The organism is Nocardioides zhouii (assembly GCF_004137345.1).
GTDB lineage: Bacteria > Actinomycetota > Actinomycetes > Propionibacteriales > Nocardioidaceae > Nocardioides > Nocardioides zhouii.
Genome location: NZ_SDWV01000025.1, coordinates 1 through 56788, shown reverse-complemented (window position 1 = coordinate 56788; position 56788 = coordinate 1). Strand labels below are relative to the sequence as shown.

Genomic DNA, 56788 nt, shown 5'->3' with positions numbered 1-56788 from the left:
TCGCGCACGCCGGACGGGATCGCCGTCGCGCCGTCGCGCTCGTACTTCGCCAGGTAGGTCTTGAGCAGCACCTGCTGGAGCGGCGCCACGTCGACCTGCTTGCCGGCCAGCGCGACCGAGAATGAGTCGTCGACGCTCTGCATCTCGACCAGCTCGACGTCGTCCTGGGTCAGTCCGGCCTCACGGAGCACGTTGAGCACCAGCGCGCCCTGGGCCTGGCCCGGGCTGTAGGCGATCTTCTTGCCCTTGAGATCCTCGATGCTGCTGACCTCGACGCCGGGTGCGACGCCGAGCTCGTACGTCGGGTGCGCCTCGGGGTCGACGGTCTCGCGGGCCGCGACGATGCGTACGTCGGTGCCGGTCCAGTGCGCGAAGAGCGGCGGGATGTCGGCGACCGAGCCGATGTCGATCGCGTCGGCACGGAACGCCTCGAGCGTCTTGGGACCGCCGGTGATGTTGGCCCACTCGATCTCCACGTCGAGGTCGTCGATGAGACCGGACGTCTCGAGCGCGACCTGCGTGGCGGGGTCCCCGACGCGGAGCACGGTTCCCTCGGCGGCGGCGTCGGGGAGGGCAGCCGAGAGCTCGAGCTTGGGGCCGGCCTCGGCGCCGCCGCAGGCGGTGAGCGCCATCATTCCGGCAGCTACCAGCGCGGCGGTGCGGATCAGGGGGCGACGGATCATGGGGCGGTGGGGCCCTCGTCGTGACATCAAAGTTCTCCTCATCGGGACTGCGGGGGTATCAAAGTACTGTAATTGAGTCGACAAACCACACAATGGGGTGTCGGCGTGTTCCCTGTCACCCCTGGTGGCAGGGCCGGTCGCCTCAGGCGCTGCGCAGGAGGGGCAGCAGGGAGTCGCCGATGCGGACGATCTCCTGCTCGTACGGCGTGTCGCTCAGCACGAAGTGCGTGACGCCGAGGTCGGCGTAGCGCCGCAGCGCCTTGGCCACGTCGTCGGGCGACCCGACCAGCCAGGTCGTGCCGGCACCGCCGCCACCGACCCGGCCGGGGGCGGTGTAGAGGCAGTCGTCGAGGACGTCGCCCTGGTCCGCGAGGTCGAGCAGCCGCTGCTGGCCGATCGCGACCTTGCGACCGGGGTCGGCGGTCCACTCGTGCTGGCCCGCGGCCATCGCCGCGACCTTGGCCTCGGCATCGGCCCAGGCCTCCTCGGTCGTGTCGCGCACCAGCGTGGTGATCCGGAGGCCGAACTGCAGCGGGGGCAGGTCGCGGTCGAGCTCGGCGCTGAGCGTACGGAGGTGGTCGATGCGACCGGCGACGCCGTCGAGCGGCTCGCCCCAGAACAGCTGCACGTCGGCCTCGGCGGCCGCGGTGCGCTGGGCCGCCTCGGACGCGCCGCCGAAGTAGAGCTGCGGGTGCGGCCGGCCCTCGGTGGCGCACGGCTTGTGCTCGAGCGTCGCGCCCTCGGCCCGGTAGTGCTCACCGGCGAAGGTGATGTCGTCCTCGGTCCAGTAGCCCCGGACGAGCCGCATGAACTCGCGGGTCCGGGCGTAGCGCTGGGCCTGGTCGCCCTCGTCGTCGCCGTACTGCGGCTGGTGGTCCGCGCCAGAGACGATGTTGACCTTCACCCGCCCGCCGCTGAGCTGATCGAGGGTCGCCGCGGACGAGGCGAAGTGGGCGGGCGTCCAGTAGCCCGGGCGGATGGCGATGAGGGGGTTGAACGTCGTGGTCCGCGCGGCGAGCGCGGTCGACACGGTGAAGGTGTCGGGGCGCTTCCAGCCGGTGCCGATCAGGGCACCGCCCCAGCCGTGGTCCTCGGTGAGGCGCGCGAGCTCGGTCAGGCGGTCGAGGCTGTTGTGCCCCTCGACCGTGTCGTCCAGCCGGTGGCCGGCGGTGACCTGGTTGGGGATGTACCAGAGGAACTCCATCGCAGGAGCGCTCCTTTCCGCATTTTGTCTAGTGAGTTACTACAGATAGCACATGGGCGCCGCCACCTCCGACCCCTGTCCATCGCCCGGCCCCGGTATTTAGGGACGTTCTGGTAGGAAATCCGCCCACATCGCCGACCAGAACGTCCCTAGATAGCCCGGCATTGAGGTCGCCCGGTGACCTGAAGGCGTCCTAGCCTCGGGGCATGGACATGAAGCTGGAGCTGGTGATGGTGCCCGTGTCGGACGTCGACCGGGCCAAGGAGTTCTACGAGAGGGTCGGCTTCGTCGTCCATCTCGACATCGAGCACGTTGCCGCCGGGCGCCTGCAGCCGCTCGACCAGCTCGCCGTCGACGAGCACGTCGTACCACCCGTCCGGCCGCTGGGGCGTGCCGACGTAGCGGCGCTTGGTCGGCAGCACGTCGAGCTCGAGCCGGGTCGCCGCGGTCCGCAACGCCAGGCGTACGCCGGCGGGCTGGGCCTCGACGAGGTGGAGCTGCGGGTCGTCGGACTGCGCCCGCGCCCAGGCAGGCAGCCGGTGCGGCAGCAGGCCACGGTCGGTGGGCTCGAGCTCGAGCGCACCGCGGACGAGGTTCGGGTCGATCACCACGCCAGTCTGCCGTCCGGATCCAGCAACCGTCACGACCAGACCGTGAGCGACGAGGTGCGGTTCGTGCAGCTGACCCCGCCCGGGTCCGCCTGCTCGATCGCCATCGGTCGCGGGCTGACCCGCATGGAGCCGGGCTCGCTCGACAACCTGCAGATGGTGATCTCCGACGCCGACGCGACCCACGCCGACCTGGTTGCGCGCGGCGTCACGGTGAGCGAGGTCGACGAGCTCGCGTGGGGTCGGTTCGTCTTCTTCGCCGACCCAGACGGCAACGGCTGGGCGCTCCAGGAGCTGCCCGACTGGTCGGCCGGCGCCGGTGGCGACGGGGTCAACCCCGAAGCCTGAGCGCACCCCTGGGGGTGGAGATCGGCGGCGGAGGGCCCGGGATCCCGTCCTCGTGAGGGAGGATTCCGCAATGTCCCGCCCCGATCTCTCGACCCTCCGGCGGCGGCTCGAGCTCGGCCGCCTGGTGGCCGGCTCCCTTCTGGAGACGGCGATCAAGGCGTACGGCGTCGGCGCGGTCGTGGCCGTCGCGCTGAGCGATGCCGAGACCGTGGGCGGCAAGGCGAGCGACGCCGTTCGCGCGGTGCCCAGCCTGGCGGAGGAGTGGGACCAGGCGAGGTACGTCGTCGACCACCGCGAGGAGATCCAGGCCGCCGTCACCTACCTCAACGAGCACACCCTCCCCCAGGACGAGCTCCAGCGGGCGGCGGACGAGAGCGTACGGACGCTCGACAGCATCCAGACGACGTACGACGAGGTGGCCGCCGCGCGGGACGTGCTGCAGATCGACGGGATCACCGGGACCTTCGACAACGTCCGCGAGGCGATCGGGCACGTCGGCAACGCCTACAGCTCGCGGCCCGACCTCGACTCGCTCGAGCAGCTCGCGGGCGTGGCCGATCAGGTCCGTCCGTACGCGGACCAGGTCGACGTGCTCATCCCCGTCTACTACGGCGGCCTGACCACGGTGACGGACAACTTCGCGAGCGACGAGATCGCCTCGACGCTGGTCGTCATGGCGCTGGCGTTCGGGCTCGCCGTCGTGCTGGCCCAGGCCGTCGGCTTCTGGGTACGCCGGGGCAGGCCGGGGCTCGTCGCGCAGCTGGTGCAGGCACTCGGAGCGCACGTCTTCCGCCCCTGGTACGTCGACCACCTGCCCTGGGCGCTCAGCCCGCCGCTCTACGACGCGGCGCGCGAGCACCTCCAGCGCGAGATCGTGGCCGACCCAAGAGCCGCCCTCGACGAGGAGACTCTCCATGCACTCGAGGAGTGGGTTCGAAGCAATAGGAACAGCACCTCGGATTCCTAGGTAGAGAAAGGCGGTGGACTAGTCCATAAGGTCTGAGATCCAAACGCCGTGGCGTTCATCGACGCAAGTTCAGCGTTCGAGATTCACGACATCATCGTCGCGCTAGGGTCCGGGCTGAGGTCAACCTCCCCCGCCAAGGAGCACGGTATGCGCAGTCGTTTCCATCGTCTCGGCGCGGGGGTGGCGCTCATTCTCCTCGTTTGCCTGATGCCATTGCTGCAGTCCAACTCCGTGGCGACAAGCACCCTCCCTTCGCCTGCAGGCAGGTCGGCCGCCATCGTCGATGTCTCACCCGGCGCCGACTTCTTGGCCGCCGGGAAACTGCGGGCGGTCGGCACTCCTCGCAAGTACCGCGTTCGCCCGAGTGAGCGAATCCGGATCCGCATCCGGGGCGTGGGGACGATCTCGGGCGGGCGGCGCACCGTATCCAGCCCGGGAATCATCCGCGTGCAGAAGTTCAAAGGACGCGTCACTGGGGTGACGACGGCCGGGCTTGGTTTGGACGTCGGCATACGTGGGACCAAGCTCGTGAAACCGCTCAAGTTGACGCAGCGAGTGTCGGACCAACCAATGGGCACGCTTCCTGCATTTGCGCACCGTAAGCACGACGGTAGTTGGGAACTCAAGCCAGCCAAGATCGACAAGTACGGGCGGATGACGGTCCGCACGCGGAGATTCTCCGTGAATCTTCCTAGCTGGCTCGACGTGGGCGCCCTCAGCAATTCTGTTGGATCGTTTCTCGCTCGCTACGTGGGGGGACGCACGAGCGCGGTCACCTGCCCGAAGCCGGCGCCTGCTTGGTTCACCGTGTCGAACCTGACGGTCACATCGCATGCCTGCGGACAAGACAATCCAGCCACGGACGGCGGACAGCGGGCTGAGGTTCGGATCAAGAACAACCGGAACGTCGTGCAGCAGGTCACTCTGGGCGGGAACCGCGACTTCGTGTACGTCCAGGGCCAGCCTGATGCACTTCGCAGAGCGCTTGGTGCACTCACGTCCACCGACCCCAGTACGACCGTCTTCCTCTCGCCGGGCGACGCTGGCTACATGACGGTTGGGTACCGGCAACCGGCACAGAGGACCGCCGTCACGAACTATGTAGCGAGTACGTACAAGAGCATTGCTCTGACCTGGATCTACTACGGGATCAAATCCCTGGCCGACGTGGCTGAGGACAAAGTGCTGTGGGTCGCAACAGTGCGAATGGCTCAAGATTGCCTCGGGGTCTATGACCTCACGAACGGAAATCTCACCGACCCGGTCACGGCGCTGTCCGACCTCGATCCCGTGAGCATTGTGCGTTGCATCGTCGAAGAGGCCGAGAATCTTGCGGACCCGGACAAGGCTTTTGACGTGGCGCTCAGTCTGACTGAGGGCAAGTTGAGCGGCCTTTCTACGGCGCAGTTGACAGACGAGCTGACCAAGGTGGGTGGTCGACTGGTCAAGTACGGAGTCCTCTTCAAGTTGCTTGGACTTGGAAGTCTTCTCGTCCAGACGTTGCAGACGGTGGTCGATGCACTCGTCGAGGTGGTCACCGAAGGTTCGAGCGCGCAGGTGAATGTGGCGCTCGCCGCCCCTGGTTCCTCTCCTACTCCCACGCCCACCCCGACGCCCACGCCCACGCCCACGCCCACGCCGAATCCGAACCTGGCGACGGTCGTATCCGACAACCGGGTGACCAATGGCGCAACACAGATGCGAGAAGACGACGCTCCGGCGTACCTCTCTACAGTGACTGCCAACTTCTGCAAACGCGACGGGTGCGCGCTCGCAGGCACCGACTTCGGAAGCGGCCGTAGCCTCCTCGCCGAATGCACGATCTTGGGAAGTCGCACCACCAACGGCCAGGACAACAGCTCCATCGATGACAGCAACCCGGGTCTGGTCACCAGCACTCGCTGGTACGGAATCCGATGGGGTGATGGCCGCTTCGGCTATCTCTCCGAAGTCTGGGTGGCAGCGCAATATCGCGGAGGCCTCGGGCTGAGGTCCTGCTGACCGTGCGTCAACCGCGCCGAACCACCGTTGACGCTGTCAGACCAGATCGGGCTGGGTCTTCTCCCGGACCTCGTCCTCGGTGACGCCGGGGGCGAGCTCGACGAGCCTGAGCACCCGCTCGCCGAGGGTGCCCGAGCGTGCGACCTCACCGGTGGCGGGGTCGATCACGTCGATGACGGCGAGGTCGGTGATGATCCGCTGCACGACGCGCTTGCCGGTGTAGGGCAGGTCGCACTCGTCGAGGATCTTGAGCGAGCCGTCCTTGGCGGTGTGCTCCATCAGCACGATGACCCGCTTCGCGCCGTGGACCAGGTCCATCGCACCGCCCATGCCCTTGACCATCTTGCCGGGGATCATCCAGTTGGCGATGTCGCCCGCGGCCGAGACCTGCATCGCGCCGAGGATCGCGGCGTCGATCTTGCCGCCGCGGATCATCCCGAACGACTGCGCGGAGTCGAAGAACGACGCCCCCTTGCGCAGCGTCACCGTCTCCTTGCCCGCGTTGATCAGGTCGGGGTCCTCATCGCCCTCGAAGGGGTACGCCCCCACGCCGAGGATGCCGTTCTCCGACTGCAGCACCAGCTCGACGTCGTCGGCGACGTAGTTGGGCACCAGCGTCGGCAGCCCGATGCCGAGGTTGACGTACGACCCGTCCTTGAGCTCCGAAGCGGCGCGCGCCGCCATCTCCTCACGACTCCAGCTCATGTCAGCCTCCCAGTCCGTGCGTCGCCGCGTCGTCCACGAGCGCGCCGCTCGACGAGTCCGTCGCGGGACGCGGTCGCGTGGTCGTCCTCTCGATCCGCTTGTCCGCGGCCTGCTCCGGCGTGAGCGCGACCACGCGCTGCACGTAGACCCCAGGAGTGTGGACGTCGTTGGGGTCGAGCTCGCCGGGCTCGACCAGCTCCTCCACCTCGGCGATCGTGATCCGCCCGCACATCGCAGCCAGCGGGTTAAAGTTGCGTGAGGACTGGCGGTAGATCAGGTTGCCGTGGCGGTCGCCCTTCCAGGCCCGCACCAACCCGAAGTCGGCGACGATGGCCTCCTCCAGCACGTACTCCCGGTCACCTTCGGCGGTCGAGAAGACCTTCGTCTCCTTCGGCGGCGAGGCCACGATCACGTTGCCCTCGGTGTCGTACTTCCACGGCAGGCCGCCCTCGGCGACCTGCGTGCCGACACCGGTCGCGGTGTAGAAGCCCGGGATGCCCGAACCGCCCGCGCGCATCCGCTCGGCCAGCGTCCCCTGCGGCGTCAGCTCCACCTCGAGCTCACCGGACAGGTACTGCCGGGCGAACTCCTTGTTCTCCCCGACGTACGACGAGATCATCCGCCGCAGCCGCTTCTCGAAGAGCAGTCGGCCGAGGCCCCACTCGTCCACGCCACAGTTGTTGGAGACCGCCTGCAGGTCGGTGGTGCCGGCCTCCAGCACCGCGTCGATGAGCACCGACGGGATGCCGCACAGTCCGAATCCGCCGACCGCGAGGGTCGCCCCGTCCGGAATGTCGGCCACTGCAGCGGCGGCCGAGCTGACCACTTTGTCCATGCCCGGCACCCTAGCGGCCGTGTGAGCGTCGCCACTGTGTGGGCCGGGACCACACTTCGCCCCTCGGGGTGGCACTGGGGGCCGCCCCTACGCTGGAGACGTGACCGCCCAACCTGACCGTGCCGCCGACTGGCCGGGAGTCCGTCTCCACGTGGTGACCGGCAAGGGCGGCACCGGGAAGTCGACTGTCGCGGCCGCCCTTGCGCTCGCGCTCGCGACGGTGGGGCGCAACGTCCTGCTGTGCGAGGTCGAGGGCCGGCAGGGCATCGCCCGGATGTTCGACGTCGACTCGCTGCCCTACGAGGAGCGCCGGATCGCCAAGGGCGCGCCCGACGGAGCCGGCCGCGCAGGCCAGGTGCACGCGCTGCACATCGACCCGGAGTCGGCGCTGCTGGAGTACCTCGCGATGTACTACAAGCTCGGCCGCGCCGGGAAGGCGCTCGACCGCTTCGGCGTCATCGACTTCGCCACGACCGTCGCGCCCGGCGTACGCGACGTGCTGCTCACCGGCAAGGTCTACGAGGCCGTGCAGCGACCCCGCGGCGGGCGGAACAAGAGCCAGATCACGTACGACGCCGTGGTGCTCGACGCACCGCCGACCGGGCGGATCGGCCAGTTCCTGGGTGTGAACTCCGAGCTCGCCGGCCTGGCCAAGGTGGGCCCGATCAAGAACCAGGCCGACAACATCATGGGGCTGCTGCGCTCGCCCCGCACCGCGGTCCACCTCGTCACGATCCTCGAGGAGATGCCCGTGCAGGAGACCTCGGACGGCATCGCCGAGCTGCGGGCCGCCGGCCTCCCGGTGGGCGGAGTGGTGGTCAACCTCGTCCGCCCGCAGGACCTCAGCGCAGCGTCGTTGGCCCAGGTGCGTGACGACGTGGTCGACCCGACGGCGATCATCTCGGACCTCAAGCGCGCCAAGGTCGACGTCGATGCCGCCCTGGTCGCCTCGCTCGTCGACCAGGCCCGTGACCACGCCGTACGCCGTCAGCTCGAGGACGAGCAGCGCGCGCTGGTGGCGGCCGAGGACCTGCCGACCTACGAGCTGCCTCGTCTCGCCGGCGGCATCGACCGTGGCGCCCTGCTCGAGCTCGCCCAACTCCTCCGCGCACAGGGGATGACGTCATGACGCCAGTCCTGGACATCGACGCGCTCCTCGACGACCGCGGCACCGAGATCATCGTGTGCTGCGGCTCGGGCGGCGTCGGCAAGACCACGACCTCCGCTGCGCTCGCGCTCCGCGCGGCTGAACGCGGCCGGAAGGTGGTCGTGCTGACCATCGACCCGGCGCGCCGGCTCGCCCAGGCGATGGGCATCGAGCAGCTCGACAACACGCCGCGCCCGGTGGCCGGGGTCGACCCGGCGGGCGGCGGCACGCTCGACGCGATGATGCTCGACATGAAGCGCACCTTCGACGAGGTGGTCGAGAGCCAGGCCAGCCCGGAGAAGGCGAAGCAGATCCTGGAGAACCCGTTCTACGTCGCGCTGTCGAGCTCCTTCGCGGGGACGCAGGAGTACATGGCGATGGAGAAGCTCGGCCAGCTGCACCGGGAGGCGCAGGCGGACGGCACGTACGACCTGATCGTGGTCGACACCCCGCCGTCGCGCTCGGCGCTCGACTTCCTCGACGCCCCCGAGCGGCTGTCCAGCTTCCTGGACGGACGGCTGATCCGGCTGCTGATCGCGCCGGCGCGCGGCCCGGCGAGGCTGATGACCGCCGGCTTCTCGCTGATCACCGGCGCGCTCACCAAGATCCTCGGCGGACCGATGCTGCGCGACGTGCAGACGTTCGTCGCCGCTCTCGACACGCTCTTCGGCAGCTTCCGGCAGCGCGCAGACAAGACCTTCGCGCTGCTGCAGGCCAACGGGACGGCGTTCGTCGTGGTCGCGGCACCCGAGCCCGACGCGCTGCGCGAGGCGGCGTACTTCGTCGACCGGCTTACCGACGACGACATGCCGCTGGCCGGACTCGTGGTCAACCGGGCGGCCCCCGCCCCGCGCACCGATCTCTCGGCGGAGGAGGCGATCACCGCCGCGGAGCGGCTCCGGTCGGGCGACAGCTCGTCGCTGGCAGCCGGGCTGCTGCGGCTCCACGCCGACCGGGTACGCATGGTCGAGCGCGAGCAGCACCTGCGCGAGCGCTTCGTCGCCTCACACCCGCAGGTGCCGACGGCGGTCGTGCCCGCGATGGCCTCGGACGTCCACGACCTCGCAGGCCTGCGCGCCATCGGCGAAGCGATGGCGGCGCAGGACTGATCTCGGTCAGACAGTGACCGAGGGAGCCTCGACCTTGGTCCGCGCGGTCTCCAGGATGGAGCGCCACGACGAGCCGGGACGACGGCGGAGCAGCGCACGGCGCTCACGCTCGGTCATGCCGCCCCAGACACCCCATTCGATCTGGTTGTCCAGTGCCTCGGCCAGGCACTCGGTGCGTACGGGGCAACCCGCACACACCTGCTTGGCCTTGTTCTGCTCCGCGCCGCGCACGAAGAGTGCGTCCGGCGTGTCCGCCTTGCAAGCGGCGCGCGATGCCCAGTCCTCTACCCACATAGTCAATCCCCACGGTTCTCGAGCCGATCGGCCGCCCCCATAGCGGCCATTCCCGACTCGAGTAGAAAAGTAAACGACTTGCCACCGGTCCAGACAGGGGCCAGTTGGCTCAATTCGCATAGTCCAATGTGACTATCCGGCTGCGCGGGCGGAATTGAAGGTGCTATGCCGACTCCCCGTACTCTGGTGCCCATGTCCTCCCGTACGTCCCCTCGTCCCGCGCGCCCGCACGGGCGTCCCGACGCCGGCCGGATCGCCGCCCACCTCACCGTGATGGCGGCCGTCGCAGTGGTGATGGGCGTCCTGATCGCCTGCCTCGCCATCCCGTTCGCGGGCCTGGTCGGCGTTGCCGCGAAGGACGTCAGCAAGGGCATGGTCAACCTGCCCGAGTCGCTGGAGGCCAAGGACCTGTCGCAGAAGACGCGGATCTACGACGTCAACGGCAACCTCATCGCCTCGCTGTACGACCAGAACCGGATCAACGTCCCGCTCACGTCGATCTCGCGCCCGATGGTCAAGGCCATCGTCGCGATCGAGGACTACCGCTTCTACGACCACGGCGCCCTCGACCTCAAGGGCACGCTCCGCGCCTTCATCACCAACCAGGCCAACGGCGGCTCGGTGCAGGGTGGTTCGTCGATCACCCAGCAGATGGTGAAGCAGACGCTGCTCTACCAGGCGGAGACCGACGAGGAGAAGGCGGCCGCGACCGAGGAGACGTACGCCCGCAAGATCCGCGAGCTGCGCTACGCGATCGCGTTCGAGAAGAACCACACCAAGGACTGGATCCTCGAGCGCTACCTCAACATCGCCTACTTCGGTGACGGGGCGTTCGGCGTCCAGGCCGCCGCGCGGCACTTCTTCTCCAAGAACGCCAGCAGGCTCGACCTCCTCGAGTCGGCGACGCTCGCCGGACTGGTCAAGAACCCGGTCGGCTACGACCCGGTGGACAACCCGGATCGCGCTGAGAGCCGCCGCAACGTCGTGCTCGACCGGCTCGCCCAGCTCGGCGTGCTGAGCGAGAAGAAGGCCGAGCGGCTCAAGGCCACGCCGATCGAGGAGACGCTCAAGGTCAAGAACGCCGCCAACGGCTGCCAGCAGTCGCAGGCGCCGTTCTTCTGCGACTACGTCGTCAACTGGTTGATGAAGGACCCGGTGCTGGGCGACACGACCAAGGAGCGCAAGACCGCGCTCAAGAACGGTGGCCTCACCATCAGGACCACCATCGACCTCGACATGCAGAGGGCCGCCGACGCGTCGGTGCAGGCCCACGTCTTCCCGACCGACCAGGCCATCGGCGGCCTGGCCATGGTCGAGCCCGGCACCGGCGACGTACGTGCGCTGGCGCAGTCGCGCCCCATGGGTCAGGACAAGGCCGCCGGCGAGACCGCCCTCAACTACACGGTCCCCAAGCAGTACGGCGCCGCCAACGGCTTCCAGGCCGGCTCGACGTTCAAGGTCTTCGTCCTGGCCTCCGCCATCAACCAGGGCATCCCGCTGAGCACGACGATCAACTCGCCGCAGGAGCTGCACCTCGACGACGAGGAGTTCGAGAACTGCGACGGTCCCTACGCAGGCGACGGCATGGGCTGGGACGTCAAGAACTCCACGGGCGAGGGCACCTTCGACCTCTACTCCGGCACCCAGAACTCGGTGAACACGTTCTTCGCCCAGCTCGAGGCCCAGACCGGCATGTGCGAGCCGCTGCAGCTCGCGGCCGACATGGGCGTCAAGGTGCCGCTGGCGCAGAAGGTGCCGTCGTGGATCCTCGGCGTCTCCGACAGCAACCCGCTCGAGCTGGCCCAGGCCTACGCCACCTTCGCCGCCCGTGGGCTCCACTGCGACCCGCGGCCCGTCACGGAGGTGCTCGACTCGCAGGGCCAGTCGCTCAAGGAGTTCCCCACCACGTGCGAGCAGGTCATGCCGGGCGCGACCGCCGACGCGGTCAACGACATCCTCCGGGGGGTCATGGAGCCGGGTGGCTTCGGAGACGACCTCGCCCTCGACAAGCCGTCGGCCGGCAAGACCGGTACGACGACCAGTGGCCGCTCGGTGTGGTTCGCCGGTTACACCCCGACGCTGGCCGCCGCCGCGATGATCGCCGGCGCCAACGAGGAGGGCCAGTGGCTGGAGCTGGGCGGTCAGACCGTCGGCGGCCAGTACATCAGCGAGGCCTCGGGCTCCGGCTACGCCGGTCCGATCTGGGGCGACGCGATGGCGGCCATCTCGGCCAAGCTTCCCTACGAGAACTTCCAGGCGCCGGCGGGTGACGAGATCGCCGGCGTGCTGAGCACCGTCCCCGATGTCGCGGGCCAGTCCGTGGAGGCGGCCACCTCGACCCTCGAGGCCTCCGGCTTCAGCGTCGCCGACGGCGGCCAGGTCAACTCCGAGGTCGCCGAGGGCCTGGTCGCGTACACCTCGCCCGCGGGAGGTACGTCGCTCAGCAGCGGCGACACCGTCACGCTCTACACGTCGACCGGCTACGTTCCGCCGCCCCCGTCAAGCGGCGGCGGTGGCGGCGGTGGCGGTGGTGGTGGAGGCAACGGCAACGGGAACGGCAACGGCGGGGGTCGCGGCGGCGGCCGCGGCAACGGCTGACCTCCCCCCTTCCTCGCGCTGCAGCGCGGCGACCTCCCCCCTTCCTCGCGCTGGTCAGCCGAGCTGGCGGCGTACCTCCGCTGCGACGACGCCGCCGTCGGCACGACCCTTGACCTGCGGGGTCACCACGCCCATCACCTTGCCCATGGCGCGCATGCCCTCCTCGGCGGCGCCCGTCTGCGCGACCGCAGCGGTCACCAGCTCGACGATCTCGGCCTCGGTCAGCGGGGCCGGGAGGTACTCGGCAATGACCTCACCCTCGGCCGCCTCCTTGGCCGCCATCTCCTCGCGCCCGCCGTCGTGGAAGGCGGTGGCCGCCTCGCGGCGGCGCTTCGCCTCGGACGACAGCACCCCGAGGATGTCGTCGTCGGAGAGCTCGCGGGCCTCCTTGCCGGCGACCTCGGCGTTGGTGATGGAGGTCAGCACCATCCGAAGCGTCGAGGAGCGCAGCTCGTCACGCGCCTTGATGGCGGTGGTGAGGTCGGCACGCAGTCGGTCCTTCAGAGCACTCATGCGACCCATTGTGGCAGCCTGTCCGAATGTCCTTCCTCCCCTTTCTGCGGCGCACGCTGACCCTCGGCGCGCTGGCCGGGGCGGGGCTGACGACGTACGCCGCCTGGGAGGCGCGGCAGTACACGCTGCGGCGGGTGACGGTGCCGCTGCTCCCGCCCGGCCACGCGCCGCTGAAGGTGCTGCACCTCAGTGACATCCACATGGCTCCCGACCAGCGTGCCAAGCAGGAGTGGCTGCGCGGGCTGGCCGCCCTCGAGCCGGACTTCGTCGTCAACACGGGCGACAACCTCGCGCACAGCCGGTCCGTCCCGGTCGTGGCCGACGCGCTCGGCGGCCTCCTCGACGTGCCCGGCGTCTACGTCCTCGGCTCCAACGACTACTGGGTGCCGGGTATGCGCAACCCCTTCCTCTACCTGCTCCCCGACACCGGCGCCCGCCACACGTCGGGCCGACAGCTCCCGTGGCCTGAGCTCAAGGAGCGCTTCAACTCCGCCGGCTGGCTCGACCTGACCAACGGCTTCGGCCGGCTGGACGTCGGCGGGACGTCGATCGCGTTCGCCGGGGTCGACGACCCTCACCTGCAGTACGACGACCTGGCGCGAGTGGCCGGACCGGCCGACCCGGCCACCGACGTGCGGCTCGGCGTCACGCACGCTCCGTACGTCCGCGTCCTCGACCAGTTCGCCGCCGACGGCTACGACGCGATCATCGCCGGCCACACCCACGGCGGCCAGGTCTGCCTGCCCGGAGGCCGGGCCCTGACGACCAACTGCGACCTCGAGCCGGCCCGCGCGCGCGGCCTGCACCGTCACCCGGCGGACTCCGAACCCGGCGACGAGGCCTCGGCCTGGCTCCACGTGTCCGCCGGCCTGGGGACCAACCCGTACGTCCGGATCCGGGTCGCCTGCCGGCCCGAGGCGACCCTGATGACCCTCGTCCCCCGCGCCTGAGGAGGCCACCGATGTCCCTGGTCCGCGTCCACAACTTCTCGATCTCCCTCGACGGCTTCGGCGCCGGCGAGCCGCAGTCACTCGAGACGCCCTTCGGCCACGCCGGCCAGAAGCTCCACCAGTGGATGATCGCCACCAGCTTCTGGGACCCCGCCGGCTCCACCGGTGTCGACCTCGCCTTCGCCTCGCGCCACGAGATCGGGTTCGGCGCCGAGATCATGGGCTCGAACAAGTTCGGCCCGCCCGGCTGGCAGGACGACCCCGACTGGCGCGGCTGGTGGGGCGAGGACCCGCCGTTCCACACCCCGACCTACGTCCTCACCCACCGGCCCCGGTCGCCGCTCGAGATGGAGGGCGGCACCACGTTCCACTTCCTCGACGCCTCGCCGGCGGAGGCGCTGGCCGTCGCGAAGGAAGCGGCGGGCGAGCTCGACGTACGCCTCGGAGGTGGCGCGAGCACGGTGCGGGACTTCCTCGCCGCGGGCCTCGTCGACCAGCTCCACCTCGTCATCGTGCCCATCGTGCTCGGCCGCGGCACCCGCCTCTGGGACGGGCTGGAGGGGATCGAGGAGCAGTACGACACCGAGGCCGTCTCGTCGCCGAGCGGGGTCACGCACCTGTCCCTGACGCGCCGGGCAGCTCCTGCTGCAGGAGTCCCCGCCTAAGCGGTGACTCCCGCGCTCCTGGGCCGTTGCAACGGCCCAGAGGCGCGAAACTCCGCACAACCGCCCGGGAGTCGGGGCGATTTCGGGCGGCCCTCACCGCTCCGGTATGCTCGCCCGCGTTGCCCAGCCGGAGTTTCGGATGGGTGGCGGGGTGTGGCGCAGCTTGGTAGCGCGCGTCGTTCGGGACGACGAGGCCGCAGGTTCAAATCCTGTCACCCCGACCAGTGGACGGACCTGCCGGAAGGCGGGTCCGTTCGTCATGTGGCGGGTCGAGACCCGCTGTCTGCCCGGTGCCTAGAGTGGTCCGATGGCCCTGCTCACGTGCGACTTCTTCTCCGAGGCCCTCCAGCGCGGCACGTCGATGAACGTGGTCCTGCCGCAGCCCACCCAGGAGCAGATCGGGGTCAGCAGCGCTGCTTCGCAGGGACCGCCACGGGTGCTCTACCTACTGCACGGCCTCTCCGACGACCACACCGCGTGGGTGCGCTACACCTCGATCGAGCGGTACGCGACCGAGCGCGGCTTCGCGATCGTGATGCCCGCCGTCGACCGCTCCTTCTACGCCAACGAGAAGGCTGGGCACGCCTACTGGGACTACGTCTCGGAGGAGCTCCCCCAGATCGTCGGTCGGTTCCTCCGCGTGTCCGACGACCCCGCCGACACCTTCGTGGCCGGGTTGTCGATGGGCGGCTACGGCGCGCTGAAGCACGCCGTCACCCACCCCGAGCGCTACGCCGGTGTGGCCTCCCTCTCCGGGGTCGCCGACATCCGGCAGCTCGGCGAGCGGCTCGAGCGCGCGGAGATCGTGGACCGGGTCTTCGGCGGCACCTTCGGTCCCGAGGACGACCTGTTCGAGCTCCTCGCGGGGCTCGACCCCGCCACCGCCCCGCGGCTCTACGTCGGCTGCGGCACCGAGGAGGACCGGCTGATGCCGCCGAACGAGCGGTTCGTCGGCGAGGCTCGGGCGCGCGGCCTCGACGTCACCACCGACTTCCGCCCCGGGGTGCACGAGTGGGGCCTGTGGGACGCCCAGATCCAGGACGTCCTCGACTGGATGGCCGCGACGTAGGACTGGCACCGGCGACGTTTGGCACACTGCCCCCATGGCAGACACCGGAAAGCCCGACGACGGCAACGACGACGCGCCCTCACTGGAGATGCCCTCCTTCTCGCTGAGGCGCAAGAAGAAGGCACCGCCGCCCGAGGACGCGACCACGGACCCGACCGCCGAGGAGGTCGTCGCCCCCGAGCCGGAGCCGATCCCCGAGCCCGAACCGATCCCCGAGCCCGAACCGATCCCCGAGCCCGAACCGGCGTACGAGCCCGTGCCGGAGCCCGTCCACGAGCCGGAGCCGGAGCCGGTCCCCGAGCCCGAGCCGACCGCCGTCATTCCGCCGCAGCCGGCGTACGAGCCCCCGACGGCCGTCGTACCCGTCGTCCACGCACCAGAGCCAGCTGCCGAGGAGCCCGAGCGCGACGAGGAGCAGCGCCCGCGCCGCGAGATCCCGCTCTCCGGCCTGCCCGCGGCGGCCGCGACCGGTGTCGCCGTCGGACTCCTCGCCGTGCTGCTCGCCTGGCTCGCGAGCGTCGGCTGCGAAGCAGTACGGGGTACGTCGTCGTGCGGCGGTGGCCCCGGCTTCCTGATCCTGCTGCTGGTGCTCGTGGCGTTGGCCATGGCCGGCAGCTGGCTGCTCGACCGCTTCGGCGTTCCCGAGTCCGGCTCCACCAGCCTGCTGGCCGTCGGGGTCATGGCGGTGCTCGTGATGGTCTTCCTGCTCGGCTCGCTCGACGCCTGGTGGGCCGCCATCGCGATCCCCGTCACCGCCGTCGTCGGCTACACCGCCTCCTGGTGGGTCACCAACGCCGTCGTGGGCGACGACACCGACGCGGAGGTCGCGGAGCCGTACGACGTCCGCTGACCGGGGTTGTCAGGCCTCCGCTGAAACAAGCAGCCTCAGAGGGCGGCGGCGATCAGCTCGGCGATCTGGACCGTGTTGAGCGCGGCGCCCTTGCGGAGGTTGTCGTTGCTGATGAACATCGCCAGGCCGCGGTCGTCGGGGACGCCCGGGTCGCGACGGAGCCGGCCGACGTACGTCGGGTCGTTTCCCGCCGCCTTCAGCGGGGTCGGCACCTCGTCGAGCTCCACGCCGGGAGCGGAGGCGAGCACCTCGCGGGCGCGCTCGGGCGTGAGCGGCCGCTCGAACTCGGCGTTGATGGCCAGGGAGTGGCCGGTGAAGACCGGCACCCGGACGCAGATGCCGGAGACCAGCAGGTCGGGGAGGCCGAGGATCTTGCGGGACTCGTGGCGGAGCTTCTGCTCCTCGTCGGTCTCGTTGAGGCCGTCGTCGACGACCGATCCGGCCATCGGGAGCACGTTGTAGGCGATCGGCTGGGTGTACGTCACGGGGTCGGAGAAGGCGATCGCGGACCCGTCGTACGCCAGCTCGCGAGCCTTGTCGCCCGCCTCGGTGACGCCGTTGGCCAGCTCCTCGACGCCAGCGACGCCGGAGCCGGACACGGCCTGGTAGGTCGAGACGATGAGGCGCAGCAGCCCGGCCTCCTCGTGCAGCGCCTTGAGGGCCGGCATCGCGGCCATCGTCGTGCAGTTGGGGTTGGCGATGATGCCGCGACCCGCGCCGATGACCTCCGCCAGCGCGCCCGGGTTGACCTCGGAGACGACCAGCGGGATCGCGGGGTCCTTGCGGAACGCCGAGGAGTTGTCGACCACGATCACGCCGGCCTCGACGAACTTCGGGACGAGTGCGCGCGACGTCGTGGCACCGGCCGAGAAGAGGGCGATGTCCAGTCCCGACGGGTCCGCGGTCGAGGCGTCCTCCACCGTGATCTCGCGGTCACCGAAGGGCAGCACCGTGCCGGCCGAGCGCGCGGAGGCAAAGAACCGCACCTGGTCGGCAGGGAAGTCGCGCTCCAGCAGGATCTGGCGCATCGCGACGCCGACCTGCCCTGTCGCACCGACGATGCCGATGTTGACGCTCATCGGCCGGTCCCTCCGTAGACGACCGCCTCGACCTCGTCGGCGTCCAGGTCGAACGCCGTGTGCGTGGCGCGGACGGCGTCGGCGACGACGTTCTCGTCCACGATCACCGAGATCCGGATCTCGGAGGTGGAGATCATCCCGATGTTGACGCCGGCGGAGGCCAGCGCGCCGAAGAACTTCGAGGTGATGCCCGGGTGGGAGCGCATCCCGGCACCGATCAGCGAGACCTTGCCGATCTTGTCGTCGTAGAGAAGCTTGTCGTAGCCGACCTCGCCCTGGATCCGCGCCAGCGCGGTCATCGCGGTCTGGCCGTCCGTCCGCGGCAGGGTGAACGAGATGTCGGTCAGGCTCGTCGCAGCCGCCGAGATGTTCTGCACGATCATGTCGAGGTTGATCTGCGCGTCGGCCAGCGCCTCGAAGATGCGCGCAGCCTCGCCGACCTTGTCCGGGACGCCGACAACGGTGATCTTGGCCTCGCTGACGTCGTGGGCGACACCGGCGATGATGGGCTGTTCCATGGTCTCTTCCTCGGTTCCGTCGGGCCTCGGGTCGTTGACGACCCAGGTGCCCTCGAGCTGGCTGAACGACGAGCGGACGTGGATCGGGACGCCGTAGCGGCGGCCGTACTCGACGCACCGCAGGTGCAGGATCTTGGAGCCGCACGCGGCGAGTTCGAGCATCTCCTCGTAGGAGACCCGGTCGAGCTTGCGGGCGTGCGGGACGACCCGCGGGTCGGCGGTGAAGACGCCGTCGACGTCGGTGTAGATCTCGCAGACGTCCGCCTCGAGCGCGGCCGCGAGCGCGACGGCGGTGGTGTCGCTGCCGCCGCGGCCGAGGGTGGTGATCTCCTTGGTGTCGGCCGAGACGCCCTGGAAGCCGGCCACGATGACGATGTGGCCGTTGCCGATCGCCTCGGTGATCCGGCCGGGAGTGACGTCGATGATCTTGGCCTTGCCGTGCACCGAGTCGGTGATCACGCCGGCCTGGGACCCGGTGAACGACCGGGCGGTGAAGCCGAGGTCGCTGATCGCCATCGCGACGAGCGCCATCGAGATGCGCTCGCCCGCAGTGAGCAGCATGTCCATCTCGCGGGCCGGCGGCAGCGGCGAGACACCCGACGCCAGGTCCTCGAGGTCGTCAGTCGTGTCGCCCATCGCGGAGACGGCGACGACGACGTCGTGGCCGGACTTCTTGACCTCGACGATGCGCCTCGCGACGCGCTTGATGGCGTCGGCGTCGGCGAGCGAGGAGCCGCCGTACTTCTGCACGACAATGCCCACGGTGTGGTCCTCGGAGATCGGGTGCGGCTGACAGCCTTGATTCTACGACTGGACGGCCGGCGGGCTCTCCAGCATCTCATCGGCGACGGCGACCGCCTCGGCGTTCTCCTCGAAGTCGGTGTCGAACCGGTCGTGCGCGACGACGGTGAGCAGGGCGTTGAGCGCCGCACCGGCGAGGTTGCCCCAGTTGTTGACGTACGAGAACTGCCACCACCACAGCGCCTCGTCGACGTCACCGGCGCGGAAGTGGCGCAGGCCGTTCTCGAGGTCGATCGCGATCGACGTCAGGTCGTCGGAGAGCCGGCTCTCGACCACCTCGGGCACGTAGGGATCGAAGACGAACGTGTAGACGTCGACCCCCTCGAGCATCTCGGCGAGGCGCAGCCGCAGCTCGTCGATGTCGGCCTCCGGGCCGACGTCGGGCTGGAACTCCTCGCGCGGGGCGAAGTCGGTCTGGGCGCCGAGCCGGGCGCCGGCCAGCAGCACCTGGCTGATCTCCAGCAGCAGCAGCGAGACGGCCTGCGACCCGTTGCCCTCGCGGGCAATCTCGCGCAGGGCGAGCAGGAAGCTCGTCACCTGGTCGGCGATCTGCTCCTCGAACGCGATGTTGTCGGACTGGGTCATTCTGCTGATCTCCTTCCGGCGAATGCACGGCCGAGCGTGACCTCGTCGGCGTACTCGAGGTCACCGCCCACTGGCAGTCCACTCGCCAAGCGGGTCACGCGCAACCCCATCGGGAGGAGCAGTCGCGTGAGATAGGTCGCGGTGGCCTCGCCCTCGAGGTTGGGGTCGGTGGCGAGGATGACTTCGGTGACGACGCCGTTGGCCAGGCGCGGCATCAGCTCCTTGACGTGGAGCTGGTCGGGGCCAATGCCGTCGATCGGCGAGATGGCGCCGCCGAGCACGTGGTAGCGCCCGCGGAACTCACGGGTGCGCTCGATGGCGACGACGTCCTTGTACTCCTCGACGACGCACAGGATGCTCGGGTCGCGCCGCTCGTCGCGGCAGATCCGGCACTGCTCGTCCTCGCTGACGTTGAAGCAGACCGAGCAGAACTTCACCTTCGCCTTGACCTCGATCAGGACGTCGGCGAGGCGGCGTACGTCAACCGGCTCGGCCTGCAGCAGGTGGAACGCGATGCGCTGGGCGCTCTTCGGACCGACGCCGGGCAGGCGGCCCAGCTCGTCGATCAGGTCCTGGACGACACCTTCGTACAAGGTGTGTCGCCTCAGCCCAGGCCGGGGAAGCCCAGGCCGCCGCCCGCACCGCCCAGGCCCTCGGACAGGGGGCCGAGCGAGTCGCCGGCCAGCGCCTCGGACTTGGCCCGCGCGTCGCGGTAGGCCGCGACGATGAGGTCGGAGAGGTCCGACAGGTCGTCGGGGTCGGTGCCGTCGAACTCACCGGCGCGGATGGTCACGCCGACGAGCTCGCCCACGCCGTTGGCCGTGACGGTGACCGCGCCGCCGGCGACGGTGCCGTCGACGGTCTGCTTGGCGAGGGCGGCCTGGGCCTCCTCGAGCTGCTGCTGCATCTGCTGCGCCTGCTGGAGGAGGGCGTTCATGTCGAAGCCGCCGCCGAGGGCGTCGAACGGGTTCTGGGTCATCGGGTCTCCCGGGTAGAGGGGCAAGGGTCGCGGCACATCGAATGTGGTCGGCCGAAACTCGGTCAGTCGTTCTTGATCTCTTCGATCAGCTTCGCGCCGAGGGTCTGGCTGAGCAGGGACTCGGTGTCGAGGGCCGCCGACTCGGCGTCGGGGTCGTCGCGGTCGACGTCGTCATCGGCCGAGCGGACCGGCGCGCTCGGCTCGCTCACGCCGCCGGCCCGCGCGGCCTCGAGGGCCTCGCGGGCGGGAGCGGCCGACACGGGCGGCTCGGCCGGGGGCGGCACTGGTTCGCCGCTGGGGGCCTCGGCAGCCGGGGCTGCACTGCCCGTGACCCAGTCCGGCGGACCGTCGGGCGACGACTGCGCCGGGGTGGCACCGGCCGGAGCGGCCGATTCGGTGGCCGACTGGCGTACGACCGGGGCCTGCGCGGCGGCGCCGCTGGGGTCGACGATCGACTCCACGCGCCAGTCCATCCCGACCACGTCGATCGAGGCCTGGCGCAGGATCTCGTCGCAGCCGCCGTTGACGAACGAGTCGCGCGCTCCGGCGTTGGCGAAGCCGATCGTCAGCCGGGTGGCGTCGACGTCGACGACGTGGGCGTGCTGCGAGAGCACCATCCACGCGAGCCGGCGACGGTTCTTGGTCTGCTCGAGGATGTCGGGCCACAGCCGGCGCACGTCGACGAGGCTGAGGCCGCCCTGCGGACCGGCCGGCTGCTCGGCGACCGGCGCGCCGGACGTCGACGCGGCGGCCGGGGCCGGGTCCTCGACCACGGGCGTCGGCTCGGGAACGGAGGTCGGCATCGGCGGGGGCGGCGGCGGCGGCGGACCGTCGTGGCGGGGGGACGGCGTCGGGATCGGCGGTGCGGGCTCGTCGTGAGCAGGCGCGACGGTCGCGGGAGCTTCCTGGACTGGAGCCGCGACGGGCTCCGGCGCGGGACGAGCGGGCGCGGCGGCGGGAGCCGGCGTGCCGGTCACGTCCATTCGTCGCTCGAGGCGCTCGAGGCGGGCCATCACTCCCTCGGAGGAGTGGTCGGCCCCGGGCAGCAGCACCCGGGCACAGAGCAGCTCGAGCAGGAGACGCGGCGCGGTGGCACCCCGCATCTCGGTCAGCCCGGCGGCCACGATGTCGGCGGCCCGGCTCAGCTCGATGGCGCCGAAGCGTGCGGCCTGCGCGACCAGCCGCTCCCCCGCGTCCTGCGGGACGTCGATCAGGCCGGTGGCGGGGGCGTCGGGCACGGCCGTGACGATCACGAGGTCGCGCAGCCGGCGGAGCAGGTCCTCGGTGAAGCGGCGCGGGTCCTGGCCGGTCTCGACGACCTTGTCGACGACCGAGAAGACCGAGGCGCCGTCGCGCGAGGCGAACGCCTCGACCACCTCGTCGAGGAGCGAGTCGGGCGTGAAGCCGAGCAGGTCGGTGGCGAGCTTGTGGGTCACACCGGCCGGACCGGCACCGCCGAGCAGCTGGTCGAGCACGGACAGGCTGTCGCGCGCGGACCCCGCCCCGGCGCGTACGACGAGGGGCAGCGCGGCCGGCTCGATGGCCACGCCCTCCTCGCCCGCGAGCTGGGACAGGTAGTCGCTCAGCAGGCGCGGCGGGATCAGCCGGAAGGGGTAGTGGTGGGTGCGCGAGCGGATCGTCGGCAGCACCTTGTCGGGCTCGGTCGTGGCGAAGATGAACCGCAGGTGGGGCGGCGGCTCCTCGACCAGCTTGAGCAGGGCGTTGAAGCCCTGCGTCGTGACCATGTGGGCCTCGTCGATGATGTAGACCTTGTACTTGTCGCGCACCGGCGCGAAGAAGGCCTTCTCGCGCAGGTCGCGGGCGTCGTCCACACCGCCGTGGGACGCCGCGTCGATCTCGATGACGTCGATCGACCCGGGCCCGCCGCGGGCCAGCTCGCGGCAGCTGTCGCACTCGCCGCAGGGGTCCGACACGGGCGCCTGCGCGCAGTTGAGCGAGCGGGCGAGGATGCGGGCCGAGGTGGTCTTGCCGCAGCCGCGCGGCCCGGAGAAGAGATAGGCGTGGTTGACGCGGTTGGCCGCGAGCGCGGCGCGGAGCGGCTCGGTCACGTGGTCCTGCCCGATGACCTCCTGGAAGGTCTCGGGCCGGTAGCGGCGATAGAGCGCGAGCGGTGACTCCACGTCGTGAACCCTAACCGGGGGCACCCACAGCGACCACCGCCGGTCACCGGACATGAAGAGGCCCCCCACGCACCCATCAGAGCTCACGTGCCCTTGCTGCCTTCCGGCCCTGGGGGATTCGGCGAGGTGACGTCGCGTGGGGGGTTGCCGGGGAGTCTAGGCGAGCGCCGATCCGGCCCCCAAACCGAGGGCTCCGCGGGCGATTTCATCGTCTCCGGGCGGACCGGTACTCTCCTCGGCGGAGGTATCGCCTAGTGGCCTATGGCGCTCGCTTGGAAAGCGGGTTGGGTTAACGCCCTCGGGGGTTCGAATCCCCCTACCTCCGCCGCACACCGAAGGCCCCGCACCGTTCACACGGTCGCGGGGCCTTCGTCGTGCAGGGCGTACGTCGGTCAGCGCAGCTGGGCCTTGAGCCCGTAGCGCCACTCCTCGGAGATCAGCAGGCTGCCCTCGTCGAGGCGCCGCTCGACGGCATCGACCAGCATCCGCGAGGCACCCTCGGGGTAGACGCGCTCCCACGACAGCTCGCCGCGGTGCTCGAAGACGTTGTGGATGACGGCGGTCATCAACGCCTTGTCGATGGGCGGGGCGAGGAAGTTGCTGCCGGCGAGGAAGGTCTCGGACCGGTCGGAGCCGAAGCGCAGGGTCACGCAAGGCACGTCGAGGACGTTGGCCTCCTCCACGATGCTGCCGGAGTCGGTCACGATCACCGCGCACATGGCCATTGCGGCAACGACGTCGAGGTAGCTGTCCCACACGGGCGTCGAGATCAGCGCGTCGCCGTACCTCGCCTCGAGGTCCTCGAGCCACTGGCGGCGCCCGAAGTTGTCGATGGCCGCCTCGGTGCCGAGCAGGCGGATGAAGAGGACGTGGTGGCCCTGCTCGAGCAGCGACTCCATCGCGTCCATCAGCAGGTTGAAGCGGAAGTGGTTGGTGGTGTTCTCGCGGCGGTGCACGCAGAAGCGCAGGAACGACCCGTCACCCATCTGCGGGAACTTCTGCAGCACCTGGTTCTTGTCGCTGCCGGCGATCGCCAGGGCGAGCGCGTCGACGACCGAGTTGCCGACCACGTCGATCGCGGCGGGCGCAAACCCCTCGTCGATGAGGAACTCCCGGTTGAGCTCGACCGGGGCGGCGTGGAGGTCGGTGCCCGCGTCGGCGACGCGGGTGTTGAACTGCTCGGGCGACGGCTCGCGACTGCCCTTGGACCAGCTGGTGCGGTCGATCGACTGCTCGCGGAACGACGCCCAGTCGAGGTCGGCGCCCTGGTCGAGCCAGCCCTGCAGCACCTCGGGCTTCGGCGAGAGCGTGCGCAGGCCGGCCTCGACGTGCACGAGCGCCTGGCGCTCGCCGAAGGTGGCGAGCGCGCCGGCCATCGCGGTGGTGGTGTCGCCGTGGACGTACGTGATCGGGAAGCCGCCGCGCTCGGCGAAGCCACGCAGGTAGAGAGCGAGCTTGGCCGTGATGCCGGAGACCAGGTCGTTGACGCCGCCGCGCACCTCGAGGTTGACGTCCTCGCGCACGCCGAACTCGTCGAGCATCGACTGCGACAGGTTGTGGTCGTAGTGCTGGCCGGTGTGGCACAGCACCACGTCGTGGCCCCGCTCACGCAGCTCGTGGTAGATCGGCGCCTGCTTGATGATGTCGGGCTTGGTGCCGACGACGACGATGTGCTGGCTGTTCTCGTGGGACATGGGTTCCTTCGGGTTCGAGCTGGTGCCGGGTCAGAGGAGATCTTCGCGGGTGCTCGCCGCGAGCAGCGAACGGAGGTGCTCCAGCGTGCCGGGGTCCAGCGCCTTCTGCTTGTCCAGGACGTAGACCGCGTCCTCGTGGGTGACCACGATCAGACCGGATGCGCCGAGCGTGACGACGGGTCGCCCGTCCATGCTGGCGACGAGCACGTCGTCGGTGTCGAGCTGGAGAGCACGGCTGGAATCCGCCTGCTGCTCGGAGAGCACGCGCTCGAGCCGCTTCCAGGTGCCGATGTCGCTCCAGCCGAGGTGGCGCGGGACGACCAGGCACTCCATCCCGGCCGCGATCAGCGGGTAGAGCTCGTGGCCGCCGATGGCCGCACCGCGGTAGCCGTTGACGTCGGGCCGGTCGCGGGCGAAGCGCTCGATGCTGTCGAAGATGAGCGGCATGGCCGCGCGATAGGCGTCGCAGGCCTTCTCGACGCGTACGCCGTAGCAGGCCGTGTTCCAGTAGAGCGAGCCGTCGTCGCCGATCTCGTCGATCGTCGCCGGGTCGGGCTTCTCGAAGAAGCTGGTGATCACCTCGACGGGACCACCCTCGCCCTGGGTGTGGATGTAGCCGAGGCTGCCGTCGAACCCGGTGGGCTCCGCACCGAGCACCACCATCGACTCGGGGGTCTCGACGAGCTGGCCGAGCATGTCGCGCGAGGCCTGGTTGAAGGCCTCCTCCTCGAGGATGAGGTGGTCAGACGGAGCGATCAGCGCCGGTGCGTTGCCGTAGCGGTGGGCCAGTGTCGCGATGCTCAGTGCGAAGGCGGTGGCCGGCCCAGCCGGGTCCTCCTCGAGGATCAGGTTCTCCGGCGGCACCGGGCCCAGCGTCGCCCGCGCGGCCTCGGCGAAGCGCGCCCGGGTGGAGACGTGGATGCGGGACGGGTCGACGATCTCGCTGAGCCGCTCGATCGTCGCGGTCAGCAGCGGGCGGTCGTGGACGACCGGCTGGAACTGCTTGGGCCGTCGGTCGCGGCTGATCGGCCACAGCCGTGACCCCTGGCCACCGGCCAGGATGACGGCGACGGGCTCGTCCGCGGTGTCAGTCATGGGGCGATTCCATCATGGCGGCCGTGGCGGCCGCTCAGCGTCGCAACAACGGGCGCAGCATGAAGGCGAGCGCGAGCAGCGATCCGGCGACCAGTCCCGACCACAGCAGGATGGCGCGCGGGGTGCCGAGCAGGTCGACCCGCTCGGGCGCGGGCGGTGCCTGCGCGTCGGCCCGGACCTCGCGCAGGGTCGTCTCGACCTTGCCCTGACGCCCCGGCTCGAGCTCGCGCGTCAGCGCGTCGTGGGCCTGGACCACTCCCGCACCGGTCCACGGGTCAGCCATGGCGGCCGCGTCGTCGCCCTCGTCGTCGGACGCCGGGGGTACGCCGCCGCCCTCCGTCGTGGCCTGCAGCCGGGCCACCAGCTGGCGCGGGGTCTCCCGGGGGAAACGTTCACGCAGCAGGGCCAGGATCCCGCTGACCTCGGCTGCCGCCCACGACGTCGCTACCTGCGGGACGACGCACACCTGGCCGGTCGCGTTGACCGAGATCGCGCCCGCCGTCGGGGCCGCCACGTCGGTGTCGAGGTTCGGCTTGACGTACTGGCTCGGGTCACTGCCGTCGGCCGGGGTCGCGCTGACCGCCACCACGCCCGGGTAGTCGGCCGGGTAGACCTCGGCGTCGTTGCCGGGGGTGCCCTTGAACCCGTCCTCGCTGGAGGCGTCACCCTCCTCGACGTTGCCCGAGGACGCGACGACGACGAGGTCGAGGGCGACGAGCCGGGCGACCGCGGCCTCGAGGCGCGGGTCGGACTCGGGCACGGCCAGCGAGAGGTTGACCACGTCGAAGCCCTCGCGCTTGTCGGCGGCGATCACCTCCTCGATGCCCGCGACCATCCCGGCCGACGTCAGCGGTCGCTCCCCCTGCGTCGTGTCGGCACCTTCGACGTCGAAGACCTTGACGTCGAAGACCTGGGCGTCCCGCGCGACGCCGTGCGGGCCGGCGATGAGGTTGGCGACGATCGTGCCGTGCCCCGACAGGCGGGTGTTGGGGTTGACCCCCGGGATCGCGACGCCGCCGTAGGGGATCACGGCTCCCTGGCCGCCCACGATCCCGCTGTCGATCACGGCGACCTTCACGCCCTTGCCGGTCGCGAGCTCCTGCGCCCGCTCCACGTGCATCCGGTCGTACGCCGGGTTGTCCTTCTCGTGCGTGTCGGCCAGCCGCTCGGATCCGGGCACCTCGGTGATCGAGCAGGGAGCCTCGTGGTCGGCGCTCGCCGGCGCGGCCCACACCGGCACGACCGCGGCCGCGACCACGCCGGCCGCGAGCGCCGTACGCAGCTGGTTCATCAGCCGGCGTCCTCTGCGGAGTCGTCCGGCGGGGGTGCGTCCTCCGGCACCCTGCGCGCGCTGTTGGTCGTCAGGGGGACGCCCGGGTCGAAGAAGCCCATCCAGGTGCTCGGCACCAGGGGAGGTACGACGCCCTCGTAGCCGATGTAGGTGGACACGTCGGGTCCGAGCAGGTACTTCTCGCCCTTCGTGTCGACGACGTACGGGGTGCCGCCGTCGGCAGCCTCGTCCGAGCCGGCGAGCACGTAGGCGCCGGCGCTGGGCTCGACGTCGACGTCGTGGCGGCCGGGGGCGATCGGCTCGGGCCCGCCGGGATCGGCGGCGCCGGTCGGGTTGGTGGCCAGGCTGACGCGGGCGTCGACCGCCGGCGCTGGGTGGAGCACGGCGCACAGGGATCCCGCCGTCACCGCTGCCGGGACGCCGGCGGGCCATTCGGCCGGGTACTCCGGGTCGTCGAACTGCGCCGCCAGGTCCTCGGGGATCTCGGTGGCCTGTCCGTGCACCACGCCGTAGACCGCTGCGGCGAAGTCGCCGAGGTTCTGCGGGGCCTCGTCACCGAGCAGGAAGTAGTTGCCGTCGGGAGAGCGGAGCAGGTCGCCGATCTGGAACCGGGACAGGTCCTGGGCGGTGTCGCCGTACGGCACGGGCTGGCCGTCCTGCGTCACCCCGAACGATGAGGCCTCGAGGGGGTCACCCTCCGGGAACAGGTTGAGCCACTCGTCGTCGACCTCGAAGGGCGTGGCGCCGAAGTCGAGCCGGATCCCGAGCGTGGAGGCCTGGGTCTCGTCGGCCGGCATCTGGTAGCGGTAGGCGCGCCCCTCCTGGCTGCCGAGCGACGGCGCCGTGGCGATCAGCCACCGCGCGCCCCCGCTGGAGACGAGGAACGACGACGCGGCCAGGTCCTCGACCGCGGGGGTCTCCTGCACGGCGATCTTGATGCCCAGGCCGTCGCCGGTGCACGCCGTCCAGCCGTCGTCGACGAGCTCGGCGGCGCTGGGGAGTCCGGCCGGGGCGCCCTCGATGCCGAGGTCCTCGCCGAGCTGCACCGTACGGATGTACTTGTCGCGGACCGTGTACGGAGTCAGCTCGGCATCCCCCAGCAGCAGCTGGGCGGAGACGTAGTTGGGCACCCGCTGCAGCAGCGGGTTGTCACCGCCCACCATGACGACGTACTGCTCGCCGGTGTCCTTGGAGATGACGAAGCTGCCCTCGTCGAGCCACTGCGCGGGCGGGCGACCCAGCAGGAAGCCGGCGATCGCGGCACCGGCCAGCAGCAGCACGGACAGGGCGACGCCGCCGATGAGCACGCGGCCCGGCCGCACCGGCTCGACCTCGCGGCCACCGGGGGCACCCGAGACGAACGCGGTGACCAGCCGGCGGCGGCTGAAGGCGTGGGCCTCGACCAGGTCCTTCTTGGTGGCCATCGATCAGCCCGCCACAGCGGCGACGAATCCGGCCGCGAGCACCATCAGGGGCAGGAGCGCGAGCAGGGTGACCGTCTCGACGATGTCGCCCATCCGGCCGCGGCGGACGGAGGCGGAGGCCGGCACGAGGGTGAGGGCGAGCAGCACGGCACCGACGGCGGCCAGGCCGATCGCGGCACCGGCGCGCCAGCCGTCGTGGATCAGCAGCATGGAGACGGCCACCGACACCAGCCCGAGGATGCCGGACGTCAGGCCGGCCAGGACCTCGGCGCCGGTGCGGTACTGGCGGGTGCGGAACATGACGGCGAGGCAGCAGACCGCCGCGAGGACGGTGCCGTAGACGCCGCGGTCCACCGCGAAGGGGGCGAAGATGACGAGCAGCGTGCCGACGGTCGCGGAGACCGCCAGCAGGATCTCGTGGCCGACCCGGGCGTCGCCGGCCACCTCGTCGGGGTCGATCTCCTCGGGGTCTGCGGTGATGTCGTGCAGGGAGTAGAGCTGGTCGACGCTGGTGCCGGTGACCCCCAGCGCAAGCCACGGGAAGATGCTGCCGGCCAGCACGACCAGCGTCATCAGCACGGTGAAGACGGGTCCGGGCTCGAGCGAGGCGACGCGGATCAGCACCGCGCTGGCGACCAGCACGGCACCGACGACGATCGCCGGGATCACCAGGGGACGGCCGTCCTGGAGGCCGACGACAGCGACCAGGCCGATGGCGAGGATGCCGATCCCGGCGAAGAGCAGCGGGTCTGTGAAGAAGGCGTCGTCGAGCGGCCACTGCCAGGCGGGCAGGTCGCCCGGAGCGAGCAGCAGGCCGGCGACACCGGCGTACATGGCGGCGAGGAGCGCCACCGCGACGCCCGCCTCGGGCTCACCCTGGGCGCGGGCAAGGACGATCCCACCGACGACGAGGAGGCCGGAGATCCCGGCGGCGGCGACGCCACCGAACAGGCTCTCGCCCTGCAGCAGCAGGGCCAGGGCGCCGAGGCCGAGCAGGATGCTGCCGGCACCGAGCGCCGTACGCCGTCCCGCCGCGGGCTCCCACGGCCGCAGCTCGTTCTCCACGACGTCGGCCATCGCCTCGACCACGTCGTCGTACACACGAGGCGCCTTGTCGTCGACGCCGGCGGTGACGGTCAGCAGGCCGCCGTCCTCGATGCCCTGCATCGTGAGGCCTGCGTTGTCGGCCAGGATCCGGCCCTCCTGCGTCACCAGGCGGTAGCCGCCGTAGACCGTGGAGGCGTCGAGCAGGCCGACGGAGCGGGCGAGCTCGGGCACGAGCTCGGCGACCGGGATCGACCCCGGCAGCACCAGGTCGACGCGCCGCGATCCCGAGGCGATGGTGACCCGGACCAGTCCCGAGGCGACCGAGGACCCCTGACTCATATGTATTTCCCCCTGAGCGAACCTGACCGTGCCGGCGTCAGCCTAGGCGACGGTGACGCCGGAAATGGGCCGAGGCCGGTCATCCCCGGAGGGACGACCGGCCTCGGTCGAGCAGTGGACGCTCAGAAGCGGTTGGCACCGCGGGCGTCGGCCGCTTTGTACTCGGCATTGGACGAGTCCACGCCCTGGCTGGCCTGCTGCAGCAGGAGGGTCATCTCCTGCATGGCCTGGTCCCACTTGGCCTTGGCCTGGTCGTACGCCATCTTGGCGTTACCGTTCCAGTCCGCCTTCAGCGGGTTGAGCTCGTTCTCGAGCTGGTCGAGGCGGGACTCGATGTCCTTGGCCGCCTTCATCACGTCGGCGGCACCCGCGTCGAGGTGGCCGTGCTGAACCTTGATTCCGTCGAAGCTCATCATCGATCTCCTAAGTCTGTGTAGGGGCTCGGCGTCAGCCGAGACGGCCCTGGAGGTTGGCGTGGGTGGCGGACTGGTTCTCGTCGGTCGAGACGTTGTCGCGCTCCGTCTCCTTCATCGACGCGGAGAGCTGGTCGAGGGCCTTGAGGATGGTCTCCTGCTTCTGGTCCCAGGAGATCATCAGGTTGTTGAACGCGGAGGCACCCTGGCCGCCCCATCCAGCCATCATGGTCTGGATGTTGCCGGAGAGGACGCCACACTTGTTCTTGACGTCACCGCGGGCCTGGTCGACGTAGTCGGCGCCCTTGGAGAGGGCCTTCTCTGTCTGGCCATACATGTCGCTCATGGAAGTTTCCTTCTCCCCCGGGCGGTCGAACCGGCCGAGTGTCTTGTGTGTGGTGGTGATCCACTGTCTGGTGAACCTGATGCTCGGGGAGACGTCCCGGCCCCCCGCGCTGACGTGCATCTACCCGACGAAATCGGGGCTAAACATGTATCCACCGAGGTGTCATCAGATGGGGGACTACGACGTCATCTCCCACAGGCGTCGGAAGACGCCCGCGGCCACGACCGCGGCGGCGAAGGCGAAGCTGCCGCACAACGACTCCGCCACCTCGGCACGGCGCGACCACCAGACCGAGCGCCACCCGCGGCCGGTCGCGACCGCGGCGGCCAGTGCGACGACCCCGAGACCCACGGCGACGTAGAAGAAGGTGTCGAGGTGCGCGGCGCCCGCGCCGACGGCCAGGTGGACGGCCAGCGAGGCCAGGGCGCCGAGGCCAGCGAGGCGGAGGAAGGTCCGCGCGGCGGCATGCCGGTAGGACCGGGCGGCCAGCAGCAGCGAGCAGCCGGCGAAGAAGACCAGGCAGCGCGCACCGATCCGGTCGAGGTCGATGTCCGCGCTGTGCAGCAGGAGCGGGCTGGCCACGAGCGTGGTCACCATGATCGCGACCGCGGCGCCGGTGACGATCCGCGAGGCGCGGCGTACGAGCCGTTCCATCGCCTCGGCGCCGACCACGATGCGGCCGCGACGCCCACCCCGCTGGCTGTCGCGCGCCGACCACGCCGTGACCGCCAGCCGGTCGAGGTCGAGCAGGGCCTCGTCGGGTACGTCGATGGCGAGCGACGGCGCGAAGCGCGCGGCCATCATCGCCAGGAAGACCAGGAGGGTCCACGCGACCCGGGCGTCCCAGCCCAGCATCGCCGGGAGGGCGCAGCACGCGAAGACGGTGAGCCCGCTCGCGATCCACACCGTGCTCGTCTCGTCGCTGCGCACGGCGAGCGCGCGACCGATGCCGGCCACCACCGCGGCGGAGATCCCGGCCGCGCCGAGGACCGCCGGCAGCAGGTGGACGCCGGGTTCGTACAGGGCGGCGAAGGCGGCCGCGGCGGCGAACGCAGGAGCGGCGCCCACCCGCTGCCGGGTGTGGCGCCCGACAGGGAGCACGCCGACCAGCGCGCACGCCAGCAGGATCCCGACGGCGACCGTGCGTACGGTCTCGTCACCCACGCGAGCGGCGTACCAGGCGGCGAGCACGGCAGCGCCGGCTCCCACCGTCGCGATCATCGAGGCGAGCGCCGGGCTCTCGGGCGCGTTCTTGGCCGCGTCGAGCAGCGTCGTCTTCCGGGGACGGTGCACGCCGCTCGTGGCGACCAGCACGTCGCCCGGCTGCACCCCGGCCTCGGCCAGCGGGACGCTCGCGTTGAGCCGCTCGCCCAGCGCGGTCTGCAGGAGCGGGATGCCCGGCACGGCGCCCGCCACCTGCGACTGGACCTGCTTGGCGTACTCACGGGCGACGTCGACCGCGGTCGCACCGGCGGGGACGACGAGGTCCAGCACCCCGGCCTGGCCGTGGACGCTGAGCACCATGGTCGCGTCGGCGGAGCCGGGCAAGACGACGTCCGACACGGTGTCCCCCTTCACGTCCGCCCCTCGCGTGCATCGAGCGCTTGTCAGCTGGAGAGTAGTCGCAGTGGCGACCCGAAGCGGAGCACCTATCATCGACGCGACGTCAACGGGTGAGGCATCGGGGGACACGTGAGCACGACACTGCGGGGCGGCCAGCGGCTCGACGAGCCGGAGATGCCGGGCGGCCAGATCGTCCTGCAGCCGCCGCCGGAGCTGCAGGAGGGCGAGGGCGCGAGCGGCGTCCTCATGAACGCCATCCCGATGCTCGGCAGCCTCGGCTCGATCGTGCTCGTGGCGACGATGGGCGGTGGCGCCAACCGGGGTCGCAGCTTCCTGGCGGCCGGCATGTTCCTCTTCGCCACGCTCGGCTTCATCGTCGTCCAGATCGACCGGCAGCGGAAGCAGCGGGCCCAGCAGGTGACGGGCTCGCGGACGGAGTACCTGCGCTACCTCAGCAACATCCGCAAGGTGGCGCGCGAGGCCGCCGACCAGCAGCGCCGCGCCCTCAACTGGCACCACCCCGAGCCGTCGGCACTGCCCTCGCTGGCCGAGGACCGCACCCGCCTGTGGGAGCACACCGGCACCGACGACAACTTCCTCCACGTGCGCTACGGCCTGTGCTCGCAGCCGTTGTCGCTGGAGCTGGTGCCGCCGGAGAGCGCGCCCGTCGACCAGGTCGACCCGGCCGCCGCCTCCGCCCTGCACCGGCTGCTCGTCGTGCACCGCCTCCAGCCGCACCTGCCGGCGTCGATCGATCTGCGTGCCTTCGACCGCATCGAGCTGTGCGGCGAGTCCGAGGAGGTCCGCTCGACGGCCCGGGCGATCATCTGCTCGGCCACGGCCTTCCAGAACCCCGACCAGCTGATCGTCGCGGTGCTGAGCTCGGAGCAGAACCTCACCCACTGGGACTGGGTGAAGTGGCTCCCCCACGCCCAGAGCGGGCGCGAGGCCGACGCGGTCGGCCCGATGCGTCTGGTGTCGACGTCGCTCGACGACCTCGGCAACCTGCTCCCGCCCGACCTCAGCGACCGCCCGCGCTTCGGCGCCGACGAGCGCGCCGCGACCCCGCACATCCTGCTCGTCATCGACGGCGGGCACCTGCCGCCGGGCAACCACATCGTGCCGCCCGACGGCCTCCACGGCGTCACCCTCCTCGACCTGCCCGCCCGCTGGGACGAGCTCGAGGACTCGACGAGGCTCCGGCTCGAGTTCGCCGGCGGGCCCGACGAGCTCGGCAAGCGACCAGTGCGCGCGCTGCGGCTGCGCGGCGAGCCGATCAAGGCGCTCGCCGACCAGTGCGACATCGCGACGGCGGAGGCCTTCGCCCGCCGAATCGCGCCGCTGAAGACCGCGAGCGCGGAGTCGTCCTCGGCCGGCGGGGCGGTCGACATCACCTCGACGACGCCCGACCACATGGACCTGCTCGGCCTCGGCGACATCTTCACCTACGACCCCGCCACCGCCTGGCGCCCGCGCCCCGTACGCGACCGGCTGCGCGTGCCGATCGGCATCGGCGACTCCGGTGGCCTGATCCACCTCGACATCAAGGAGTCGGCCCAGCAGGGCATGGGCCCGCACGGCCTGGTGATCGGCGCGACCGGCTCGGGCAAGTCGGAGTTCCTCCGTACGCTCGTGCTCGGCCTCGTGATGACGCACTCCTCCGAGCAGCTCAACCTCGTGCTCGTCGACTTCAAGGGCGGCGCGACCTTCGCCGGCATGGCCGACATGCCGCACGTCTCGGCCGTCATCACCAACCTGGCCAACGAGCTCACCCTCGTCGACCGCATGCAGGACGCCCTGTCCGGCGAGATGACGCGCCGCCAGGAGCTGCTGCGCGACGCCGGCAACTACGCCTCGGTCCGCGACTACGAGAAGGCCCGCGCCAACGGCGAGCCCCTCGAGCCGATGCCGTCGCTCTTCATCGTGGTCGACGAGTTCTCCGAGATGCTCTCGGCCAAGCCCGAGTTCATCGACCTCTTCGTCGCCATCGGTCGTCTCGGCCGCTCGCTCGGCCTCCACCTCCTCCTCGCCTCGCAGCGACTGGAGGAGGGCCGGCTCCGCGGCCTCGAGTCGCACCTGTCCTACCGCGTGGGCCTCCGTACGTTCTCCGCCGGCGAGTCCCGCGCGGTCCTCGGCGTGCCGGACGCGTACGAGCTCCCCGCCGTCCCGGGCCTGGGCTACCTCAAGCCCGACCAGTCCACGCTGCTGCGGTTCAAGGCGGCGTACGTCTCCGGGCCGCCGTCGAGCCGCGCCCGGGTCACCCGCGACGAGGGCGGCGGCATCCGCGGGATCCTGCCCTTCACGATCTCCGAGGTGCAGGCGCTCGAGCCGACCGGCGACGACCCCGTCGAGGTTGCGGCCCCGCAGCCGCAGCGGCAGGGGCAGGGCGAGCAGCCGTCGCTGCTCGACGTCGCGGTCACCCGGATGATCGGCAAGGGACCCGAGGCCCACCAGGTCTGGCTCCCGCCGCTCGACGTCCCCGACACCCTCGACGAGCTCATGCCCGACCTCGCCGCCCACCCCGAGCTCGGCCTGACGTCGCAGCAGTGGCGCTCGGTCCCCGGCCTGGTCATCCCTCTCGGCACAGTCGACCGTCCGCGCGAGCAGCGCCGCGACACGATGACGCTGAACCTCACAGGCGCCGCCGGCCACGTCGCCGTCGTCGGTGGCCCGCGCTCCGGCAAGAGCACGCTCCTGCGCAGCATCGTGACGAGCATGGCGCTGGTGACGACGCCGACGGAGTCGCAGTTCTTCGTCCTCGACTTCGGCGGCGGCGCCTTCGCGCCGATGACGCGGCTGCCGCACGTCTCCGGTGTCGCGACGCGGTCCGAGCCCGACGTCGTACGCCGCGTGATGGCGGAGGTCGAGGGCATCGTCGACCGGCGCGAGGCCTACTTCCGCACCAACGGGATCGACTCGATCGAGACCTACCGCTCGCGACGCGCGCAGGGTCGCGCCGACGACGGCTGGGGCGACGTCTTCCTCGTCATCGACGGGTGGAGCACGCTGCGCGCGGAGTTCGACGACCTCGAGATGGAGATCCAGCAGCTGGCCGCCCGCGGCCTCACGTTCGGCCTCCACATCGTCACCGCGTCCACCCGCTGGGCCGACTACCGCGCCGCGATGCGCGACGTCTTCGGGTCCAAGCTCGAGCTGCGCCTCGGCGACCCGCTCGACTCCGAGGTCGACCGCAAGGTCGCCGCACTGGTGCCGGTCGGCCGGCCCGGTCGCGGTCTCATCCCGTCGAAGCTGCACTTCCTCGGTGCCCTCCCGCGCATCGACGGCGACGGCAGCGCCGACACGCTCGGCGACGGCGTCGACGACCTGATCGACCAGATGGTCGCCGCCTGGAAGGGCCCCGAGGGGCCCAAGCTGCGGCTGCTGCCGGCGAAGGTCACGCTGGAGGCCGTCCGCGAGGACGCGATCCGCCGCAAGGTCCCCGAGCGCCAGATCCTGCTCGGCATCAACGAGAAGGAGCTCGCGCCCATCGGCCTCGACGTCGACGCCGAGCCGCACATGCTGATCTTCGGCGACGGCCAGTCGGGCAAGAGCGCCCTGCTGCGGGCATACGTCCACGAGATCATGCGCACGCGCACTCCCAAGGAGGCGCAGATCGTGCTGGTGGACTACCGGCGCTCGCTGCTCGGCGAGGTGCCGGACGAGTACCTGCTCAACTACCTCACCTCCGCCACCCAGGCCACGCCCACGCTGAAGGACATCGCGTCGTACCTCGAGGGCCGGATCCCCGGCCCCGACGTGACGCCCGAGCAGCTGCGCAGCCGCTCGTGGTGGACCGGTGCGGAGGTCTACGTCGTGGTCGACGACTACGACCTGGTCGCCACCGCCCAGTCGTCACCGGTCTCGTCCCTGCAGCCGCTGATGGCGCAGGCCCGCGACCTCGGGCTCCACGTCGTCGTTGCCCGGCGTACGGGTGGTGCCTCCCGCGCGCTCTACGAGCCGGTCATCCAGTCCCTGCGCGACCTCGCCATGCCCGGCGTCATGCTCTCGGGCCCGCGCGACGAGGGCGTCCTCATCGGCAACCTGCGCCCCCAGCCCGCGCCGGAGGGCCGCGCCCGCGTCATCACCCGCGACGGCGGCACCCAGACCGCCCAGCTGGCCTGGCTCGACCCGACCATGTGAGCTCTGCCGAGCGTCAGCGGCGACCGGAGTTGAACATCCCCCGCGCGATCTCGCGGGCGGCGGTGCGCATGAAGTCCTTGAACGCGGTCGACTTCACGACGTCCATCACGATCCCGTCGTCGTCCTTGGCCGCCTTCTCCGTCGACTTCTTCGTGACGCGCTCGTTCTTCTGCTCGCGGGCCATCTCCTGGACGCGGGCGTCCTCGGCGGCCTTGCGGGCGCCCTCCTCGAGCTTCTTGGCGAGCAGCTCGCGGGCGGACTCGCGGTCGATGCCCTCGGCGTACTTAGACGCGAGCGGGGAGGCCTTGACGGCCGCCTCCATCACCGAGGTGTCGGCCGCGTCCATCAGTGACTCGGGTGCCCGCAGCCGGGTCCAGGCGACGGGGGTCGGGGCGCCGCGCTCGTTCATGACGGTGATGATCGCCTCGCCGATCCCCAGCGACGTGATGACCTCGCCGAGGTCGTCGTACGCGCTGTTGGGGTAGGTGTTGACGGTCGCCCTGAGCGCCTTGGCGTCGTTGGGCGTGTGCGCGCGGAGCTGGTGCTGCACGCGCGAGCCGAGCTGCGCGAGCACGTCGTCGGGCACGTCGGTGGGCGACTGGGTGACGAAGAAGACGCCGACGCCCTTGGACCGGATGAGCCGTACGGTCTGGGCGATCTGGTCGAGGAACGCGTCGGAGGCGTCGTTGAAGAGCAGGTGGGCCTCGTCGAAGAAGAAGACCAGCTTGGGCTTGTCGAGGTCGCCCTCCTCCGGCAGGTCGTGGAAGAGGTCGGCCAGCAGCCACATGAGGAAGGTGGAGAACAGCGCCGGCCGGTCCTGGAGGTTGGGCAGCTCGAGCAGGCTGATGATGCCGCGGCCGTCCTCGGTGGTGCGCAGGAAGTCCTTGGTCTCGAACTCCGGCTCGCCGAAGAAGACGTCGGCGCCCTGCGCCTCGAACGACACCAGCTCGCGCAGGATGACGCCGGCCGTCTGCGGTGACAGTCCGCCGATGGTCTTGAGCTCGGCTTTCCCGGCAGCATCGCCGGTGAGGTACTGCAGCACGGCACGCAGGTCGGACAGGTCGAGGAGGGGCAGGCCCTGCTTGTCGCAGTAGTAGAAGACCAGCCCGAGCGAGGACTCCTGGGTCTCGTTGAGCCCCAGCACCTTGGCGAGGAGCGTCGGGCCGAAGGCGGTCATCGTGACCCGCACGGGAACGCCGACCCCCTGTCCGCCGATCGCGTAGAACTCCGTCGGGAAGCCGGTCGCCGTCCACTGCTGGCCGACGCTCGCCGTACGGGCGGTGAGCTTGTCGCTCGGCTCGCCGGGGAGGCTGAGACCGGACAGGTCGCCCTTGATGTCGGCGGCGAACACCGGCACGCCGTTGGCGCTGAGCTGCTCGGCGAGCAGCTGGAGCGTCTTGGTCTTGCCGGTGCCGGTGGCGCCCGCAACCAGGCCGTGGCGGTTGAGCATCCCGAGCGGGATCCTGATGTGTACGTCGCTGAGGTCGTCGGCGTTGAGCATGAGGCCGCCCAGCTCGAGCGCCGGTCCTTCGAACCGGTAGCCCGGCGCGACGGCGGTGGAGATCGGGTCCGTCGGGGTCGCGGGCTCCGACGGCGCGACGGGCTCGGCGGCTGCGGGGTCGGTCGGCGTCGGCTCGGTCCCGGGGATCTCGGTCATCCCACGAGCGTAGTCAGCGAAGGGGAGTCCCGACGAGGGCGTCGTTATGATCACCGGCGTGATCTTCAAGCGGGTGGGCGTCGGCCGGCCCTACCCCGACCACGGGCTGACCTCGCGCACGTGGGCCGACCTCCCGCCGCGCCAGGTCCGGCTCGACGAGCTGGTGACCACCAAGGACACCTTGCAGCTCGACACCCTGCTCGACGAGGACTCCACGTTCTACGGCGACCTCTTCGCGCACGTCGTGTCGTGGCGCGGCGATCTCTACCTCGAGGACGGCCTGCACCGCGCGCTGCGCGCGGCGCTGCAGCAGCGCATCGTCCTGCACGCCCGCGTCCACAAGGCCGAGGAGTGAGCACCCCATGACCGCGGCCCTCAAGTCGGGCGTCACCCTCGCGGTGCTCGCGATGCTCGTCGTCGCCGCGGCAGTGTGGGGCTGGGCCGCCCTGACCGAGCCGCTCCCCGAGGACGAACCGGTCGCGATCTGCGAGCCGACCAACGTCGCCGCCGGCGGCGAGGTGCGCCGCGACCAGGTCGTCGTCAGCGTCTTCAACGGAAGCGACCGCAGCGGCCTGGCCAGCTCCACCATGGCCCAGCTGGCCGAGCGCGGGTTCGTCGAGGGCGACGTGGGCGACGCGCCCCTCCCGGCAGCCAGCACGCAGATCTGGTCCTCCGAGCCCACCAACCCGGCCGTGCTCCTGGTCCAGCAGCAGTTCAAGCAGGCCAGGATCGTCGCCGGCGACCCGCTCGGCGACGGGATCGTGGTCGTGGTCGGCGACAAGTTCAAGACCCTCAAGAACAAGCAGGTCGAGTCCGTGCTCGCCGAGTCGGCCGCGACCTTCTGCCGGGCCACCGGCTCCGAGTAGGCCCGCGCCCGACCAGGGTCAGTCGCGGTCGGGGCGTGACGGGTCGCCCAGCCACTGGGCGAGCCGACCGTTCTGCGACACCTGGCGCAGCCGGTCCTCGGTCGCCTCGCGCTGCTTGCGCGGGGTGACGACGAGCAGGTCGTCGCCCGCGCGCAGGACCGTACGTCTCTCCGGCACCAGCACCGTGCCGCTGCGGATCACCAGCGAGACCGAGCAGCCAGGCGGCAGCCGCAGCTCCCCCACCTCCACGCCGTGCATCTTCGACGTGGGCGCGATGGTGACCTGGAGCAGGTCGGCCGCGACCCGGTCGAGCGGCGCGACCTCGACGTCGAGTCCGCGGGGCTCGTTGCGCCGCGCGACATGGAGCCGCTCCGCGACCCACGGCAGCGTCGGACCGGTGAGCAAGGTGTAGATCACGACCATCACGAAGACGATGTCGAAGAGCTCGTCGGCCCCGTCGACGCCCTCGGCCAGCGGGATGGTGGCGAGCACGATCGGCACGGCGCCGCGCAGGCCCGCCCACGAGATGAAGCCCAGCTCGCGCAGCGCCATGGGCTGGACGATGCTGCTCGCCAGCACCGACAGCGGCCGCGCGACGATCGTCAGCACCAGTCCGGTCACGAGCGCCTGCACCACCGTGTGGCCGTCGATCCGGCTGGGCGAGAGGAGCAGGCCGAGCATGACGAACAGGCCGATCTGCGCCAGCCAGGCGACCCCCTCGGCGAACGACCGGGTCGCCACCCGGTGCGGCAGCTCGCTGTTGCCGAGGATCAGCGCGGCGACGTAGATCGCGGCGAAGCCGGACGCGTGCACGGCGGCCGCGACGCCGTACGCCGTGAAGGCCAGGCACATGACCGCGAGCGGGTAGAGCCCGGACGACGGCAGCGCGGCCCGGCGCATGATCCAGGCGCCGGCAACTCCGATCGCGACGCCGAGCAACCCGCCGACCACGAGCTCGAAGACGATGATGCCGCCGACCTCGACGACCCCGGACGTGCCGACCGCCCCTGTCGAGATGATGCCGACCAGGACCACGGTGGGGGCGTCGTTGAGTCCGGACTCCGCCTCGAGCGCCCCCGTCAGCCGCTTGGGCAAGGGCAGCGCGCGCAGCACCGAGAACACCGCGGCCGCGTCGGTCGGCGAGCAGATGGCCCCCAGCAGGATCGCCAGCTCCCACGGCAGCCCCAGCAGGTAGTGGGTCCCCACCGCGACGACCGCGACGGACACCGCCACACCCAGCGTCGCCAGCGACAACCCCAGCCTGATGCTGGAGCGCATCTGGCGCCACTCGGTGGTGAGTCCACCCTCGGCCAGGATGATCGCCAGCGCACCGAAGCCCAGCGCGTGCGCGAGCTGCGCGTCGTCGAACGCGATCGCGAAGGGTCCGCTCTCGCCGAGGAGCACGCCGATGAGCAGGTAGATGAGCAGCGACGGCAGCCCGGCCCCCGCCGACACCCGCACCGCGAGGATCGCCGCCAGCGTCACGACCGCGCCGACCAGCACGAACACGTCGAGCTGGTGGACGTCGAATGTCATGGTCACCTCGTGCCATCGGCTGAGACGGGGCTGGCCTGGGGCTCGATCCTATCCGTGGTCACCGGGCGCCGATGAGCGCGTCCGGGGCCAGAATCAGGCGCGACCGACGTTTGAGACCGGCCAGCGCGGGTAGGCGTCCACGGACGAAAGGGTGTGATCGATGTACGGCGACACTGCCACCGGCCGCAAGCGCGTGGCCGAGCTCCGTGAGCAGGGTGGCGACATCCGGGCCCTCGCCGCCCGTCTCGTGTCCCAGGCGGAGGCCGTGCCGTGGCACGGCAAGGCCGCCGACTCGATGCGCGAGCGCATCCGCGAGCGTGCCGGCCACCTCCGCGCCGCCGCCGCCCAGCACGACACCGCGGCCGAGTCGCTCGCCGGCCACCTCGTCGAGGTCGACCGCCTCAAGGAGGCCATCGACACCCGCTCACGCAAGGCCACGACCCTCGTCGAGGACGCCCGTACGCGCACGAGCGAGGCCGCTCCGGGAGCGACCGCGGACGAGGCCGACGGCGTCGTGCTGGCGTTCGACCCTCCCCCCGCCGGTCACCGCGACTGGCTGACCGTCGACCTCCCGGGGCTCTGACATGGTGACCATCGACCTGACCACGCCTCCCGCCCCGCCGGCGACGTTCCTCGACGGCACGGCCCGACGGCTTGCGCTGACGTTGCCCGAGCTGCGCCTCGTCGCCGACCTGGCCGGCGGCGCGCCGCTGCCGTTCGACCTCCAGCCCACGGAGGGCGCGACCAGCGGCACCTGCTCACTGACCGGACGGCTCGGGGCGAGCCGCGGGTCCACGGAGGACTCGGCCTACACCGAGGCGATCGGCATGCTCAACGACCCCGAGGACACCCTTCGGCGACGCGGACTGGTGACCGACGAGGGCGCCGATCCCGGACTCCTCGGCGCGGTCGGTCTGCTCGCCACACCGCGGCTGGCCCTCGACCTCGACGTCGCCGCGGGCTCCACCCAGGTGAAGGCCTGGCACCGCCAGTCCGGCGGCGCGGTCGCGAGCCTGTCCACGTGCGACGGCATCGTCTTCGAGATCGCGTGGTTCCCCGTCGACCAGTGGACCGTGGAGCTGGGCCGCGTCACCGCGGTGCCCGAGGACCTGCCGCTGTCCGCCTCCCAGGTTCCGGCACTCCTCGACGTGCCGTACGCCCTCGCCGACGCAGTGGGCGAGGCCATCCGCTCGGGCCGCTCCGACCTGGTGGCCGTCCTCCTGTCCCAGGCAGAGGGATCGGTCCGCGCCGACGGCGAACCCCTCGGCGAGACCGGGGCCGGCACGGCCCTGTCCGCCGTCCACTCCGAGACCCGCGGGCGGCTGCGCATCCTGGCCGCCGAGGTCTCCGAGGGCGCGACGTCCTCGGTGGGCGTGGTCTCGTGGGTCCTGCTCAACGACGGCTGGCACTCCCTCACCCCCCACCACGACGACGGCGCGCGGGTCTCCGTACGCCGCGTCGAGCCGGACGACCTGCCGACCGAGCTCGCCCCGGTGCTGGCCCAGGTCTCGACCCGAGAGGACGTCACCCACCGATGAAGCCACCCCACGACGTTCTCTCCCTCCTCCGCTGCGCTCCCCCGTCCGACAACGCCGCAGGGACCCCGACATGAGCGACCTCGACATCCCCCGCACCCACGACAGCGCCGACTCCTCCGCCTCCGTGGCCGCCGACAAGTACGACCAGATGCTGGCGCTCGCCGACCTGTTCGACTCCACGGGCAACGAGATGCGCACCCGCGCCCGGCTCGGTGCCGACATCCTCGGTGACGACGACGTCGTCGACTCCGGTCAGCTCTCCCCCGCGACCTGGGGCCTGGCCGAGGAGGACGTCCGCGGCGCCACGACGGGCAAGCACGGCCTGCTGACCCGCTCGGTCGAGCTCGACGCCGACGCGCTCGTCGTACGCGCCACGGTGCTGACCTACCGGTGGATCGACGAGCTCCAGCAGGCGGCCTACAAGACGCTCGGCTCCATCGCCGGCCGCGCCATCGGCTACCTCGCCCCCGAGGTCGCGCTCGGCGGTGCGATCGTCAGCGCCGGCCTCATCGAGACCGACGCGCTCGACCGCGACGGCGTCACGGCCTACCTCAGCGAGCTCGCCGAGAACAACCCCGACCTCATGGAGCACCTCTCCGGCGGGGGCGGCCTGCTCGACGGCCTCCACATGCGCTCGCTCCTCACCGCCGGCGTCCTCGCCTCCGACCAGGGTGCCCACGCGGCCCGCGGCGGGCTGCGGGCGATCGGCATCGACCCGTTCCCGACCGACGCGGTCTTCGCCTTCAGGGACTCGGCCGGATCGTTCGTCGAGGCCGAGGTGCCCGAGGCGGAGGCCACCTCCACCGAGGGCCAGGCACCCCGCTCGCTCGAGGAGCTGATGGCCAACCTCCTCGCCGAGGACCGCCGGATCTCCGTGCAGCGCGTCGGCACCGGGCGCTACATCGCCTACCTCCCGGGGACGCTCGGCGGTGACTCCGGCCGGCTGCGCCTCGTCGGCGCGGACCCGACCACCTCGGCCGCCCAGGTCGTGCGCGCGATCGAGAAGGTCGTCACCGAGGACGACGCCCGCGTCATGCTGGTCGGGTCCGCCGCCGGTGGCACCGTGGCGGCGGAGATCGCGGCCGCGGCCAGCTCGGAGCGCTTCGTCGTCGACCAGGTCGTCACGGCCGGCGCCCCCTCGGCCCAGGTGCCCCGGATCCCCGACGCCACCCGCGTGCTGTCGCTGGAGGACCGGTCGGACCCGGTCGCCCTCCTCGGCTCGCTGATCAACGCCTCGACGACCAACCGGCTGACCGTGGTGTTCGACGGCAGCTCCGGTGGCTCGGACATCTACGTCACCGGCGCCAAGGCTGCCGACAGCGCCGAGCACCCCGAGCTGCGCGCGGAGATCACCCGCATGCAGGACCTGGGCTACCTCGCGGGCTGAGCGCCTTCAGACGATCTCGTGCACGAACTCGCCCAGCTGGGCGAGGTTGCGGCACTCCCCCATCGGCACGATCTCGCCGTAGCTGTCCGCCGCGCTGTCGCCCGTGCCCCAGTGGCGCGGGTGCTCGGGGTTCAGCCACCAGGCGTGACGCGCCCGGCCGGCGAGGTCGGACAGCACCGGCAGCGCGAGGTCGCTGTAGTTGGACCGCGCGTCACCGAGGACCAGCAGTGACGACCGCGGTCCGATGGCGTCGGCGTGCTGCTCGGCGAAGCGGGTCAGCGCCCGCCCGTAGTTGGTGCGCCCCCACAGGGCCGCGTGCGAGATGCTCGCGGCCAGCGACTCCATCACCTCGACGACGTCGGTGCCCGGCCGGAACGTGTCGCTGACCTCCACCACGTCGTCGACAAAGGTGAACGCCCGTACGCCGCTGAACGCCTCGCGCAGGGCGAAGACGAGCATCAGGGTGAACTGCGCGAAGTTCGCCACCGAGCCGCTGACGTCGCACAGCACGACCAGGTCGGTGCGGTGCGGGCGCCGCGGCCGGTGGTGCGTGGTCAGCGGCACCCCGCCCGTGGCGATCGAGGCCCGCACGGTGCGGCGTACGTCGAGCGGGCCACGCCGCTGCGCGTGCTGCTCCTTGGTCAGCCGGGCCGCCAGTCGCCGGGCGAGCGGGTAGATCTCGCGGCGCATCTCCTCGAGGTCACTGCGGCGGGCGGCGGTGAAGTCGAGGCGGTCGATGGTCGGCCGCACCGTCACGTCGGTGACGTGCTCGGGCCCCTTCTCCTCGGCGATGCGCCGGCGGGCGTCCCCCTCGACGAGGCGGGTGAAGTCCCCGATCCGCCGGCCCGCGGCGCGCTGCGCCTGCTCGGCGTCGAGACCGCCGGACAGCATGCCCTGCACCAGCCGGTCCATCAGCTCGGCGGGCGAGACCCGTTGGAGAGAGGTGTACGCCGACCAGCTCGAGAGCCCCGGCCCGCGACCTGGCATCGCTCCGAACCGCGCGACCGCCTCCACTGCAAGGTCCTGCAACGCCTGCTGGTCGCCGGACGCGAGGGCCTCGGCCAGCGCCTCGCGGAACCGCTCGAGCTGGGCACCGGTGTCAGGCACCCCGTCGTCGTCCGCCGCGTCCTCACCGGCGACCCCGCTGCCGATCAGGCGCGGGAAGTAGATGTCGAAGACCGCGTCGAAGGTGACCCGCTGCGGCTGGCGCTTCACCAGCGTCGCGGCGTACGCCGCCCGGACCGTCTCGCGGTCGTGCCAGCGCACCTTCTCGAGCGCGCCGATCGCGTCGAGCCCTTCGGCCAGCGACACCGACAGGCCCGCCGAGCGCAGCGCCTCGACGAAGCCGATGTGGGTGTGAAGGAGGGTCACGACACCGCCAGCTTGAGCTCCTTGATCGCGCGCCGCTGGTCCGAGGCGTGCTTGAGGATGACGCCGAGGGTCCGCGCGACGGTGGCCTCGTCGAGGTCACCGATCTGGAGCGCGATCAGCGTGCGCGCCCAGTCGATCGACTCCGCGATGGACGGCGCCTTCTTCAGCTCCAGCTCGCGCAGGCGGACGACGACATCGACGAGCTGGGCGGCCACCTTGTCGTCGAGACCGGGCACCTGGCTGGTGACGATCGCCCGCTCGCGCTCGGCGTCGGGGTAGCCGAGGTGCAGGAACAGGCAGCGCCGCTTGACCGCCTCCGACAGCTCGCGGCTGGCGTTGGACGTCAACACCACGAATGGCCTGCGCGTCGCGCTCACCGTGCCGAGCTCGGGGATGGTCACCTGGAAGTCGCTCAGCACCTCGAGCAGCAGGCCCTCGACCTCGACGTCGGTCTTGTCGACCTCGTCGATGAGCAGGACCGTCGGCTCGTCGCGACGGATCGCGCTGAGCAGCGGGCGGGTGAGCAGGAACTCCTCGGTGAAGATGTCGTCGTGGGTCTCGCTCCACGAGTCCTCCCCGCCGCTGGCCTGGATCCGGAGGAGCTGCTTCTTGTAGTTCCACTCGTAGAGCGCCCGCGCCTCGTCGAGGCCCTCGTAGCACTGCAGCCGTACGAGCTCCGCGCCCGCGGCACGCGCGACCGCCTTGGCGAGCTCGGTCTTCCCGACCCCCGCCGGCCCCTCGACCAGCAGCGGCTTCTCGAGCGCGCCCGCGAGGTACGCCGTCAGCGCGGTGGCGTCGTCGGTGAGGTAGCCGGCCGCGCGCAGGCGGGTGGCCGCGTCGTCGGGGCTGCTGAACCAACTCGTCGTCACGCCGCCGAGCCTATCCGCCGCGTGACGGGAGCTCGTGGCTGAGGTTTCAGGCAGCCTCTGCTCAGTCTTCGCTCCGCGAAGACTGAGCAGAGGGGGCGGGATTCGAACCCGCGGTAGGTCTCCCTACGACCGCTTTCAAGGCGGTTCCGATCGGCCGCTCCGGCACCCCTCCTCGTGCTGCGCCAGGCGCCGCACACCGCGGGACTCTACCCAACCGGTCCGGCCGGCCACGCACGTGATGAAATCGCGACGTGACGACCGAGACCACCAGCGTCCACCGCCTCGCTCCGGCGGTCGCCGCGCGCCTGCTGGGCGTCGTGCTGTGCGCGGTCGCCGTACTCATCCTCCTCAGCACCGTCGCCCTCGCCGTCCTCGACCTCCACACGGTCTTCCTGCTGGTGCCGGTCGGAGCGACGTTCGTGGTCCTCGCCCTCGCCGCGTGGGCGTGGCGCACCAAGGGCTGGGTCGTACGGCTGACCCCCGAGGGCTACCGGGTCCAGTGGGTACGCGGTGTCGGGGTGGCCTCGGGTCGCTGGCAGGACGTCGAGGACGGCGTCGCCACCACCGTGGCGAACGCCCCCGTCGTGGTGCTCCGCCTGCGTGACGGCCGGACGACGACGATCCCCGTCGAGGTGCTCGCGACCAGCCGCGAGGAGTTCGTACGCGACCTCCAGGAGCACCTGCAGCGCGGTCGCGGGCTGCGGAAGTTCTGACCTGATTCGGCGCAGTCGCGCCGCGCCTTGTACCCTTCTCTGCGCCCGGTCTGCCGGGCATGGAGGCGTCGCCTAGTCCGGTCTATGGCGCCCGCCTGCTAAGCGGGTTTGGGGCTAAAACCCCATCGAGGGTTCAAATCCCTCCGCCTCCGCCAAGAGATCGGCCCCCTTCCGGGTGTGGGGGCCGGTCCAGTGCAGCGTGCGCACCTTTGCAAGAACCTGCAATGCACAGACCTGCAGCACCATCGGCCTGACGCTGCCGCTGACGGTGGGGGAGAATGAACAGGTCATCCCCTGTGACACATGACTATGAGGTGGGAACCACTATGACCGCAGTTCGCCGCATCGCCGCCGCCGCCCTCGTGGGCGCGCTTGGCCTCGGATTCGTCGGGATCACCAGCGCACCGGCCAACGCCGACATCACCTGGGGCGCGCGGGTCAAGGGCTGACGCACTGATCCAGTGCGTGCCCCAGCGGCACGCACTGAAGAAGCCGGGACACGGACTCCTCAACCCCCCACGAGTTCTGGTCCGAAGGCCTCCCCCACAGGCCAGTCCCGGCACGAGGGCAGCAGCTTATCGAGCTGCTGCCCTCGCCTCATTTGCACACCTTTGCAACACGAGCACCACGTGAGTGGTCAGGCCGTCGGCTCGTCCATCTCGCGTCCCGAGATGCCGCGCTTGCCCATCTCGTAGCCGAGCTGGAAGCGCGTCTCGACCTCGAACTCGTTCTTCAGGTCGGCCACGTAGCCGGCGTACGTCCGGGGGCTGACGCCCAGGCGCTTCGCACCGGCCGGGTCGGCCCGGCCCTCGAGCAGCATCCGGATCGTCATCGCGCGTTGCTCGGTCGCGATGTCCCGCATCAGCGAGCTCTCGCTGCTGCTGAACGGCCGGGCGCGCTCCCAGTGCCGCTCGAACATGTCGACGAGGTAGCCCACCATCGACCGGTCGCTGATCACCATGGCCGCATTCAGACCCTCGTGGCTGGGGATGATCGCGATCCGGCGGTCGATGACGATGAGGCGGTTGAAGAACTCGTCCAGGGTCCGAACCTCGGCGCCGGCGGCCGTGACCGCGGCGACGTACTTGCGGGTGTCAGCGCCGCGACGGGCGGCGTGCTGGTAGAGCGTGCGCATCTTGACGCCGCGCTCGAGCAGCGAGATCTCTCGCGCGGTCACCTCCGAGAGCTGCTTGACCCCGCGCCTGTCCTGCGGCTGGGCCGTGAGGATCTCGTCCTCGGAGTCGGCGACCATCGACAGGAGGACGGTGCGGATCGTGGTGACGCCGCGAATCTCGGCGAACGGCCCACCCACAGCACTCGGCGAACGGCGCCACGCGTGCGACAGGGAGCTGAAGGCCTGGGCCCAGTGGGCCGACTCGGCGATCAGCTCCGCACCCTGCTGGCCGAGCGGTGCCACGACCTGCGCCTGGACGGCGGCCGGATCGACCGCATGCCACTGGGTCTCGTCGTCGCTCTTGTTGACGAGTCCGACGTCGACCAGGAGCTCGAAGGCCTCGTGGAGCTCGCCGCGCCGGGCGATGCGCTTGTCTGACGCGCTGATGCCGCCCGCGCCCAGGATCTCCTCGTAGAGAGGAGCGGCACGCTCCTCGAACAGGGCGCGTTCGTGCTGACCCAAGGGCATGGCTCACCTCCCGCGTTCCCACCGACCCAGTGGGAGGATCGTGCCACACAGCACCCGGCCGATCGGCCGGAAATCGCACCGACCCGCCCTCCCTGGTGCGGAAGGACGGGTCGGAGGGCGTACGGGTGCGTGGATCAGGCGTCGAGGCGGGCCTTGAGCGTGTCGAGCTCGGTCCACAGCACGGCGGGGAGGTCGTCGCCGAACTTCTCGAACCACTCCTCGATCTGCGGCAGCTCGGCGCGCCACTCGTCGGCGTCGACAGCGAGGGCCTGGGCGACCTGCTCCTCGGTGAGGTCGAGGCCGTCGAGGTCGAGCGAGCCGGGCGCCGGCACGTGGCCGATCGGGGTCTCGACCGCGGCAGCCTGGCCGTCGAGGCGCTCGATGACCCACTTGAGGACGCGGCTGTTCTCGCCGAAGCCGGGCCACAGGAAGTCGCCGTCACGGCCGTCATCGAGCTTGGCACGGCGGAACCAGTTAACGTAGAACATCTTCGGCAGCTTGGCCGCGTCGTTGTCCTTGCCGATGCCGACCCAGTGGCTGAAGTAGTCGCCGGCGTTGTAGCCGATGAAGGGCAGCATCGCCATCGGGTCACGGCGTACGACGCCCACGGCGCCGACCGCGGCGGCCGTGGTCTCCGAGGAGAGCGTGGCGCCCATGAAGGTGCCGTGGTTCCAGTCGCGGGCCTCGGTCACCAGCGGGATCGTCGTCTTGCGACGGCCACCGAAGAGGATCGCGTCGATCGGCACGCCGCGCGGGTCGTCGTACTCGTCGGCGAGGATCGAGCACTGCTTGATCGGGGTGCAGTAGCGGCTGTTGGCGTGGCTGGACAGCTCGCCCGTCTCCGCCGCGATCTCCGGCGTCCAGCGCTCGCCCTTCCAGCTGGTGGCCTCGGCGGGCGTGTTCTCCAGGCCCTCCCACCACACGTTGCCGTCGGGGGTGAGCGCGACGTTGGTGAAGACCGAGTTGCCCTTGCGGATGGTCTCCATCGCGTGCGGGTTGGTGTGCTCGTTGGTGCCGGGCGCGACGCCGAAGAAGCCGAACTCGGGGTTGACCGCCCACAGGCGCCCGTCCTCGCCGATCCGCATCCAGGCGATGTCGTCGCCGATCGCCTCGACCTTCCAGCCCGGGACGGTCGGCTTGAGCATCGCCAGGTTGGTCTTGCCGCACGCGCTCGGGAAGGCCGCGGCGACGTACTTGGTCACGCCCTGCGGCGAGGTGAGCTTGAGGATGAGCATGTGCTCGGCCAGCCAGCCCTCGTCGCGCGCCATGACCGAGGCGATGCGCAGCGCGTAGCACTTCTTGCCGAGCAGGGCGTTGCCGCCGTAGCCGGAGCCGAAGCTCCAGATCATCCGCTCCTCGGGGAACTGCACGATGTACTTGGTGTCGTTGCACGGCCACGCGACGTCGTCCTGGCCGGGCTCGAGCGGCATGCCGACCGAGTGCAGCGCCGGCACCCACTGCGGGTCCTCGCCGGCAGCGGCGAGCTCCTCGATGCGGGTCAGCACGTCGGTGCCCATCCGGGCCATGACGCGCATGGACACGGTGACGTACGCCGAGTCGGTGACCTCGATGCCGAACATCGGCTTCTCGGCGTCGACGTGGCCCATCACGAAGGGGATGACGTACATCGTGCGGCCCTTCATGCAGCCGGCGTAGAGCCCGCGCATGAGGTCCTTCATCTGCTCCGGCTCCATCCAGTTGTTGGTGGGGCCGGCGTCGCGCTCGGCGACGGAGCAGATGTACGTACGGTCCTCGACGCGCGCCACGTCGGTGGGGTCGGAGGCCGCGTGGAACGAGTTGGGCATCACGTCGGGGTTGAGGCGGGTGAACGTGCCCGTCGCCTCGAGGGAGGCGGTGAGCTCGGCCCACTCCTCGTCGGACCCGGTGCACCAGTGGATGCGGTCGGGCTGGGTGAGCTCGGCGACCTCGGCGACCCATGCGGCGATGCCCTCGTGTGTCGTCGTGGCGGTCAGGTGGTCGGTCGTTGCGGTCATCCCGGAGTTCCTTCAGCGTTCGTCGCGGTTCGCGCGGCCTCGTTGTCGGCGACTTTTCCGGGACGCTAGTGCTTGTGAATGCGCGCACATATTGGATCGGTCTAAGAGTTGTGACCTGGATCTCGCTCGGGTTCGCGACGGCACTTCCGCGTCATTTCGGCGGAAGCCGGAGTCGGCTCAGTCCTCGGCGTCGAGGTCGGCGGCCACCCGGCGGTGGGCCTCCCAGATCTCCTCGGGCATCCGGTCGAACTGGGCGAGGTGCTCCTCGCGGAAGCCCATCTCCTGCTGCCAGCGCTCCTTGTCGATGGTGAGGATGCGCTCGAGGTCGGCGGCCGGGATGTCCATGCCCGACAGGTCGAGCTCCTCCTCCGTCGGGATGATGCCGACGGCCGTCTTCCGGCCCTCGACCTCGCCGTTCTTGAGCTGGAGCAGCCACAGCAACGGGCGGAGGTTGTCGCGGTATCCGGGCCAGAGGAAGTGGCCGTCGTCGGGGTCCTTCTGGAACCAGTTGACGTGCGCGAAGATCGGCTGCTCCGACGCTGCCCCGACGATGTCGAGGTAGTGGCGGGCGTAGTCGCCCTCGCCGTAGGCCATGAACGGCCGGTTGGACATCGGGTCGTAGCGCAGCTGGCCGTCGACGCCCTCGGCGGCGAAGGTGGCCTCCGCGCCGAGCGTCAGCCCGTCGTACACGCCCTCGGCCAGGTCGGTGATCGCGCGGATCAACGGCTCACGGTCGCTCGTACGCCCGCCGAAGATGATCGCGTCGATCGGCACACCCATCGGCTCGTCGTAGTCGGGCGCGATGTTGGGGACGTTGTCGAGGGTCGTGGTGAAGCGGCTGTTGGGGTGGGACCACGCCGCCGTGTCGTCGCTCTTGCGGTCGGCCAGCGGCGAGCCCATCCAGTCGAGCCAGCCGTGCACCTTCTTCGGCGGCTTCTTGGTCTTGCCCTCCCACCACACCTCACCCGTGGTCGGGTTGTGGGAGACATTGGTGAAGATCGCCTTCGTGCCCTCGTCGATGGACGCGAGTGCGTTGGGGTTGGTCTTCTCGTTGGTGTCCTTGGCGACACCGAAGACGCCGTACTCTGGGTTCATCCCCATCAGGCGGCCCGACTCCTCGTCGACCCACAGCCACGCGATGTCGTCGCCGTAGAACGAGACGTGGTAGCGATCGCCCAGCGCGTCGGGGGCCGCCATCATCGCCAGGTTGGTCTTGCCCGAGGCACTCGGGAAGCCGCCGCAGACGTGGTAGGTCTTCCCCGTCTCCTTGTCGTGGATGCCGATGAGCATGTACTGCTCGGCGAGGAACTTCTTGCTCGCCCAGCCGTCGTACGCCCCCTGCCGCAGGCCGTGCGCGATCTTGCCGAGCAGCGCGTTGCCGCCGTAGGACGAGCCGAAGTGCAGGATCGTGCGCTCGTCGGCGACGGTCACGAAGTAGCGCTGGTCGTCGGCCGTGCCCTGGCCGAGGTTCTCCAGGTCGCCGGTGACGTGGACCGCGCGGACGAAGGAGTCCGGGTCCTCGAGGTCGTTGACGTACTGCACGCCGACGCGGGCCATCCGGATCATGTGGAGCACGACCGTGCGGGTGTCGGTCAGCTCGACGCCGGCGGCCCACGGCGCGAGAGCGTTGCCGGCGGGGGACATCAGGTAGGGGATGACGTACATCGTCTTGCCCACCGATGCGCCGCGCATCCGGTCGTGGAGCATCGGCTTCATCTCCGAGGCCGGCCGCCAGTTGTTGTAGACGCCCTTGTCCTTCTCGTCGTTCGTCGCGACGATCGTGCGCTCCTCGGAGCGGGCGGTGTCCTTGTAGTAGCTGCGGGAGTAGTAGCGCCCCTCCCCCGCCATCGACAGCTCGCCGGCGGCCACGGCCTCCTCGAGCAGGCGCGCGTCGTCGGAGGCGTTGACCACCTCGATGCGCTCGGCGCCGGTGAGCTCGGCGTACTCCTTCACGAACTCACGGACCTGGGGATTGGTCAGCCCGGCGTCGTCCAGGGCGGCCTCGAGATCTGCCATCGCGCTACCTCTCATCGTGCGACGACCCGGGCCGTCGCGTGTGCGGGTGCTAGGCACCCTAGGGCACGTCCCAGCCCGTGCGACCCGGCCTCGGGGGTGGTCCTGATTTCGTCCGCCCCGAGCCGGTCGGCTATCCTCGGTGAGTCCTCGCGGTGCGTACGCAGTGCGGGCGACGAGCGCCTGTAGCTCAACGGATAGAGCATCTGACTACGGATCAGAAGGTTTGGGGTTCGAATCCCTACAGGCGCGCAAACAGAAAAGCCGCAGGTCACACCCGCTGACCTGCGGCTTTGTGTTTCTCGCGCAGCTTCCAGTTTCCATCAATTGCGCGCTCGTTGTTTGGCGGACACACCTGGGACACAGTGCGTATCGTCGCGCCGCTGACGAGGACGTTCACGGTTGGTTTGGCTTCGGCCCCGAGATGGCGCGTAGCGGCTCAGGCCTAGGTCCCCGATGCAGTAGCAGGCCCTGCCTCGGATGGAGACTTTGCTCAAGTGGGCTTGCTCGCCGGCCACAGCCACGCCTCGCGGGGGCAGATACCATCGCTCGTCAGAAACAGCCAACAAATTGCCCTTGTAGGTGCGCCGTCAGGCTACTTCAGCCACTTCTTGGGACTAGGGGGCTACCCCGCGCGCCCCCGGCCATCGGTCACTGTCGAGAGAGGAGGACGCGGCGAAGTTCCTCGACGATCGGCGTGACACGTTCCTCCGGGATGGGACCCATTACACTCGGCAGGAAGGCGAACCCGACTCGCGCGTCTCGGTCCGCGAAGACCAAGGCGCCGGCCGCGCCGTCGTGGCCGAAGCTCGAAGGTCCGAGCATCGGCCGCACGACGGAGGAGAGCATGAGCCCGGTCCCCCATCTCGGGAAGGCGGCGAGCGGCGGGCCCAGCACCGGCTGACCTTCAGTCTGGACCCGCGTGGCGTCGTCCAGCGTCTTGACGCTGAGTCCCACCTTCGGGCCCTCCGCGCCCTGACTGTCATCGGCACGACCGTCCCCCACGTTGGAGACCAAGGCCGCGTGGAGCTTCGCGAAGCTTCGGGCGGTGCCGATGCCGTTGGCGGCAGGCAGCTCTGCGGCCCAGAACGCGGGATCGTTCATCGAGTTCTCTGTGACGAGTCCAGGCACCGGGATTCCGAGTGCCCCATTGAGGGTCAGCGCGCGGAGGGGCCTAGGGTCCTCGGAGTTCATGGTCTGAAGTGCTTGGACCAGCTCGTACGAAATGGTCGTGGGATCGCTGGGCAAGGTCAACGCCACGCGGGCATGCTCGGATGGAGGAAGGCCAATCCATACGTCCAGCCCGAGTGGGTCGGCGATCCGCTCGCGGAAGACCTCGCCGAACGGTCGTCCGGTCACGCGGCGAACTACTTCTGCAGCGATGTGACCGACGGTGATGGCGTGATAGGCGTGCGCCCCTCCTGGGGCCCAGAGGGGTGCCTGCGCCTCGAGTGCTCGCAGCACAGGACCGCCGTCGATGACTTGCTCCCGAGTAAGAGGCGCATCTACGAGAGGGACGCCAGCCCGATGCGCGAGCACCTGCCGCAAGGTGATCTCGGCCTTGCCGTGTTCGGCAAACTCTGGCCAGTACGTTCCTACCGGCTCATCGAGCGTCAGCAGCTCGTCCTCGACCAGGTGCAGAACTGTGATAGCCGTGACGCTCTTGCTTACCGAAAACGCCAGTGCCAAGGTGTTGCGCTCCCACGTCCTCCCCCTGACGACGTCGGCCATCCCACCCCAGACGTCAACGACGAGCTGCCCGTCCACGTAGATGGCGAGAGCCGCTCCTCCGTAGGGCGTGCTCACGAGGTGACTGCGGAAGGCACCTATCACTCCGGCGAATGCTTCGTCGTGGTGACCAGCGATGGCGGGGGTCATGGGCGCTCCTTGTGAGGTGTCGTGGGTCTGCGGTGACGCGGTCAGTTCTTGAGATCTGGAAAGTCCTCGTCGCGGAACTCTCCAGGCGACCGGTCGCTTCCCGCCTGGGTTTCGCGGGTGCGCAGCTCGACCCGGCGGATCTTGCCTGAGACGGTCTTGGGAAGGTCGAAGAACTCGATCCGGCGCACCCGTAGGTACGGCGCTAGGTGCGTGCGGGCATAGGACAGGATTGACCGGGCGGTGTCCGCATCCGGGGCAAAGCCCTCGACGAGGGCGATGTACGCCTTCGGAACCGCGAGTCGCACAGGGTCGGGGGCGGGGACTACGGCCGCTTCGGCGACGGCTGGGTGCTCGAGGAGCACGGACTCGAGCTCGAAAGGACTGATTTTGTAGTCAGAAGCCTTGAACACGTCATCGGTGCGACCGATGTATGTGATGTAACCGTCTTCGTCGCGAAGGGCGACGTCGCCGGTGTGATAGAAACCGCCCGCCATCGCTTCGTCGTTGCGTGCGGCGTCGCCCTGGTAACCGGTCATGAGCGTCAGCGGTTCGGTCGCGAGGTCGAGGCAGATCTCCCCCTCCCCCGGTCCATCCACCACAGTGCCGTCAATCTGGTCAACCAGCGCGACAGGGACGCCGGGCAATGGGCGGCCCATGGAGCCGGCCCTGACTGGCTGGCCGGGAGTGTTAGCGATGCAAGCGGTCGTCTCCGTCTGCCCGAACCCGTCCCGGATGGTCAGGCCCCACTGTCGTTGGACCTGGCTGATGACCTCTGGGTTCAACGGCTCCCCAGCGGCGATGGCCTCGCGCAGGAGCCCGGGTCCGGCACTGAGGTCCGCGTTAATGAGCATGCGCCATACGGTCGGCGGGGCACAGAAGGTGGTCACACCTTCTTTGCGGATCTGGTCGAGGAGCGCTTTCGCGTCGAAGCGCCCGTAGTTGTAGACGAAGATCGTGGCCTCAGCGAGCCAGGGCGCGAAGAAGTTCGACCACGCGTGCTTGGCCCAGCCTGGGCTGGAGATGTTCAGATGCACGTCGCCCGGCTGCAGTCCGAGCCAGTACAACGTTGAAAGGTGGCCCACGGGATAGGACGTGTGCGTGTGTTCAACGAGCTTGGGGCGGCTCGTCGTGCCTGAGGTGAAGTAGAGAAGCATCCGGTCGCGGCTGGTGTTCCCAGGGTGCTGCACAGGCGGGTCGGCGATACCGTAGGCATTTGCGTACGCCTGCCACCCCTCCGGACGTGGGGCAGCTCCAACCACGAGCCTGACGTAGTCCCCAGGCACGTCGTTGAATTTGGCTGTCTCGTCGCTGTTGCAGATGACCGCTCGCGCTCGGCCGCGGTCGAGCCGGTCGAGCAGTTCGGTGCTTCCCACCGCCGTCGTGGTCGGCATGACGACGGCGCCGAGCTTCACGATTGCGAGCATGCTTTCCCACAGCTCGACCTGGTTCCCGAGCATCACCATGACACTGTCTCCCTTGCGGATCCCGGCCGAACTCAGGAGAGAGGCCACCTGGTCGGAACGGGTGGCCAGCTCGTCGAAGCTGTACGCCTGTCGTGAACCGTCCTCCTCGACAATCACCAAACCGAGGTCCTGATTGCCACGAGCAAAACCGTCGAACCAGTCGTGGGCGAAGTTGAACGTGGCGCCAACATCGGGCCAGGTGAACGAGTCGACGGCCCCGGCGTAGTCGGTGCGGCGAGCGACGAGGTCGTCACGGGCCTGCCGAAGGGCGGCCGTTGCTGCAGCGCTCATGCCACGGAGCTCCCCTGCGGTGCTGTCTCGGCTGGTGATGTCGGCGGGGCCTCGCTCTTCCACTCGGGGAACCGGTGGCATGCCACGGACACGCCGTTCGATGCCTGGACGAGCGGAGGCCGCGTCGTGCGGCAGCGGTCCTGCACGAAGGCACACCTCGATGCGAAGGGGCAACCCTCCTCCGTGGCGCCTGTTGCCGTCGCCGTGCCCGTCCGCACCTGAGCGGCACGACGTGCCGCTTGCCGCTCCGGATCGGCGACCGGGGCGGCGTCCAGCAGGGCCCGGGTGTACGGGTGCGAGGGGTCGGCGACGACCTGGCTCGTCGGGCCGGACTCCATCACCTGTCCGCGGTAGAGGACGGTGACGTCGTGGCACAGGTGCCGCACGACGTTCATGTCGTGCGAGATGAACAGGTAGGCCAGTCCGGACTCGTCCTGGAGGTCCATGAGCAAGTTGAGCACCTGGGCTTGGACGGACAGGTCGAGGGCGCTCACCGCCTCGTCGCACACCACGACCTGCGCCTGTGTCATGAGCGCCCTAGCGATACAGATGCGTTGCCGCTGGCCACCCGAGAAGTGGCGCGGCAACCGGTCGGCGGCGGACGGGTCCATCCCGACCCGCACGAGCGCCTCCTCGACACGCGCGCGGATCTGCCGACGAGCGACACCCTGTGCGACCAGTGGCTCGCCGAGGCTACGGCCGATGGTGTACGACGGGTTCAGGGATCCTGTGGGGTCCTGAAAGACGGCCTGGAGATCACGAGCCAGGCGCTTGTGGCTGAGATGCCGCGAGGCTGTGATCGAGACACCAGCGACCTCGATCGTCCCGCCGTCGACGGCTTGCAGCCCCATCACGGCCCGGGCCAGGGTCGACTTCCCCGAGCCGGACTCCCCCACCAGACCGGCGGTCCTGCCGGGACGGATGCTGAGGCTCACGCCGTCGAGGGCCCAGAAGATAGGTTCGCGCCGCTTGCGACGGAACCCGACCTTGATGTTGCGCACATCCAGGACGGTCTCGGTGCTCATGCGCGTTTCTCCAGCTTCAGTAGGTCAGTGTGTAGGCACCGCGACAGCGCTTCGGACGTCTTGATAAGCGGTACACGAGCTTCGCTGCATGCCTCTGTCGCGAGTCGGCAACGCGCTGCGAAGCGGCAGCCTTGAGGCCACAAACCCGGCGCGGGCACTCGGCCGGGCAGCGTCGGCAGTCGACCTGAGTGCTCGATCGACGGATCTGCTGCGAGGAGTGCCGCTGTGTAGGGATGCGTGGGGGCGGTGAAGACCGTGTGCGCGGGCGCTACCTCGACGACGTCGCCGGCGTACATGACGACTGCCCGGTCGCAGATGTCTGCAACGACACCCCAGTCGTGCGTGATGAGTAGGAGCGCCAACCCGGTTGTCTCCTGGAGCTCGTGGAGCAGGGAGAGAATCTCGGACTGCACCGTGACGTCGAGCGCCGTCGTCGGTTCGTCGGCCACGAGCACCCGCGGTCTGCCCGCTAGGTGTACCCGGCCATCAGGTTGGTAGCAGTCGGCTGATGGGTGGGTTGCCTCCGAGTGCGCTGTGGCGGCGT

General features: G+C 70.4%; 49 protein-coding genes, 5 tRNA genes and 1 other RNA gene (1 of these 55 cut by a window edge). 22 read left to right on the top strand and 33 right to left on the bottom strand.

Annotated elements, in window-relative coordinates:
• Together EUA94_RS19250 and EUA94_RS19245 are read right to left on the bottom strand one after the other, a co-directional pair.
• Positions 1 to 683 carry the 5' portion of an ABC transporter substrate-binding protein gene (locus EUA94_RS19250; protein WP_207210644.1) on the bottom strand. 361 nt of this gene lie to the left of the window's left edge, so only the first 683 of its 1044 coding nucleotides appear in the window; the start codon lies at positions 681 to 683; the stop codon falls past the left edge of the window.
• Between the two features lie 142 nt (positions 684 to 825).
• Complete coding sequence (locus tag EUA94_RS19245) at positions 826 to 1887, bottom strand: LLM class flavin-dependent oxidoreductase (protein ID WP_129428506.1); 1062 nt, start codon at positions 1885 to 1887, stop codon at positions 826 to 828.
• A 206-nt stretch (positions 1888 to 2093) separates the two neighbouring features.
• Here EUA94_RS19245 and EUA94_RS22790 point away from each other — a divergent pair, with 206 nt between their 5' ends.
• The 3 genes from EUA94_RS22790 to EUA94_RS19225 all read left to right on the top strand — a co-directional run bounded on the left by EUA94_RS22790 (position 2094) and on the right by EUA94_RS19225 (position 5811).
• Positions 2094 to 2843 (top strand): VOC family protein, encoded by a 750-nt coding sequence (locus EUA94_RS22790; RefSeq protein WP_242494997.1) that lies wholly within the window; start codon positions 2094 to 2096, stop codon positions 2841 to 2843.
• Between the two features lie 70 nt (positions 2844 to 2913).
• Positions 2914 to 3810, top strand: coding sequence for an Mce/MlaD family protein (locus tag EUA94_RS19230; RefSeq protein ID WP_129428505.1), 897 nt, complete (start codon positions 2914 to 2916; stop codon positions 3808 to 3810).
• Between the two features lie 48 nt (positions 3811 to 3858).
• Positions 3859 to 5811 carry a hypothetical protein gene (locus EUA94_RS19225; protein ID WP_129428504.1) on the top strand — a complete coding sequence of 651 codons (1953 nt, stop codon included), beginning with the start codon at positions 3859 to 3861 and terminating at the stop codon, positions 5809 to 5811.
• A gap of 36 nt (positions 5812 to 5847) precedes the next feature.
• On the opposite strand, the gene EUA94_RS19220 is transcribed toward EUA94_RS19225, so the two are convergent.
• Positions 5848 to 6516, bottom strand: coding sequence for a 3-oxoacid CoA-transferase subunit B (locus EUA94_RS19220; protein ID WP_129428503.1), 669 nt, complete (start codon positions 6514 to 6516; stop codon positions 5848 to 5850).
• A gap of 1 nt (position 6517) precedes the next feature.
• Positions 6518 to 7351, bottom strand: a complete 834-nt coding sequence (locus tag EUA94_RS19215; protein ID WP_129428502.1) for a CoA transferase subunit A — start codon at positions 7349 to 7351, stop codon at positions 6518 to 6520.
• Between the two features lie 100 nt (positions 7352 to 7451).
• Between EUA94_RS19215 and bagA the strand changes: the two genes are divergently transcribed.
• Entirely contained in the window at positions 7452 to 8480 is a 1029-nt protein-coding gene (gene bagA, locus EUA94_RS19210; RefSeq protein WP_242494996.1) for an ATPase BagA, read from the top strand.
• Entirely contained in the window at positions 8477 to 9607 is a 1131-nt protein-coding gene (gene bagB, locus EUA94_RS19205; protein ID WP_129428501.1) for an ArsA family ATPase, read from the top strand. Before bagA ends, bagB begins: the two co-directional genes overlap by 4 nt.
• A gap of 6 nt (positions 9608 to 9613) precedes the next feature.
• On the opposite strand, the gene EUA94_RS19200 is transcribed toward bagB, so the two are convergent.
• On the bottom strand, positions 9614 to 9901 hold the full coding sequence (locus tag EUA94_RS19200; RefSeq protein ID WP_129428500.1) for a WhiB family transcriptional regulator: 288 nt from the start codon (positions 9899 to 9901) through the stop codon (positions 9614 to 9616).
• A 192-nt stretch (positions 9902 to 10093) separates the two neighbouring features.
• Between EUA94_RS19200 and EUA94_RS19195 the strand changes: the two genes are divergently transcribed.
• Positions 10094 to 12499: a transglycosylase domain-containing protein gene (locus EUA94_RS19195; RefSeq protein WP_207210642.1), complete on the top strand. Its 2406-nt coding sequence runs from the start codon at positions 10094 to 10096 to the stop codon at positions 12497 to 12499.
• Positions 12500 to 12553: 54 nt separating this feature from the next.
• On the opposite strand, the gene EUA94_RS19190 is transcribed toward EUA94_RS19195, so the two are convergent.
• The gene (locus EUA94_RS19190; protein WP_129428499.1) at positions 12554 to 13012 is read right to left on the bottom strand and encodes a GatB/YqeY domain-containing protein; all 459 of its coding nucleotides are present in this window, start codon (positions 13010 to 13012) and stop codon (positions 12554 to 12556) included.
• 26 nt (positions 13013 to 13038) lie between these two features.
• Here EUA94_RS19190 and EUA94_RS19185 point away from each other — a divergent pair, with 26 nt between their 5' ends.
• From EUA94_RS19185 to EUA94_RS22465, 5 genes are all read left to right on the top strand, one after another.
• Positions 13039 to 13962 carry a metallophosphoesterase gene (locus EUA94_RS19185; protein WP_129428498.1) on the top strand — a complete coding sequence of 308 codons (924 nt, stop codon included), beginning with the start codon at positions 13039 to 13041 and terminating at the stop codon, positions 13960 to 13962.
• A gap of 11 nt (positions 13963 to 13973) precedes the next feature.
• Positions 13974 to 14627: a dihydrofolate reductase family protein gene (locus EUA94_RS19180; protein WP_129428497.1), complete on the top strand. Its 654-nt coding sequence runs from the start codon at positions 13974 to 13976 to the stop codon at positions 14625 to 14627.
• 147 nt (positions 14628 to 14774) lie between these two features.
• Positions 14775 to 14851, top strand: a tRNA-Pro gene (locus EUA94_RS19175).
• A gap of 83 nt (positions 14852 to 14934) precedes the next feature.
• Positions 14935 to 15696, top strand: coding sequence for an alpha/beta hydrolase (locus tag EUA94_RS19170; RefSeq protein WP_129428496.1), 762 nt, complete (start codon positions 14935 to 14937; stop codon positions 15694 to 15696).
• Between the two features lie 34 nt (positions 15697 to 15730).
• On the top strand, positions 15731 to 16546 hold the full coding sequence (locus EUA94_RS22465; protein WP_207210640.1) for a hypothetical protein: 816 nt from the start codon (positions 15731 to 15733) through the stop codon (positions 16544 to 16546).
• A gap of 35 nt (positions 16547 to 16581) precedes the next feature.
• Here EUA94_RS22465 and EUA94_RS19160 read toward each other — a convergent pair whose 3' ends face one another.
• From EUA94_RS19160 to ffs, 7 genes are all read right to left on the bottom strand, one after another.
• Positions 16582 to 17625: an aspartate-semialdehyde dehydrogenase gene (locus EUA94_RS19160; protein ID WP_129428495.1), complete on the bottom strand. Its 1044-nt coding sequence runs from the start codon at positions 17623 to 17625 to the stop codon at positions 16582 to 16584.
• Positions 17622 to 18905: an aspartate kinase gene (locus tag EUA94_RS19155; RefSeq protein ID WP_129428494.1), complete on the bottom strand. Its 1284-nt coding sequence runs from the start codon at positions 18903 to 18905 to the stop codon at positions 17622 to 17624. The genes EUA94_RS19160 and EUA94_RS19155 overlap by 4 nt, the downstream gene beginning before the upstream one ends.
• Before the next feature lie 42 nt (positions 18906 to 18947).
• Positions 18948 to 19529, bottom strand: coding sequence for a DUF5063 domain-containing protein (locus tag EUA94_RS19150; RefSeq protein WP_129428493.1), 582 nt, complete (start codon positions 19527 to 19529; stop codon positions 18948 to 18950).
• Complete coding sequence (recR, locus tag EUA94_RS19145; RefSeq protein WP_129428492.1) at positions 19526 to 20122, bottom strand: recombination mediator RecR; 597 nt, start codon at positions 20120 to 20122, stop codon at positions 19526 to 19528. The genes EUA94_RS19150 and recR overlap by 4 nt, the downstream gene beginning before the upstream one ends.
• An 11-nt stretch (positions 20123 to 20133) precedes the next feature.
• On the bottom strand, positions 20134 to 20508 hold the full coding sequence (locus tag EUA94_RS19140; RefSeq protein ID WP_129428491.1) for a YbaB/EbfC family nucleoid-associated protein: 375 nt from the start codon (positions 20506 to 20508) through the stop codon (positions 20134 to 20136).
• 62 nt (positions 20509 to 20570) lie between these two features.
• The gene (locus EUA94_RS19135; RefSeq protein WP_242494994.1) at positions 20571 to 22649 is read right to left on the bottom strand and encodes a DNA polymerase III subunit gamma and tau; all 2079 of its coding nucleotides are present in this window, start codon (positions 22647 to 22649) and stop codon (positions 20571 to 20573) included.
• Between the two features lie 56 nt (positions 22650 to 22705).
• Positions 22706 to 22795: signal recognition particle sRNA small type (gene ffs / locus EUA94_RS19130), an RNA gene on the bottom strand.
• 94 nt (positions 22796 to 22889) lie between these two features.
• Here ffs and EUA94_RS19125 point away from each other — a divergent pair.
• Positions 22890 to 22974 (top strand) — tRNA-Ser (locus EUA94_RS19125).
• Between the two features lie 67 nt (positions 22975 to 23041).
• Here EUA94_RS19125 and EUA94_RS19120 read toward each other — a convergent pair.
• From EUA94_RS19120 to EUA94_RS19085, 8 genes are all read right to left on the bottom strand, one after another.
• Entirely contained in the window at positions 23042 to 24343 is a 1302-nt protein-coding gene (locus EUA94_RS19120; protein WP_129428490.1) for a UDP-N-acetyl glucosamine 2-epimerase, read from the bottom strand.
• A gap of 30 nt (positions 24344 to 24373) precedes the next feature.
• Positions 24374 to 25438, bottom strand: coding sequence for a sugar phosphate nucleotidyltransferase (locus EUA94_RS19115; protein ID WP_129428489.1), 1065 nt, complete (start codon positions 25436 to 25438; stop codon positions 24374 to 24376).
• Positions 25439 to 25472: 34 nt separating this feature from the next.
• Positions 25473 to 26729 carry a S8 family serine peptidase gene (locus EUA94_RS19110; RefSeq protein WP_129428488.1) on the bottom strand — a complete coding sequence of 419 codons (1257 nt, stop codon included), beginning with the start codon at positions 26727 to 26729 and terminating at the stop codon, positions 25473 to 25475.
• Entirely contained in the window at positions 26729 to 28153 is a 1425-nt protein-coding gene (locus EUA94_RS19105) for a type VII secretion protein EccB (protein ID WP_129428487.1), read from the bottom strand. The genes EUA94_RS19110 and EUA94_RS19105 overlap by 1 nt, the downstream gene beginning before the upstream one ends.
• A 3-nt stretch (positions 28154 to 28156) precedes the next feature.
• Entirely contained in the window at positions 28157 to 29539 is a 1383-nt protein-coding gene (gene eccD / locus EUA94_RS19100; protein WP_129428486.1) for a type VII secretion integral membrane protein EccD, read from the bottom strand.
• 122 nt (positions 29540 to 29661) lie between these two features.
• Positions 29662 to 29952, bottom strand: a complete 291-nt coding sequence (locus EUA94_RS19095) for a WXG100 family type VII secretion target (RefSeq protein WP_165357047.1) — start codon at positions 29950 to 29952, stop codon at positions 29662 to 29664.
• Positions 29953 to 29986: 34 nt separating this feature from the next.
• Positions 29987 to 30298: a WXG100 family type VII secretion target gene (locus EUA94_RS19090; protein WP_165357045.1), complete on the bottom strand. Its 312-nt coding sequence runs from the start codon at positions 30296 to 30298 to the stop codon at positions 29987 to 29989.
• A gap of 177 nt (positions 30299 to 30475) precedes the next feature.
• Complete coding sequence (locus EUA94_RS19085; protein ID WP_129428483.1) at positions 30476 to 31861, bottom strand: hypothetical protein; 1386 nt, start codon at positions 31859 to 31861, stop codon at positions 30476 to 30478.
• A 129-nt stretch (positions 31862 to 31990) separates the two neighbouring features.
• Here EUA94_RS19085 and eccCa point away from each other — a divergent pair, with 129 nt between their 5' ends.
• Positions 31991 to 36001, top strand: a complete 4011-nt coding sequence (gene eccCa / locus EUA94_RS19080; RefSeq protein WP_242494993.1) for a type VII secretion protein EccCa — start codon at positions 31991 to 31993, stop codon at positions 35999 to 36001.
• 13 nt (positions 36002 to 36014) lie between these two features.
• Here the strand turns inward: eccCa and EUA94_RS19075 are convergent, their stop codons facing one another.
• Positions 36015 to 37658 (bottom strand): helicase HerA-like domain-containing protein, encoded by a 1644-nt coding sequence (locus tag EUA94_RS19075; protein WP_129428482.1) that lies wholly within the window; start codon positions 37656 to 37658, stop codon positions 36015 to 36017.
• Between the two features lie 58 nt (positions 37659 to 37716).
• On the opposite strand from EUA94_RS19075, the gene EUA94_RS19070 reads away from it, so the two are divergent.
• Both EUA94_RS19070 and EUA94_RS19065 read left to right on the top strand, forming a co-directional pair.
• Complete coding sequence (locus EUA94_RS19070; protein ID WP_129428481.1) at positions 37717 to 38013, top strand: type II toxin-antitoxin system VapB family antitoxin; 297 nt, start codon at positions 37717 to 37719, stop codon at positions 38011 to 38013.
• Positions 38014 to 38020: 7 nt separating this feature from the next.
• On the top strand, positions 38021 to 38524 hold the full coding sequence (locus tag EUA94_RS19065; RefSeq protein ID WP_129428480.1) for a LytR C-terminal domain-containing protein: 504 nt from the start codon (positions 38021 to 38023) through the stop codon (positions 38522 to 38524).
• Positions 38525 to 38542: 18 nt separating this feature from the next.
• On the opposite strand, the gene EUA94_RS19060 is transcribed toward EUA94_RS19065, so the two are convergent.
• Positions 38543 to 40060, bottom strand: a complete 1518-nt coding sequence (locus EUA94_RS19060; RefSeq protein ID WP_129428479.1) for a potassium/proton antiporter — start codon at positions 40058 to 40060, stop codon at positions 38543 to 38545.
• 160 nt (positions 40061 to 40220) lie between these two features.
• Here EUA94_RS19060 and EUA94_RS19055 point away from each other — a divergent pair, with 160 nt between their 5' ends.
• From EUA94_RS19055 to EUA94_RS19045, 3 genes are all read left to right on the top strand, one after another.
• Complete coding sequence (locus tag EUA94_RS19055) at positions 40221 to 40643, top strand: hypothetical protein (RefSeq protein WP_129428478.1); 423 nt, start codon at positions 40221 to 40223, stop codon at positions 40641 to 40643.
• A gap of 1 nt (position 40644) precedes the next feature.
• Positions 40645 to 41598 (top strand): hypothetical protein, encoded by a 954-nt coding sequence (locus tag EUA94_RS19050; protein WP_129428477.1) that lies wholly within the window; start codon positions 40645 to 40647, stop codon positions 41596 to 41598.
• Between the two features lie 70 nt (positions 41599 to 41668).
• Positions 41669 to 42985: a hypothetical protein gene (locus EUA94_RS19045; RefSeq protein ID WP_129428476.1), complete on the top strand. Its 1317-nt coding sequence runs from the start codon at positions 41669 to 41671 to the stop codon at positions 42983 to 42985.
• A 6-nt stretch (positions 42986 to 42991) separates the two neighbouring features.
• Here the strand turns inward: EUA94_RS19045 and EUA94_RS19040 are convergent, their stop codons facing one another.
• The 3 genes from EUA94_RS19040 to EUA94_RS19030 form a co-directional block, all read right to left on the bottom strand.
• Positions 42992 to 44356 (bottom strand): vWA domain-containing protein, encoded by a 1365-nt coding sequence (locus EUA94_RS19040; protein WP_129428475.1) that lies wholly within the window; start codon positions 44354 to 44356, stop codon positions 42992 to 42994.
• The gene (locus EUA94_RS19035; RefSeq protein ID WP_129428474.1) at positions 44353 to 45225 is read right to left on the bottom strand and encodes an AAA family ATPase; all 873 of its coding nucleotides are present in this window, start codon (positions 45223 to 45225) and stop codon (positions 44353 to 44355) included. Before EUA94_RS19035 ends, EUA94_RS19040 begins: the two co-directional genes overlap by 4 nt.
• A gap of 87 nt (positions 45226 to 45312) precedes the next feature.
• A tRNA-Ser gene (locus EUA94_RS19030) sits at positions 45313 to 45397 on the bottom strand.
• Positions 45398 to 45476: 79 nt separating this feature from the next.
• Here EUA94_RS19030 and EUA94_RS19025 point away from each other — a divergent pair.
• The 3 genes from EUA94_RS19025 (at position 45477) to EUA94_RS22990 (ending at position 46387) form a co-directional block, all read left to right on the top strand.
• Positions 45477 to 45938, top strand: coding sequence for a hypothetical protein (locus EUA94_RS19025; RefSeq protein WP_129428473.1), 462 nt, complete (start codon positions 45477 to 45479; stop codon positions 45936 to 45938).
• Positions 45939 to 45999: 61 nt separating this feature from the next.
• A tRNA-Ser gene (locus EUA94_RS19020) sits at positions 46000 to 46093 on the top strand.
• Positions 46094 to 46264: 171 nt separating this feature from the next.
• Positions 46265 to 46387 (top strand): hypothetical protein, encoded by a 123-nt coding sequence (locus EUA94_RS22990; RefSeq protein WP_277986125.1) that lies wholly within the window; start codon positions 46265 to 46267, stop codon positions 46385 to 46387.
• 188 nt (positions 46388 to 46575) lie between these two features.
• Here the strand turns inward: EUA94_RS22990 and EUA94_RS19015 are convergent, their stop codons facing one another.
• From EUA94_RS19015 to EUA94_RS19005, 3 genes are all read right to left on the bottom strand, one after another.
• A complete protein-coding gene (locus EUA94_RS19015; protein ID WP_129428472.1) occupies positions 46576 to 47580 on the bottom strand; it encodes a TrmB family transcriptional regulator in 1005 nt (334 codons plus the stop codon).
• 134 nt (positions 47581 to 47714) lie between these two features.
• Positions 47715 to 49574, bottom strand: coding sequence for a phosphoenolpyruvate carboxykinase (GTP) (locus EUA94_RS19010; RefSeq protein ID WP_129428471.1), 1860 nt, complete (start codon positions 49572 to 49574; stop codon positions 47715 to 47717).
• A 177-nt stretch (positions 49575 to 49751) separates the two neighbouring features.
• The gene (locus tag EUA94_RS19005) at positions 49752 to 51590 is read right to left on the bottom strand and encodes a phosphoenolpyruvate carboxykinase (GTP) (RefSeq protein ID WP_129428470.1); all 1839 of its coding nucleotides are present in this window, start codon (positions 51588 to 51590) and stop codon (positions 49752 to 49754) included.
• A 176-nt stretch (positions 51591 to 51766) separates the two neighbouring features.
• Here EUA94_RS19005 and EUA94_RS19000 point away from each other — a divergent pair.
• A tRNA-Arg gene (locus EUA94_RS19000) sits at positions 51767 to 51839 on the top strand.
• A 399-nt stretch (positions 51840 to 52238) separates the two neighbouring features.
• Here EUA94_RS19000 and EUA94_RS18995 read toward each other — a convergent pair.
• The 4 genes from EUA94_RS18995 to EUA94_RS18980 all read right to left on the bottom strand — a co-directional run.
• Entirely contained in the window at positions 52239 to 53465 is a 1227-nt protein-coding gene (locus EUA94_RS18995; RefSeq protein ID WP_091201929.1) for a serine hydrolase domain-containing protein, read from the bottom strand.
• A 41-nt stretch (positions 53466 to 53506) separates the two neighbouring features.
• Positions 53507 to 55219 carry an AMP-binding protein gene (locus EUA94_RS18990; RefSeq protein ID WP_091201927.1) on the bottom strand — a complete coding sequence of 571 codons (1713 nt, stop codon included), beginning with the start codon at positions 55217 to 55219 and terminating at the stop codon, positions 53507 to 53509.
• Positions 55216 to 56244, bottom strand: coding sequence for an oligopeptide/dipeptide ABC transporter ATP-binding protein (locus EUA94_RS18985; RefSeq protein ID WP_091201925.1), 1029 nt, complete (start codon positions 56242 to 56244; stop codon positions 55216 to 55218). Before EUA94_RS18985 ends, EUA94_RS18990 begins: the two co-directional genes overlap by 4 nt.
• Positions 56241 to 56788: oligopeptide/dipeptide ABC transporter ATP-binding protein (locus EUA94_RS18980; RefSeq protein WP_165357043.1), on the bottom strand; the 548-nt coding region annotated here is incomplete at its 5' end. The genes EUA94_RS18985 and EUA94_RS18980, both read right to left, overlap by 4 nt.

Bases quoted from the DNA above. Each gene is read 5' to 3' on its own strand.
- EUA94_RS19180 (WP_129428497.1), top strand. From the start codon at position 13,974: ATGTCCCTGGTCCGCGTCCACAACTTCTCGATCTCCCTCGACGGCTTC.
- EUA94_RS19095 (WP_165357047.1), bottom strand. From the start codon at position 29,952: ATGAGCTTCGACGGAATCAAGGTTCAGCACGGCCACCTCGACGCGGGT.
- EUA94_RS19215 (WP_129428502.1), bottom strand. From the start codon at position 7,351: ATGGACAAAGTGGTCAGCTCGGCCGCCGCTGCAGTGGCCGACATTCCG.
- EUA94_RS19010 (WP_129428471.1), bottom strand. From the start codon at position 49,574: ATGACCGCAACGACCGACCACCTGACCGCCACGACGACACACGAGGGC.
- EUA94_RS18995 (WP_091201929.1), bottom strand. From the start codon at position 53,465: ATGACCCCCGCCATCGCTGGTCACCACGACGAAGCATTCGCCGGAGTG.
- EUA94_RS22465 (WP_207210640.1), top strand. From the start codon at position 15,731: ATGGCAGACACCGGAAAGCCCGACGACGGCAACGACGACGCGCCCTCA.
- EUA94_RS19140 (WP_129428491.1), bottom strand. From the start codon at position 20,508: ATGACCCAGAACCCGTTCGACGCCCTCGGCGGCGGCTTCGACATGAAC.
- EUA94_RS19185 (WP_129428498.1), top strand. From the start codon at position 13,039: ATGTCCTTCCTCCCCTTTCTGCGGCGCACGCTGACCCTCGGCGCGCTG.
- EUA94_RS19220 (WP_129428503.1), bottom strand. From the start codon at position 6,516: ATGAGCTGGAGTCGTGAGGAGATGGCGGCGCGCGCCGCTTCGGAGCTC.
- EUA94_RS19195 (WP_207210642.1), top strand. From the start codon at position 10,094: ATGTCCTCCCGTACGTCCCCTCGTCCCGCGCGCCCGCACGGGCGTCCC.
- EUA94_RS18985 (WP_091201925.1), bottom strand. From the start codon at position 56,244: ATGAGCACCGAGACCGTCCTGGATGTGCGCAACATCAAGGTCGGGTTC.
- EUA94_RS19190 (WP_129428499.1), bottom strand. From the start codon at position 13,012: ATGAGTGCTCTGAAGGACCGACTGCGTGCCGACCTCACCACCGCCATC.
- EUA94_RS18990 (WP_091201927.1), bottom strand. From the start codon at position 55,219: ATGAGCGCTGCAGCAACGGCCGCCCTTCGGCAGGCCCGTGACGACCTC.
- EUA94_RS22790 (WP_242494997.1), top strand. From the start codon at position 2,094: ATGGACATGAAGCTGGAGCTGGTGATGGTGCCCGTGTCGGACGTCGAC.
- EUA94_RS19005 (WP_129428470.1), bottom strand. From the start codon at position 51,590: ATGGCAGATCTCGAGGCCGCCCTGGACGACGCCGGGCTGACCAATCCC.
- EUA94_RS19055 (WP_129428478.1), top strand. From the start codon at position 40,221: ATGTACGGCGACACTGCCACCGGCCGCAAGCGCGTGGCCGAGCTCCGT.
- EUA94_RS19150 (WP_129428493.1), bottom strand. From the start codon at position 19,529: ATGACCCAGTCCGACAACATCGCGTTCGAGGAGCAGATCGCCGACCAG.
- EUA94_RS19160 (WP_129428495.1), bottom strand. From the start codon at position 17,625: ATGAGCGTCAACATCGGCATCGTCGGTGCGACAGGGCAGGTCGGCGTC.
- EUA94_RS19200 (WP_129428500.1), bottom strand. From the start codon at position 9,901: ATGTGGGTAGAGGACTGGGCATCGCGCGCCGCTTGCAAGGCGGACACG.
- EUA94_RS19060 (WP_129428479.1), bottom strand. From the start codon at position 40,060: ATGACATTCGACGTCCACCAGCTCGACGTGTTCGTGCTGGTCGGCGCG.
- EUA94_RS19050 (WP_129428477.1), top strand. From the start codon at position 40,645: ATGGTGACCATCGACCTGACCACGCCTCCCGCCCCGCCGGCGACGTTC.
- EUA94_RS19105 (WP_129428487.1), bottom strand. From the start codon at position 28,153: ATGGCCACCAAGAAGGACCTGGTCGAGGCCCACGCCTTCAGCCGCCGC.
- EUA94_RS19120 (WP_129428490.1), bottom strand. From the start codon at position 24,343: ATGTCCCACGAGAACAGCCAGCACATCGTCGTCGTCGGCACCAAGCCC.
- EUA94_RS19045 (WP_129428476.1), top strand. From the start codon at position 41,669: ATGAGCGACCTCGACATCCCCCGCACCCACGACAGCGCCGACTCCTCC.
- EUA94_RS19170 (WP_129428496.1), top strand. From the start codon at position 14,935: ATGGCCCTGCTCACGTGCGACTTCTTCTCCGAGGCCCTCCAGCGCGGC.
- EUA94_RS19115 (WP_129428489.1), bottom strand. From the start codon at position 25,438: ATGACTGACACCGCGGACGAGCCCGTCGCCGTCATCCTGGCCGGTGGC.
- EUA94_RS19015 (WP_129428472.1), bottom strand. From the start codon at position 47,580: ATGCCCTTGGGTCAGCACGAACGCGCCCTGTTCGAGGAGCGTGCCGCT.
- bagB (WP_129428501.1), top strand. From the start codon at position 8,477: ATGACGCCAGTCCTGGACATCGACGCGCTCCTCGACGACCGCGGCACC.
- EUA94_RS19110 (WP_129428488.1), bottom strand. From the start codon at position 26,729: ATGAACCAGCTGCGTACGGCGCTCGCGGCCGGCGTGGTCGCGGCCGCG.
- EUA94_RS19075 (WP_129428482.1), bottom strand. From the start codon at position 37,658: ATGACCGAGATCCCCGGGACCGAGCCGACGCCGACCGACCCCGCAGCC.
- eccD (WP_129428486.1), bottom strand. From the start codon at position 29,539: ATGAGTCAGGGGTCCTCGGTCGCCTCGGGACTGGTCCGGGTCACCATC.
- EUA94_RS19230 (WP_129428505.1), top strand. From the start codon at position 2,914: ATGTCCCGCCCCGATCTCTCGACCCTCCGGCGGCGGCTCGAGCTCGGC.
- EUA94_RS22990 (WP_277986125.1), top strand. From the start codon at position 46,265: ATGACCGCAGTTCGCCGCATCGCCGCCGCCGCCCTCGTGGGCGCGCTT.
- EUA94_RS19090 (WP_165357045.1), bottom strand. From the start codon at position 30,298: ATGAGCGACATGTATGGCCAGACAGAGAAGGCCCTCTCCAAGGGCGCC.
- EUA94_RS19065 (WP_129428480.1), top strand. From the start codon at position 38,021: ATGACCGCGGCCCTCAAGTCGGGCGTCACCCTCGCGGTGCTCGCGATG.
- EUA94_RS19245 (WP_129428506.1), bottom strand. From the start codon at position 1,887: ATGGAGTTCCTCTGGTACATCCCCAACCAGGTCACCGCCGGCCACCGG.